We start from the raw sequence: 52,202 nt of genomic DNA on the forward strand, positions 1-52,202 counted from the left end.
GTGCCGCCGCAACGCTGTCGGCGCGCCTGCCGCTTTCAGGTGTCCCCCGGCGGATGCCACACGCCGCCCCTGGCCCGCGCAAGACCGCCATCGCCAGGATCATCACCGCGCGCAGCAGCGCCACCGCCCGGCGGCCGCATCCGGCCGATCCCACGGGCCGCGCCCGCGCCGGTATCCGTCCGTCTGCCCAAGCCCAAGTCCAAACCAAAACCCGCACCATCCTCAAGGGCCCCCGCCATGCCTGAGCTTCTCCTGCGCAACGCCCATACCCTTGTCACCATGGATGATGCGGGAACCGAGTTGCAGGGCGCCGACATCCTGATCCGCGACGGGGTGATCACCGCGCTGGGCCATGGGCTGACCACGCAGGGCACGACGCTCGACTGTGCGGGCTGCATCGTCACGCCGGGTCTCGTGAACACCCACCACCATCTCTACCAGAGCCTCACCCGCGCCGTTCCGGGCGCGCAGGATGCTGCGCTTTTCGGTTGGCTCACCACGCTCTACCCGATCTGGGCGCGCTTCACCCCCGACCACATGCGCGTCTCCGCCCTGACGGGTCTGGCGGAGCTGGCGCTGTCGGGCTGCACCACCTCCTCCGATCACCTCTATCTCTATCCCAACGGCTCCCGGCTCGACGACACGATCGAGGCGGCGGGCATGATCGGCCTGCGCCTGCATGCGACGCGTGGGGCCATGTCCATCGGCCAAAGCGCGGGCGGATTGCCCCCCGACAGCCTCGTCGAAAACGAGGCGGCGATCCTGAACGACTGCCTGCGCGTCATCGATGCCTTTCACGATACGACCCCCGGCGCGCTGATCCGCATTGGCGTGGCTCCTTGTTCACCCTTTTCCGTCAGCCGCGAATTGATGCGCGACGCAGCCCTCCTCGCCCGGGACAAGGGCGTGATGCTGCACACACATCTGGCCGAAAATGATGAAGATTTTGCTTACAGCCTCGAGAAATTCGGCTGCCGCCCCGGCGAATATGCCGAAAGCCTCGGCTGGACGGGTCCGGATGTCTGGCACGCGCATTGCGTGAAACTCGATGCCGCCGAGATCGACCTTTTCGCCCGCACCGGCACGGGCGTCGCGCATTGCCCCTGTTCCAATTGCCGCCTCGCCTCGGGTATCGCGCCCGTGCGCGCCATGCGCGACGCGGGCGTCAAGGTGGGCTTGGGCGTCGATGGCTCCGCCTCGAATGACGCGGGCAATCTGGTGGCCGAGGCGCGCATGGCCATGCTCCTGCAACGCGTCGCCTCCGGCCCCGGCGCCATGTCCCCGCGCGAGGCGCTGCGCATCGCGACCCGCGGCGGGGCCGAGGTTCTGGGCCGGGGCGACCACCTCGGCCAGATCGCGCCGGGTTTCCGCGCCGATCTGGCGGTCTGGGATGTGTCGGGCGTCGAGGCGGCGGGCTCATGGGATCCCGCCGCCCCCCTTCTCGCCGGTCCCACGCGGGTCCGCGACCTCCTCGTCGAAGGCCGCCACGTCGTGGCCGAGGGCCAGCTCGCGACCCTCGATCTGCCCCGCATCCTCGAGGATCAGCGGCGTCTTGCCGAGGCTCTGGCGCGGGGCGAGTAACGCTTTTTCAATGTTTTTCTGAATACTGCATGCGAATCCCACAGAAATTTAACACTTTCGCAATCTATCCCCGATTTCATTCACATATCGGAAAGGACTGGCGGGGCATCGCCACAGCCCTCTCTTGCCTTGTGCGCGCCGCGGCCTCATTCTTTATCAAAACCTCCAAGAACGCAGACCCGAGGCTCCCCATGATCCCCCGTAAACCCCTGCTTTCGCTTGTCTTCATCGCATCTCTTGCCGCCTGCGCGCCGCAATCTGGCACCGAACGCCTCTCCGCCGGGGCCACGGTCGACATCGCCTCCGCCGGTACGCAACTGTCCTTCCAGCGCGCGGGCGGCGGCATCATCCGCCCCCTCAGCCATTCCCCCCAGTTGCAAGCCGCAGCCGAAGAGCAGGCACAAAATCTGAATGTTTCCAATAGTATGGGCCGCATTGGCGCAGGTGGCTCACCTCTCTCCGACCGCCTCCGCCGCGCTGGTTATACCGCTTGCGCCTCTGCCGAAAACACCGCGACGGGCACTGCGGACATCCGCTCGACCATCGCCAACTGGATGGCGAACCCCGATCAGCGCGCCAACATTCTCAATCCACAAGTAACCCAGTTCGGCTTCGCCGGAACCGGCGAAACCTGGGTCCTTGTCCTCGCGCGACCCTGTTGAACCAAAAAGAAAAACGGCCCCGGGATCCTCCCCCCGGGGCCGTCCGGCCATCACCTCGGCGACAGCGTAGGCTTTTGGCTCAGTTCTTCGCCTTGTCGACCATCTTGCCCGCAGTGATCCAGGGCATCATGCCGCGAAGCGTTTCCCCGACCTTCTCGATCTGGTGCGCGTCGTTGTTGCGACGGATCGCCTTGAAGCTCGGCTGACCCACCGCGCATTCCTGCATCCAGTCGCGCACGAAACGCCCCTGCTGGATGTCGTCCAGAACCGCCTTCATCCGCGCCTTGGTTTCCTCGTAGGGCAGGATGCGCGGACCGCTGACATATTCGCCGTACTCGGCCGTGTTCGAGATCGAGTAGTTCATGTTCGCGATGCCGCCTTCGTAGATCAGGTCCACGATCAGCTTCACCTCGTGCAGGCATTCAAAGTAAGCCATTTCAGGGGCATAGCCCGCTTCGACCAGCGTCTCGAAGCCCATCCGGATCAACTCGACCAGACCGCCGCACAGAACCGCCTGCTCGCCGAACAGGTCGGTTTCGCATTCTTCCTTGAAGTTCGTCTCGATGATCCCCGAACGCCCGCCGCCGATGGCCGAGCAGTAGGACAGGCCGATTTCCAGCGCCTTGCCCGAGGCGTCGTTGTGCACGGCCACAAGGCAAGGCACGCCGCCGCCCTTGGTGTATTCGCCGCGCACGGTATGGCCGGGGCCCTTGGGGGCCATCATGATCACATCGACACCGGCCTTCGGTTCGATCAGGCCGAAATGCACGTTCAGACCATGGGCAAAGGCGATGGCCGAGCCTTCGCGCAGGTTGTCATGGACGTATTTGCGGTAGGTTTCCGCCTGCAATTCGTCGGGCATGGTGAACATGATCAGGTCGCACCAGGCGGCCGCTTCCGCGATGCCCATGACCTTCAGGCCTTCGCTCTCTGCCTTCTTCGCGCTGGGCGAACCTTCGCGGAGCGCCACGACGACGTTCTTTGCGCCGCTATCGCGCAGGTTCAGCGCATGGGCGTGGCCTTGCGATCCATAGCCCAGGATCGCAACTTTCTTGTCCTTGATCAGGTTCACATCGCAATCGCGATCGTAATAGACGCGCATCTCGGTATCTCCTCGTCTGGCTGACTCGTCTCTGGGGCGCAACCTGCCCCGGAATACGTCGATCCGCTGCATCGAAATTGCCAAAAAATGCTAATTATATTACAAAATCATGCGCAAATAGATCGATAAGGTGAAAGTACATGCTCGACGACAGCGACCGCCGTCTCCTGCGCCAGTTGCAGGCCGATCCGACGCAGCCCGTGACCGACCTTGCTCAGGCCGCGGGCCTGCCGCTGGCCACGACCTACAAACGCCTCGAACGGCTTGAGGCGCAGGGCATCTTGCGCGGTCAGCGCGCCACGATCCACTGGCCCGCGCTGGGCTATGCGGTCGAGGTCAGCCTGCGCATCACGCTCGACAAGACCAATCCGCGCGCCTTCGACGAATTCCTCGCTGCAGCCCGCGAGGTGCCCGAAGTGGTCGAGATCCAGACCTTCCTTGGCCGGGTCGATGCACGCCTCGCCGTCATCGCCCGATCCATGTCGCATTACCAAGAAATCTACCGAGACCGGATCCTGTCTCTCCCGCATATCGCCGATATCGAGGCGCTGATGCATGTCGCTACCGTCAAGAACCAACAGACGCTGCCCCTATGATCGACCTAGACGCCACCGACCGCGCCCTCCTGCGCGCCCTGCAACAGGATGCGTCGCTTGCCGCCTCCGAGCTTGGGCGGCGGGTCGGCCTGTCGCAACCGGCCGCATGGCGTCGGATCAAGCGCCTGACCGAGGCCGGGGTGATCGGCCCGCGCCGCCTCGATCTGGATCTCGAGGCGCTGGGCTTTGGCGTCACCGTCTTTCTGGGCGTGAAACTCGCGCTCAAGGGTCGCGTCAGTCTGCAGGATTTCGAACGCGCCGTCTCGGCGATCCCCGAGGTCCAGACGGTTGAACATGTTCTGGGTCTCTATGATTTCCGCCTGCGCGTCGTGGCCCGCGACCTGCCTGATTTCGAGCGTGTGCTGCGCCGTCGGATCATGACCCTGCCCGGCGTCGGCCAGGTGGAGGCCAATGTCCTCCTCTCCGAGGAACGCCGCCACGGCCCCTTGGGCTAAGCCCGTTTCATCTTGGCAGGAAAACTCCGGGGGAGACGCGGCCCGGAGGGGCGCGGCGGGGGCGGAGCCCCCCTTACCCGGTTGCCCCAAGCCCCGCGCGCATCATGACGCGCCGCACCGGGGTCACCGAATAGATCGCGTTCAGCGCCCGCATCCGCATGTCGCGCAGGCCCTGCGCCTCGGCCATGGAGGCGCGGTTGAGCGCATCCACGCCTGTCACCCGCGCCAGAACCTCGGCATGGCGCGCGCGATGATAGCGCCGCAGCAGGTCGCGCGCGCCGGGATCGTCTGGTTGGGCTTCGACCAGATCCAGCAGGACGCGCAGGTCCTTGAGGCTCATGTTCAACCCCTGCGCCCCGATAGGTGGCATGACATGCGCGGCCTCGGCCACAAGCGCGATCCGTTCCGCCTCCATCCGCTCGGCGATCTGGCTGATGATCGGCCAAGTCGTGCGCCGCGTGGCCAGTGTCAGCGGACCAAACAGATGGGCGGATCGTTCCGTCATCTCGGCATTGAAGGCGTCTTCCGGCAGGGCGGCCAGACGCTCGGCCTCAGGGCCTCGCTCCATCCAGACCACGGCGGAACAGGGTCTGCCGTCATGGTCGGGCAGGGGTACCAGCGTGAAGGGCCCGCCCGAGCGGTGAATTTCGGTCGAGACATTTTCATGCGGGATCGGATGGGTCACGGCAAAAGCCAGCGCCTTTTGCCCGTAGCGCAGCGTGGTGACACCGATATCTGCCGCCTCGCGCACGGGGCTGGTTCGGCCATCGGCCCCGATCACCAGTTTCGCGCTGATCCGTGCGCCATCGCTCAAGGTCACGCGCGCCTCGGCTTCGCGGGTCAGCACCTGCGCGGTGCCGGTGCCGGGCCGGAAATCGACGTTGGGCAGATCGGCCAGATGCGCTGCCATTTCGCGCCGCAACAGCCAGTTGGGCAGGTTCCAGCCAAAGGGCAGGTCTGAGATGTCGGAGGCGTTGAAATCATGGGCCACGCGCGGTTCCGCGATCTCGCCGCCCGCATCGACGATCCGCATCACCTGTAGCGGCATCGCATGGGGTGCAAGCCTGTCCCACAGCCCTGCTCGGTCGAGAAACTGGCGCGAGGGTTGGAGGAAGGCCGTGGTCCGCAGGTCGGAGCCTTCGGCCGCGGCCTCGGTCACGGGCGGGGCGGGATCGGCGCAGATGACGGAAAACCCCGCCTTGCCAAAAGCCGCCGCAGCCGTCAGGCCGGCGATGCCGCCGCCCGAGATGAAGATGTCGATATGTTCGATCTTGCTCATAATCCAGAGCTAGGGCGATCTTGTGCCCGGGACGACGCGACAGGCTGTCCCAAGGCGGATTTTCATCCGAAAAATCGGCCGGTCAGGCAAACTAAGCGATTTTTTGGATCATCACCGAAGCCGCGACAGGAACCCGGCCAGATCGTCGGTATGATGCTCGATGAAATCTGCGGGTTGCGCTTGGGGGGCCACATGGATCGTGCGTAGCCCCATCGCATGGGGCACGGCCAGGTTGCGGGGGTCGTCCTCGAACATCGCGGCGCGCGTGGTGGTCAGACCGTCCGCACCAAAGACGGTCTCGTAAGCCGCGCGTTCGGGCTTGGGGATCAGGCCGGCATGTTCGACGCCGTAAATCGCGTCGAACAGCCCGTCGAGCCCACGATGCGCGATGACCCGCTCGGCATAGGGTCTTGTGCCGTTCGTATAGACGATCTTGCGCCCGGGCAGCGCCGCGATGGCCGTCGCAAGAGCCGGATCGGGCGAGAGGACAGAGAAATCGATCTCGTGCACCTCTTCGAGATAGGGGCCGGGATCGACAGCGTGATGGCGCATCAAGCCTGCCAGCGTCGTGCCATGATCGCGCCAATAAAGGTGTCGCAGGCGATCGGCCTCGTCCCGCTCCACGCTCAGGACGCGCATCACCCAATCGGTCATGCGGATGTTGATCTGGTCGAACAGCGCCATCTCGGGCGGATACAGCGTGTTGTCGAGATCGAAGACCCATGTATCGACATGGTCGAAGCCGGGCAGGACGGCGGGGGCGTGGTGTGTCTGGCGCATGCGTCATGGCCTAGGGCCGCGCGGCGTCTGCCGCAAGTCTGGACAGGGGCAAGATCAGCCCCTAGCGTCCTGCCGCATGCGAAAGGATACCGCACACATGGCCACGCGACCCGCCCCCGATCCTCAGAAAGACGCCTACGCCCTGATTCTCGACGCGATCGACCAGGGCATCTATCGACCGGGCGACCGGCTGGTGGAATCGGAACTGGCCGATCGGTTCGGGGTTAGCCGCACGCCGATCCGCGAGGCGCTGCAGCGGCTGGAGACCCAAAGCCTGCTGACGCGCGACGGCCGGTCCTTGATCGTGGCCTCGCTTGATCATGCGCAGATGGCCGAGCTTTACGCCGTCCGGCAGGAATTGGAGGGGCTGGCCGCACGTCTTGCCGCCCAGCATGCCGCCGTCGAAGAGGTCGAGGTCCTGCGCGGCATGGTGGAGGCGGACCATGCCCTGTTGGGCGACCCGCAGGCGCTGGCACGTGCGAACCGGCGGTTCCATCACCAGATCCACCTCGCAAGTCACAACCGGTTCCTCGTCCAGCAGCTCGACCTTGTTTATCGCTCCATGGCACTGATGGCGCGCACCTCGTTGGCGGCACAGGGACGGGGAGAAAAGGCGCTGGCCGAACACGCCGAGATCGTCGAGGCCATTGCAGCACGCGATGGCGCGCGCGCGGCACAGGCGCTCAAGGATCACCTGTCCATCGCTTTCGTCGTGCGCCTGAAGGAAGAGGCCCAGAAGGTCGAGGGCTGAGATCGGCATTGGCGCTTGTGCCGCCGAAATTGCCGTGTGCCGTCTTGTCCCACTGAAAGGGCTGCCACAGCATGTCCACCACAGCCTTCCAGGCTGACAGGGTGGCAAGGAGGAAATACACCTCGGCCACAAGGATCCAGGGACGCAGGTGCCGCAGGTGGCGCGCCTGTGTCGCCTGCACCGCCACCGCGATCGACAGAACCGAACTGGCGACAAAGGCCGTTGCGAGCACTCCGTAGCCGGTGGGGCTGACAAGCGCATCCAGCGGATGGGCGTGGCCAAAGGGTTTTACCATCAGTGACCAGACCAGCGGCGCGGCCAGAAAGCCCGCGACCGCCCCCAAAAGCTGCACCTGCAGGGCGAAAAACCGCATCGGTCCCAGATCCCGCCATAAGGATCGGGGCGCGCGCATCGCCATCGCCCAGGTCATCAAGTAGCCTTTCTGCCACCGCGCGCGCTGCCGGATCCACGGCAGGACGGCGGCATTCGCCTCTTCATAGGTCGTGGAGTCGAGGATTTCGGTGCGGTACCCACGGCGCACAAGGCGCAGGCCCAGTTCGGCATCCTCAGTCACGTTATGCGCGTCCCAACCGCCGACCTCTACCAAGACGTCGCGGCGGAGGAATTGCGTGGTGCCACCCAAGGGCACGACAAGGCCAAGATGCTGGACGCCGGGCAGCATGACGCGGAACCAGCCGGCATATTCGAGGGCAAAGAGGCGCGACATAAGATTGTGGCGCGCGTTGAAGTAATCGAGCCGGCCCTGAAGGCAGGCCACCTCCGGCGGAGACTCGGCAAATCGGCGGGCGATCTTGGTGATCTGGTCCGGTTCGGGTCGATCCTCGGCATCGTAGACCCCGACGATTTCGCCGCGAGCGAAGGAGAGAGCGAAATTCAACGCGCGCGGCTTGGTCCGGGGACTGCCCGGGGGCACGGTCAGGACCCGCCACGCCGGGGGTAGATGCGCCGCGTTCAACGCCCGGTGCGTGGTCGCGTCATCCGCCTCCGTGATCAAGAGCACGTCGAGCCGTTCGGGCGGGTAGTCGAGACGCGACAGGTGCGTCACCAGCGTCGCGGCTATGTCCTGCTCGCGATAGAGCGGCACGAGTAGGGAAACAACCGGTTGGCGCAGCAGCGGCGCCGTGGATTCGGGACGCAGCGCCATGGCTATGGCGCCGCGCCGTGCTGCGGCGAAGGCCGCGATTTTGAGTGCAATGTTCCCGCTGAATATCAGCAGGGCGAGGCCGCAGAGGAAGGCCGTCACGAAAACCGGTGCAAACCTGGCCGAAAGTGCGAAGCACGCCGCGATCAGCAGAAGCCAGCGCAAGGCCGTCGCGCTGCGCCAGTTCCGGCAAGAGCAGCTTTGTGGGGCCTGTCTCTCGGCCAGCCGTGCAAGGCCCTCACCGTAGATCGCGATCTGCGCTGCCGTGATCCGGTCGCGCGGGGCCAGCGTGACGATCGCGCGTAATCCGTGCGGCAGGGCGGCCCGGATCGCTGCGATATTGGCCGGCCTTGAGGTGGCGAGGATGACGAGATCGCCCATCTGTTCGGTCGGCACCGCTTCGAGCGCGAGGGAGAGCCGCGCGGGCAGGCAAGCGCCAAGCCCTGTGGCCAGCGGGCGCTGCCCCAGATCCGACAGGCCAAGCCCGTGGCAATCGGCAAGGGCAGCGAGCAGGTCAAGCTCGGGCAGCAGCCCTCGAGCGAGAAGAACATCGGCAAGATCCGAATCGTTGCGACGCTGTGCGATCTGCGCCTGAGCGAGATCCGTGGCGCTGATCGCGCCCCGCGCCAGAAGGATCGCGCCCAGCATCTCGGGCCCCGGTGGCTTTCGCGCCAGCCGATGCGCCAGCCGCGCCCGCGCCGTTGCGTCCATGTCCCGTGCGAAATGCCTGTCGTTCTTAGGGAATACGTGCGGCGGCTGTCCCCTGTGGCGAGGGTTCGACGCAGGATCGTTGACCCAGTCCTGATCCATGATCCCCTCGACCTCGCAGAGCGGTCACAGCCGCATTTTGACCCTCGGCATGGCTTTCGAGTCATACCTTCAGGCTGCGAGGATGGGGGGCGAGCCTTAACGGCCGGTTAATGCCGTCGGGGGCGCGGCGTCAGGTCAAGCTGCGCGCCCGGATCGCTTCGGCAAAGCGCTCGAACAGGTAGAAGCTGTCTTGCGGGCCGGGGCTGGCCTCCGGGTGGTATTGCACGGAATAGACAGGGCGGTCGGCCATGCGGATCCCGCAATTGGAGCCGTCGAAAAGGCTGACATGGGTTTCGATCACGCCCTTGGGCAGGGTCTGGCTGTCGACGGTGAAGCCGTGGTTCATCGAGGTGATCTCGACCTTGCCGGTTTCCAGATCCTTGACCGGGTGGTTCGCGCCGTGGTGACCGTGGTTCATCTTGACCGTCTTGGCCCCCAGCGCCAACGCCAGCATCTGGTGACCGAGGCAGATGCCGAAGATCGGCAGATCCGCCTCGAGCACGCCTTGGATCATCGGCACGGCATAGGTCCCGGTCGCGGCCGGATCGCCCGGCCCGTTGGACAGGAACACGCCATCAGGGTTCTGCGCCAGAACCTCTTCGGCCGTGGTTGTGGCGGGCATGACGGTCACATCACAGCCGACGCTGGCAAGGCAGCGCAGGATGTTGCGCTTGGCGCCGTAATCCAGGGCCACGACCTTGGGCGCGGGGCCTTCACGCTTGGTGTAGCCCTCGGGCCATGCCCAACGTTTTTCATCCCAGCGATAGGATTGGGCGCAGGTGACGCCCTTGGCCAGATCGAGGCCAACCAGCCCGGGGAACCCGCGCGCGGCCTTGACCAGCGCCTCGATATCGAAATTGCCATCCGGATCATGGGCCAGCGCCACATGGGGCGCGCCCTGCTGGCGGATCGCGCGGGTCAGGCGGCGGGTATCGACACCGCCCATGCCGATCCGGCCGGTCTTTTCCAGCCATGACACCAGATCGCCCGTCGCGCGCCAGTTGGACGGTTCGGTCGGATCCCATTTTACGATCATGCCCTCGGCCACGGGATCGCCGGTTTCGTCATCCTCGGGCGTGACCCCGGTGTTGCCGATATGGGGGAAGGTGAAGGTCACGATCTGCCCGGCATAGGACGGGTCGGTCATGATTTCCTGATACCCGGTCATCGCCGTGTTGAAGCAAAGCTCTGCGACGCGCATTCCCTTGGCCCCGAAGCCGCGTCCGAAAAACAGGGTTCCATCGGCAAGCGCGAGACAGGCAGTGGGTTTTGCGGGCATGGCGGCAGCTCCGTTCGGGGTCCGGGCAAATTGGGCGTGGTCTACGGGGGGCGTGGGGTCGGGTCAAGGCGGTGCGAGGAGGTGTTGTTGCCGCGCCGCGTCTGCCCTATCTAGCGCGCTTGGACACATCATGGGGGATGCCATGGGTATGGATCTGAGGGAACGGATCGGGGCGGGCCTCAAGACCGCGATGCGCGACAAGGATGCCGCGCGGCTCAGCACGCTGCGCCTGATCAATGCCGCCATCAAGGATCAGGACATCGCGTTGCGCGGTGAAGGCCGCGCCGATGGCGTGGACGAGGCGGGTGTGCTCGCGATCCTGGGCAAGATGGTCAAGCAGCGTCAGGAAAGCGCGCGCGCCTATGAAGAGGGCGGGCGGCTGGAACTGGCGGAAAAGGAACGCGCCGAAATCGCCGTGATCGAGGAATACCTGCCGCGCCAGTTGTCCGGCGAGGAGGTCGAGGCCGCGGTTGCCCGTGCCATCGCTGATACGGGTGCCGCTGGCCTGCGTGATATGGGGCGCGTGATGGCGGCGCTCAAGGAAAAATACACCGGCCAGATGGATTTCGGCGCCGTCGGTCCGATGGTGAAGGGGCGTCTGAGCTGACGCCCCCGACCGGGCAGCGCGCGTCAGCCGCGCGTGTCACGTGTGACCGGCGGCGCGGGCTGGCAGAGCGTGAAGATCCCGCAGAACGTGCCGGGTTCGGGAAAATCCGACGGTACGCTCGGAACGGACTGCGATAAGGCGGGCAGGGCAAAAAGGCTCAGCACAGCGGCCAGGATAAGACGACGCATGGGCGTTCTCCGGTGGACGGGTTTCGATATCCACCATCGATGGCGTCGTCCCGCCTAGCATGCCCGCCGATTTCCGAAATCAGTGCAGGTTCGCGGAGATCGGTGCCGGATTGCGGATTTCGGCCCGCGCCCCCGTCACCGCCTCCAGTGCGGAGCGGCGATATTCGGTCGGGCTTTTCCCGGTTTCGGCGCGGAAGGCGCGGTTGAACGGGCCGAGGGAGGAGAAACCTGCCTCATAGGCAATTTCCAGAACCGTACGGCCCATCTGGTCGGGATCTGACAGGGTGTTTCTTGCGGCCTCGATCCGCGCGCGATTGATGAAGGTCGAAAAGTTGCGATGCCCCAGCCCGACGTTGATCGCGCGGCGTACGCGATGCTCGGGGACGCCCAGACGGGACGCGAGGGCACCGATGGTCAGACCCTCTTCGCGCCAAATGCCCGCGTCCATCGCCGCGGTGATACGGGCGATCAGCGCTGCATCCTCACCCGTGGGAGCCTGGGTAAGAGCGGTGACCGGCGCGTCCACCGCCGCGCTCGGGCCGGGCCAGCGCGCCGCATCGGGGCTCAGGATCCAGATTGCGAAAATTAGCGCCAGCACCAGCGTGCCGCCGGATTGCACCATCGCGAACCATGGCGTTGCAGCGTCCACGCCGCCCAGCACTTGCAGCGCAGTGGACAGCAATCCGTATCCGGCTATGGCCGCCGCGAATCCGGGTCGCGCCTTGCACCGGCAGTCGACCAGATCCTCCCGGGAGGACCAGAGCGCCAGCACCAAGAGACCCGCAAACAGGATCATCGACAAGAAGCCGCAATAGATTTGAGACGCGCCCGTCAGGGTGGTCACCTGCAGCGATGCCGCGACGATGGCCGCGGCCGTGAGCCAGGGCCAACGCGCCATCGGCGGATCGAGGAAAATCGACAGCAACAGCCATGTCACCGCGAGGGGCATGGCGCTTGCCAGCAGCGACAGTTGCGCCGCGAGCGCCACGGGCAAGACATCGGCTTGCGGGCCATGGGCAAGCAGGAAGGCCGATTCCGTGACCGCGACAGCGACAACCGACAGGCGGCTGTCCCGCGCGATCGGCGCGCGCCACATCAACGCCGCCAGCAAGAACAGGAGGGCCACCGCTCCCCCGCGCAACGCGATGTCGATCAGTTCCATCCCTAGCCTCTCGCTGTTTGTGCCGACCCTCGGCACGCAGACCTAGCCGCCTGCGCCCAATTTTTCTTGCCGATTTCGGAAAAAAGGCGCGCCGATATCTTGAAATCGGATCTGTCGGGTGGGCCAGGATCGCTTTCCGGTGCCGAACGGGCCCGCCGGGCCCGTTCGATGCCGTTCACGCTGCGCGCAAGGCACGCTCGAGCGTTTCCTTGAGGCCGATCCGCTCGGGCGGCGTCAGGAAGGCGCCCAGCTCCACCTCGCGGTCGCCGCCCTGAAGCGTCAGGTATTGCGGCACCGGCCCGCCGCGGGCGTGCAGCACGACGCGGACCCAGTAGGGATTTGCCTCCCAATCGCGGGGCGGGCGGCGCGGTTCGTGCCGTTCCAGCCGGATCAGGTCATCCCAGACCAGAAGCTCCTCGTAGATGTCATGGTCGCGCCAGTTGCGCTTGAGCGCGGCCCAGATGCCCCAGACCGCCGCGCCCAGAAAGGGCAGGAGCGCCCAGAACACGGCGGTGCCGAGAATGGCGAAGAGCGGCACCGAGATCAGCGCCGCCGTCAGCCCGATGAACCAGACGAATCCCTCGGGCGTCAGCGATTTGTGCGGCCTGAGCGTCAGGCGCAGTCGGGGTGTTCCGTGCCCCTCACGGAAAAGGGCCCCGGTTTTGTCCGGGGCCCCGTTCAGGTTTTCGATCTGTACCGGCATGGCCCTGTCAGTGATGCGGCTGACGGTCCCACATCTCGCGCGTCGGAAGCTCTTCGAACGTGTGCTCCGGCGGCGGGTTGGGCAGGGTCCATTCCAGCGTGTCGGCATGTTCGCCCCAATAGGCGTTTTCCTCGATCTTCTTGCCCGCGCGCAGCGTGTAGAAGACGATGCCGATGAACAGCAGGAACGAGGCGAAGGAGATGAACGCGCCGATCGAGCTGACATAGTTCCAGAGCGCGAAGGCATCCGGGTAGTCGATGTAACGGCGCGGCATGCCCTGGCGACCCAGGAAGTGCTGCGGGAAGAACGTGAGGTTGGTGCCGATGAAGAACATCCAGAAGTGCACCTTGCCCATCAGTTCGGGGTACTGCCGGCCCGACATCTTGCCGATCCAGTAGTAGATCCCGGCAAAGATCCCGAAGACGGCACCGAGGCTCATCACGTAGTGGAAGTGGGCCACGACGTAATAGGTGTCGTGATAGGCCCGGTCCACGCCGGCTTGGCTCAGGATGATGCCGGTCACACCACCCAGCGTGAACAGGAAGATGAAGCCCACGGCGAAGAGCATCGGAGTCTTGAAGCTGATCGAACCCTGCCACATGGTGGCGATCCAGCTGAAGATCTTGATGCCCGTGGGCACCGCGATCACCATGGTCGCGACCATGAAATAGGCCTGCTGGGTCAGGGTCATGCCGACCGTGTACATGTGGTGCGCCCACACGACGAAGCCCAAGCCGCCGATGGCGACCAGCGCGTAGACCATCGGCAGGTAGCCGAAGATCGGCTTTTTCGAGAAGGTCGACACGATGTGGCTGATCACGCCGAAGGCCGGCAGGATCACGATGTAGACCTCGGGGTGCCCGAAGAACCAGAAGATGTGCTGGAACAGGACCGGGTCACCGCCGCCCGACACGTCGAAGAAGGCCGTGCCGAAGTTGCGGTCGGTCAGAAGCATGGTGATCGCGCCAGCCAGAACCGGCAGCGACAGAAGCAGCAGCCAAGCGGTGACGAAGATCGACCAGGCAAACAGCGGCACCTTGTGCAGCGTCATGCCCGGTGCGCGCATGTTCAGGAAGGTCGTGATGATGTTGATCGAGCCGAGGATCGAGGAAGCCCCCGACACGTGCACGGCGAAGATCGCGAAATCGACCGCGCGGCTGGTCGGCGCATCCTGCCACGACAGCGGCGGGTAGAAGGTCCAGCCGGGGCCTGCGCCGCCATCGATGAACACCGCGCAGAAAGCCAGCGCCGTGCCCGCGACATACAGCCAGTAGGACAGGTTGTTCAGACGCGGAAACGCCATGTCCGGCGCGCCGATCATCAGCGGCATGAAATAGTTGCCGAAGCCGCCGAACAGCGCGGGAATCACCACGAAGAACATCATCAGAACGCCGTGGCCCGTGATCATCACGTTCCACAGGTGGCCATCGGGGGTGCATTCGCCCTCGGCCGCGGCCGAGAGGACGCGCGCGCCCTCGGCGCACATGTACTGGACGCCCGGTTCCATCAGCTCCATCCGCATGTAGACGGTGAAGATGACCGAGATCAGCCCCACGACACCTGCGGTGAACAGGTAGAGGATGCCGATGTCCTTGTGGTTGGTGGACATGAACCACCGGGTAAAGAAACCCGGTCGGTCGTGGTCATGTCCCGTATGGGTGGCGTCTGCCATGTGTAGCTCCTGTCTGTCGCGCATCAGGGAAGCTCGCGCGCGAACCCCCTTGTCATTGTGTCCTTCTACGGACCTGACACCACCGGTTCAATCCGCTAGCGGCAATCCGCCGCGACCGGGGGGTGAGGAAAATTGTCCCATATCAAGGCGTGGTTGCGAGCCCTCTGGCCGGCGTCAGCCAAGAAGACCTGTCAGGACCCAGACCGCCCCACCCAGTGGCACAAGGGCCAGTGCCGCCCAGAGGCCGTCGCGCGTCAGAAGCGAGAAGCCGAGGCAGGTCACAGCCATGGCCAGAAACGAGGAACTGAAGGGCAGAAGTTCGAGAAAGGGCATCATGAGACCGGCCAGCGCGCAGACGAGCAGAACCGCCTGCGAGACGGGGGGTGTCGTCAGCAACCAAAGCCGTCGCCGGCAATGACGGTCGAGAAACCCGGCCGTGGGGCGCAACCGCTCCAGCGCTGCAAGCAGGCGGGGGCGGGGGATGGACCTTCGGCTGAGCCATCCCGGCAGCCAGAGCCGCCGCCGCCCCAAGGCCAGTTGCAGCGCAATGGCCGCGATCGTCAGCCCGCCGAAGCTCGACAAGAGCGGGATGCCCGAAAGCGGGGACACGATCACAAGCGCGACAAAGATCATCAGGGGCAGGGCGCCCCTTGGGCCGAAGGCGATCACGACGCTGTCGAGCGAGGGGTTTTCCTCGCGTTCGGCAATGGCCGCGACCTGGTCGAGAAGACCGCCGAGCGAATCCTCGGCCGTGCATTGCGACCCGCCCAAGGGAGTCTCCCCGCCTGTCCTGTCCGATCCCCGCATCTGTCACCGGCCGTTTCTGGAATGCTGATCGCTTGCAGATAGGGACAGGTTTATTCGCGTGGAAGATACGCATCCGGACATGCGGCGGTTAACTGCCCGGCTCCTAGCGCGGATCGGCACGATCGTGGAACACCGCGGCAAAGCTGGCCCGCAGCGCAAGGTCAAGATCGTCCATCGTGACCGGCAGGCCCAGATCGACAAGGCTGGTCACGCCATGGCCGGTGATGCCGCAGGGCACGATGCCGTCGAAATGCGTGAGGTCTGGTTCGAGGTTGATCGACAGGCCGTGAAAGCTGATCCATTTGCGCAGCCGCACGCCGATGGCCGCGATCTTGTCCTCGCGCGGGGTGCCGTCGGGCAGGGACGGTTTGTCGGGGCGCGCGACCCAGACACCGACGCGGCCCGCCCGCACCTCGCCCGTGACGTTGAATGTGGCGAGTGTGGCGATCACCCAAGCTTCGAGCTGCGAGACGAAGGCGCGCACGTCTCGCCCGCGCTTGTTCAGGTCCAGCATGGTATAGACCACGCGTTGTCCCGGCCCGTGATAGGTGTATTGCCCGCCGCGCCGGGTCTCGAAAACGGGGAATCGGTCTGGGTCGCGCAGATCCTCGGGCCGGGCCGAGGTTCCGGCGGTGTAAAGCGGGGGGTGTTCCAGCAACCAGATCGCCTCGGACGCTTCGCCACGCGCGATGGCATCGGCGCGCGCCTCCATCCAGGCGACGGCCTCCTCATAGGCGACCGGGCTGTCCGAGATGATCCATTCGATCATGTGGTACCTGTTCTCAGCGGGGCAGAAGGCCTGCGTTCCTCAAAGCCGTCATATGCGAGCGCGAGGCGGGAATGTCACGTCCGGTCGTCATCGTGAGAATGGCGCGATCCCCTTCGCGGCGCACGGTGCAGACCGCATCGATGGCTATCCAATGCGAGCGGTGAACCTGCAGGCCGGGCGTGGGCGCCGTCTCGCGGATCGCATCGGCAAGGCGCATCAGGAGCATCGTTTCGCCACGCGTGGTGCGGATGCGGACGTAATGATCCTCGACCGACAGCGCGACCAAGGGCCCGCGTTTGTCGAGCGGCAGCCGGTCCAGGAGGTCGGGCTGGCTTTCGACAGGCGCGGCAGGTGCTGTCGCTTGTCCCTGCAGTTGCAAGAGAAAGCTGGCGATGGCTGCCACAAGAAAGATGGATGCGATGATCGCGATCGCGCCGTCATCTTGTGGCCAGAAGCCAAGAAGCAGACCGTTCAGTGCGGTCACCAGAGCCGTGACGGCAAAAGCCGTCGCCAGTGCCACGCCCCCAAGGCGGGTCGCCCGACCCCGCCCCGCAAGACGCGGCCGCAGCACGATGTCGATTGCGGTTCCCGTCGCATAGGTGCTGACCACCACGATCCCCCAATAGCCTGTGCGCGCGGCAAGGGTCAGGCTTTCAAGCGTGCCGAAGGGACCGGCCAGCACCAGAAGTGCAACGGCCCCGGCCAGACCCGACAGGGTCATGGCGCGCCCAAGATGGGCCCGCAACTCACGAAGCGCGGATGACGGCGGGCGGTCAATCACGAAGTCCATCCGTTCCTTGCGAAGGCGCGCTGGCAAGACGCCGCGCAGTCAGGACAGGAGGGTGCCAAAGCCATGCCGCGCTCACAAGCCGTTGCGCACCTGACAAAAGGAAAGACCCGATGACCGCCACTGATCTCGCCGCTCTGCCGCTTGCCGTGCATCTGCATCTGTGGCCTGCCCTCTGCGCGCTGGTGCTTGGCCCGTTTGCCCTGTACCGGCGTCGCCGCGACATATGGCACAAGGCGTCGGGATATATCTGGGTCGGGCTGATGGCCCTGACCGCTGCAAGCGCGTTTTGGATCGAGGCGGCCATTCTACCCATCGTCCTTGGATTTGGTCTCATTCACGCGCTGTCGGGGTTGGTGCTTTACGGTCTGTGGCGGGGCGTTTCTGCGGCACGCGCGGGGGATGTCGCTGCCCATTCCGGCTGGATGCGCGCGCTCTACTGGCAGGCGCTGATCGTCGCTGGCAGTTTCACGCTTTTGCCGGGACGGACGCTCAACGCGCTGCTCTTTCCGGACCGCCCCATCCTTGGGGTGATTGCGATTCTGGGCATCGGTTCTGTTCTCGTGTTGCGCTTTTTTCGCCTGCGGTCCGTGCGGCGCGCGGCAGGGTGATTTTCTCGACCTTGGGCAGGGCGGCTGCGTGTCCGGTCAGGTTTTCCTGACCCTGCGGCATTTTCGGCTCAGGTTTCGGACGAGCTGTGCTAGTTTCGGACGCGATAAAGGCCCCCGCTGCCGCAGTCCGGGCCTGTACCGTGACCTGGAGGGATACCCATGTTTGCAAGACTCATGACATCGGCCAGCCTGATTGCCGCGCTAGCCCTCGCGCCTGCCGAGCGCGCCGAAGCGGATGCCGCCGAATTCATCGGCGGCGCCATCATCGGCGGCGTGATCGGCCATGCTCTGTCGCAGGGTAATCGCAACACCACACGGGGCACGACCACGACCCGCGTCGTGCGGCCGGGCATCCCGGCGACGCAACAGGGACGGGAAACGCAGCTTGCGCTGAATTACTTCGGCTTCGAGGCCGGGACGGTGGATGGCCAGATCGGCAACGGCACCCGCGCCGCGATCGAACGCTATCAGCGTGCGATGGGCTATCCGGTGAACGGGCGCGAGTTCGCGGGGTACCAGTTCGATTACCTCATGGATGCCTATTACTGGGGCCAGAACGGCGGGGCGCAGCAGAGCGGATTGGCTGGGCAGCCACTGCTCTTTGCCTACCGCGACAGCCGCGAAGGACGCACCTTGCCTGCGGGCGCGCCGCAGCCCGCCCTGCCGCAGGCGCCCGCCACCACCGTCATCGTCAATCCGCAGCCCACGGCACCGGCGCCTGGCGTTCTGGCCGCGGCCCCTGCGCAGGCGGCGCCGAACCTGTTTGCCAATGCCGCACCCACGGCGTCGCTTGCCAATACGTGCAACGGCATCATGCTTCAGACCTCGACCAATGGCGGCTATGTCACGCTGGCCTCGCTGGATGATCCCGATGTCGCATTGAGCGAACAATTCTGCGTCGCGCGGACCTATGCCATGGCGCAGGGAGAACAGCTGATGCGGGCCATCGCCGGGTTGACGCAGGCGCAGATCGGCCAGCAATGCGGGCAATTCGCTCAGCTTTTCACGGCGCAGATCGACCAAGTCTCGTTGATGGGGCCGGCGCAATTGCTGCCGCAGGTGACCTCCGTGGCGCTGGGAACAGGCATTCCGCCCGCTGACCTTGTGTCGACCGCACGGGTCTGCCTGTCGGTCGGCTATGCGCAGGACGATATGCGCATGGCGGTCGGGTCGGTTCTCGCACTGGCCGCGATGGGCGAAGCGGCGCAGGGCGAATTGCTGGGCCATCACCTGCGTGAGGGTTTCGGGACGACCACGCGCCCCGACCTCGCGCTGCAATGGTATGATGCCAGCCTGAGCGCGGTAGAGCAGGGCGCGCCGGCGGCCTTCATGCCGGGACAGCCCGAGCGGACGCAGCTGGTCAGGGCGGCGGTCACGCGGATGCAGGGCGGCGCGGCGTTGCCCACGCCCGTTCCCGCGTCCCAACCGATGCCCACGCCTATGCCTGCCCCGGTGCCGGTTCCGGTGCCTGCGCAGTCAAACAAGCTTTGACGCGCCGGGAAACCGGCCGGTCCGGGCCTCTTCCTGGGTCCGGACCGGGTCGGTCGCGAGGCGGCTGCGAAAAATCGCGTTACACCCTCTTCACAAGCCCGCAACCCTCGGCTAAACGCCTGCCACTACCTGATCACGTGCGGTCGTGGCGGAATTGGTAGACGCGCAGCGTTGAGGTCGCTGTGGGGTAACTCCCGTGGAAGTTCGAGTCTTCTCGACCGCACCAATCAGGCCTTCGGGCCGGGCCCGATGGGCCGAACCCGTCTCCCATTTCCATCGTCCGACCTGACTGCCCCTGACACTCTTGGGCATGGCACGATGTCCGTGACACGGTCGCCGGGCTGTGCTTAGTCGCCCCGACCAATCAGCGGAGGGAGGCTGTCATGCGGTTTATGCGGATCGGTGAGGTGGGCGCGGAACGGCCCGCGATCGTGGATGAGGCGGGCGTCGCGCGCGACCTTTCCGCCATCGTGCCCGATATCGGACCTGACACCATTGCGGGATTGGGCGACAGGCTGGCGGGCGTTGATCCCAAGGACCTGCCGATCCTGCCGACCGAAGGCCAGCGCATCGGCGCGCCCATCGCGCGACCCCGCAACATCTGGTGCATCGGCCTGAATTATTCAGATCATGCCGCCGAGTCGGGAATGCCCGTCCCCTCGGAGCCGATCGTCTTCAGCAAGCCGGGCAGCGCGCTCTGCGGGCCGAATGACCCGATCCTGACCTCGCCCGGGATGACAAAGATCGACTGGGAGGTCGAGTTGGGCATCGTGATCGGCGCGCCCGCGCTCGACCTCGCGCCGGGCACGGCGATGGATCACGTCTTTGGCTATGTCGCCGCGAATGACGTGTCCGAGCGCGCGTGGCAGATGGAGCGCGGCGGGCAGTGGATGAAGGGCAAGAGCTATCCCAATTTCTGCCCGTGCGGACCATGGCTGGTGACCCGGGACGATATTCCCGATCCGCAGACCCTCGGGATGGAATTGTCGGTGAACGGCGCGGTGATGCAGAAGGGCACGACCGCGACCATGATCTTCGGCGTCGCGCACATCGTGGAATACCTGAGCCAGTTCGCCCTGTTGGAACCGGGCGACCTGATCGTCACCGGCACGCCGCCGGGCGTTGGCATGGGGCAAAAGCCGCCGCGTTATCTGGCGCATGGCGATGTGGTGGAGTTGTCCATCGACGGTCTCGGTGCGCAGCGCAGCGAGGTTCGCCCGCGCGTCTGAGCGTTGCGGTGTCGGCCGGCGGTGGTGATCAGAGCGCTGTCGCCACCCCGGCCGCCTGCAACTCGTGCAACCGCGCATATGCCCCGTTCGCGGCCATCAGGTCGGCATGGCGGCCTTCCTCGATCACCTGTCCCCGGTCGAGGACAAGGATTTTGTCCGCGTCCCGGATCGTCGACAGGCGGTGTGCGATCACCAGCGTCGTGCGACCTTCCGCGAGGCGGGCCAAAGCCTCTTGCACCAGCTGTTCGGAGCGCGCGTCGAGCGCAGAGGTCGGTTCGTCGAGCAGCAGGATCGGCGCGGCCTTGAGCATGGCGCGCGCGATCGCCACGCGCTGACGCTGACCACCCGACAGGGCCGAGCCGCGCGGCCCGACGGACGCATCGAGCCCCTGCGGCAGGGCGTCGGCGAATTCGAGGACCGAAGCGGCCTCGGCCGCTGCGCGCACTTCGGCGTCGGTGGCGTCGAGTCGTCCAAGGCGGATGTTCTGGGCGATGCTGGCGTCGAAAAGCGCCGTTTCCTGACCCACCACGGCAATGGCATCGCGCAATCCGTCGAGGCCGAGGTCGCGCAGATCCGTGCCACCGATCGTGATTGCGCCCCCGTCGGGGTCGATCAGTCGTGTCAGCAGGCCGAAAACCGTCGTCTTGCCGGCCCCCGATGGCCCGACCAGCGCGGTGGTCTGACCTGCGATCGCAGTCAGGCTCAGCCCCTGCAGAACCGGCAATCCGTCATAGCCGAAGCGCACGCCGTCGAACCGGATATCGCCGCGCGGCACGGGTTTGGGATCACGGGGGGGGAGGATGGTCGGGCGCTCTTCGAGCACGGCATAAAGCCGGTCGAGCGAGGCGATGCCAGCCTGAATCTGGCCTGCGATGTTGGACAATCGCCGGAGCGGGTCGAACAAAAGCGCCAGCGCGGTGAAGAAGGACATGAATTCGCCGATGGTCTTTTCGCCCTCCACGATCTGGCCGCCGCCGAAATAGAGGACCGCGACAAAACCCGCGGCCGAGATGACGTCGATCATCGCCGGGTTGGCGGCAAGCCCGCGCTGCGACCGGATCGCTTGGCGCAGGAAGGCTTTGACCTCTTCGCCGAACCGCCCCGTCTCATGCGCCTCCAGGCGGTTGAGCTTGATCGACTGGATGCCGTGGAACATTTCGTCGAGCTGGGTGGAAAGCCGCGCCGCGGCCTCCCTGCTCGCGGTGGCTGTCTTCCGGATATAGCCTTGTACGGCCATGATCGGCAGGATCAGAAGCGGCAGGCCGATGAGCGCCAAAAGCGTCCAGACCCAGTCATTGGTCAGCATCACGGTCAGGAGCGACGCCAGCGTGATCGTGTCCCGCCCCAGCGACATCACGGTGGAGGAGGCCAGTCCCTGCAAGGCCAGCGTGTCGCCCCGCACCCGTTCGATCAGCGATCCGGGGGGATTGTCGCGGAAATACCTGATGTCGAGCGCCAGAAGATGGCTGACAAGCCGCGCCTGCAACGCGGTCGTCACCTTGAGGCCGATGGTCACGATGATAAGGCGCTGCGCGAAGCCCGCGATGGCGCGCGCCACGAAGATCAACGCGATGGCCAGCGCGATCCAGCCCACGCCCTCCATGCTGCCCGCGCCGAACATGTCGTCGAACAGGGGCTGGACCATGTAGGCCAGAACGCCCAGCGTCGCGCCCTCGATGGTCATCAGGACCGCGGCCACCAGCAACCGCGACAGGTGCATGCGCACATGATCGTGCCACAGCCGTCCCAGCAGATGGCGGGCCTTGGCCTCGGGCCTGAGTGAGGGGGCGAGGTCGGTGGGCAGGACAGCGGCTCCGGAGCGTGTGCGAGGTATCGGAGCCGTGGCTTACGCGATGGATGCGGGGCAGACAAGCGGCGGCGGCCGCGCTATGAGCGGCCTGAAGGTGCAATGCGGAGGACAGACACCATGCCCAAGGGCTATATCATCGGCCATATCACCGTGAACGATCCCGAAGCCTACAAGGAATATGTCGAGCGCGACACGCCGATCCTGCTGGGTCTGGGCGGGCGTTTCATCGTTCGCGGGGGGCAGTCGCAGGTGATGGAGGGCGAAACCCTCATGCGGCATGTCGTGATCGAATTCCCGAGCTACGAGGCCGCGCTGACGGCCTACAACGACCCCGCCTACCAAGAGGTTGCCGATATCCGCCGTCGCACCGCCGACAGTGTGATCCTGGTGGTCGAAGGCGTCTGAGAAAACACAAGGCCGCCCCTGTGTCAAAATTGGGGCAGGGCGCGGCGCTTGTCCCCGAATTGCCTCATTCGATCCATATTCCGGCCCGAGACCACGACCAAGCTACAGGCAATGGTGTGGTAACTGGTGTGCGAGGCCTGCGATGTCTGTCCCGATGCGGCACGAGAGTTTTGGATTTCCGGCATCCCTCGCCGGCGATGACACCGGCCTGTCGGGTCGGGCCAAGGCGGAGGGGATCGGGCTGGTGGCGGGAACGCGGGTGGCGACACCCGGCGGCTATGTCGCCGTGGAACGCCTCGCGGTCGGAGACCGGGTGCTGACGCAGGATGGTCACCAAGCGAGCCTTGTCTGGGTCGGACTGAGCTGTATGCCGGGAAAGGGTGCCTTCGCGCCCGTTCGCATCGAAACCGGGGCCATGGACAACATGCGGCCCGTGCGTCTCGGGCAGGGGCATCTGCTCCGCGTGGCGGGATGGCAGGCTGAGCTTCTGTTCGAGGCGGAGGCTGTTTTTGCAACCGCGAGGAGCCTTGTGGATGGCGCGCGTGTCACCATCGACGACAGCGCGGAATCCGTCATCTATATCCATCTGATGCTCGAGCATCACGGCATCATCTTGGCCGAGAATCTGGCCTGCGAAACGCTGCGGCCCGGACCGGACGCGGCCCTGATGCTGGCAGCTCTGGCGGCGGAGGCGGAGTATTTCGAGCATGCCCCGTTGCCGATCTCCGGGCAGATCGAGGGTTGCATGTCCGCCCTTCCGGTTCTGTCCGGCGACGAGGCGCGTGTGTTGAAAGTCGCCTGAGCGGTCTTCGCCCGCCTCAGCCCAGAAGCCAGATCCACGCGGAGGCGGTGAAAACCGTAAGGGCCGTCCCGATCAGGATGGAGGAGGCCACAACGCGCCGCGCCGCGCCGTACATGTCAGCAAAAATATAGGTGTTCACGCCGGGCGCCATGGCTGCCGTCACAACCGCAGCGCGCAGCTGACCTTGCGAGAGATTGCCGAGCGTGCTGCCCAGTGTCCAAGCAATCGCAGGGTGCAGCAGGAGCGAGATGCCGCAGATCATGACGATCACCCCCATGTCGCCCTCGGGCTTGTAGCGATAGAGAACGCCGCCCAGCCCGAACAGCGCGGCGGGCAGGGCCGCGCGGATCATCAACGCCAGCGCGTCATCGACCACGTCGGGAATGGGCAGGCCCGAGAGGTTCACCACAAAGCCGAGCCCGATCCCGATCATCAGCGCGTTGCTGAAGATCGCGCGCACCACCGTTCTGGCCAGTTTCATCCCGCCCGCCTCGGCGCGGACGATTTCCATGGTCACGATCCCGAGCAGGTAGCAAAACGGCGCATGGAGCGCGATGATCGCGTAATTCGGCCCAAGGCTGTCAACGCCATAGGCGCGTTCCCCGATGGCGAGCCCCAGAAGCACGGAATTGGCGAAGAGGCAGCAAAAGCCGATCACGACGCTGTCGACCATGGGCCTGCCAAAGAACAGCCGCGCGCCAAACATGCCGGCAAAGAAGCTGACTGTGGAGCCGGTGTAATAGCTGACAAGCAGCGACAGATCGAAATCCGCGCCCAGATCCAGCGTCGCGATGGCCGAGAAAAGCAGGCAGGGAATGGCGAATTTCTGGGTGAAGACCATCAGCCCGTCGACGGCGCTGTCGGCGAAAAGCTTGCGCCAGACCGCCAAATAGCCAGCGCCCACGACCAGAAAGACGGGCAAGACGATGGCGAGGATGTCGAGCAATCTCTCAGACCTCGTAGGTGATGGTCAGCCCGTCATGGGCGGGCGTGACATTCTCGGGCGTTTCGGCGGCGACAGTCGCGTAATCCAGGTCGATATGCATGTTGGTCAGCACTGCGCGGCGGGGTCGGGCGCGCGCGATCCATTCGAGCGATCGGTCCAGATGCGCATGGCTGGGATGCGGTGTCCGGCGCAGCGCGTCGAGGATCCAGCAATCCAATCCGTCCAGAACGCGCCAAGCCGGGTCGGGGATGTCGGAGACATCGGGTAGATAGGCCAGATCCCCGACCCGGAAGCCGAGCGCGTCGATATTGCCGTGGGTCACCTCAAAGGGGGTGAGCGTGATCGCGCCGCCCGGCCCTTCGATCGTCACATCGCCCTCGATGCTGTTGAGGTCGAGGATCGGGGGATAGGCGGAATTGGGCGGCTGAACGAAAGCATAGCCGAACCGGTTCAGGAGGTCGTTTTGCGTTGGTCCATCGGCCCAAACGGGAAGGCGCTGGCGCATGTTGAAGACGATCATGCGCAGATCGTCGATCCCGTGGACGTGATCGGCATGGGCATGGGTGAAGACCACGCCATCCAGTCGCCCGATCCCCGCATCGAGGAGTTGCGACCGCAAATCTGGGGAGGCGTCGATCAGCACGGCGGTTTCGCCCGCAGCCTCGCGACGCCGGATCAGGAGCGAACAGCGCCGCCGCGCGTTCTTGGGGTTCGTCGGGTCGCAATCGCCCCAATGCCCACCCAGTCGCGGCACGCCGCCCGAGGATCCGCAGCCAAGGATGGTGAAGCTGAGTTCGGCCATGGGTCAGGCGGCCTTTGCCCAAGCGGCGGCTTTCCAGAACAGCCGGTCGAAATTAGCCGACGTGGCCGCCGCGAAATCCGCGTAATCGAGGCCGAAGACCTCGGCGCCGACGCGCGCGGTATGAGCGGTATAGGCCGGTTCGTTGCGCTTGCCGCGATGGGGCGGGGGCGCGAGATAGGGGCTGTCGGTTTCCAGCAGGATCCTGTCCAGCGGGGCGGCTGCAAAGATCGCGCGCAATTCCGCGCTTTTGGGAAAGGCGGCGATGCCTGACATCGACAGGTAGAAGCCGAGGTCGAGGGCTGCCTGCGCCAAGGCCGCGCCGGACGAAAAGCAATGCATCACACAGGAATAGGGACCGGAGCGATATTCTTCGGTGAGGATGCGGGCGATGTCGTCGTCGGCGTCGCGGGCATGGATGATGAGCGGCAGGCGGGTCCGGCGCGCGGCCTCGATATGAAGGCGCAGGCTGTCTTGCTGCATGGCCTTTGTTTCGGCGGTGTAGTGGTAATCGAGCCCGGTTTCGCCGATGCCGACGAATTTTGGATGTCGGGCGAGCGTTTCCAGTTCCTCCAACGTCGCCATGGGTTCGTCGGCCACGCTCATCGGATGGGTGCCTGCGGCCCAGAAGACGCTGGCCTGCGCCTCGGCGATGGCGCGGACACGAGGGGCGTTGCGCAGCCGGGTGCAGATCGTGACCATGCGCGTGACGCCCGCCGCCGTGGCGCGCGCGATCACATCGGGCAGGTCGGCGGCAAGATCGTCGAAATCCAGATGGCAATGGCTGTCGACGATTTCGGGCGGGATGTCGGGCATGGCGGGCTTTCGCGGGGGTCAGGCCGCGCGAAGCTGTGCGGCGGTCCGGTCGAGGTCGAGGAACATATCGAACGTGAGCGCGGCAGGGTCAAGGTTGACCGCCCGCCCGCGCCGCGCCCGCGCGGTGAGCGTCGCGGCAAGATCGGCCCAGAGCCGCGCGGCCATGGGATCGGGGGCAAGGCGGGCCAGGGTTTTCGCCTCGCCCGGCACAATCTCGGGCAGGGAGTGGCCAGTTGCGCCCTGACGGGCGAGACGCGACAGCGCGCGGTCGAGCAGCGAAAGGGTCATGTCGAAGGCAACTTCGCCGCCCTTGCCGGATGTCGCTTCCGACAGGCGCAGGGCGAGCGGGCGGTCAAGGCGCGGCAGGCCGTCGAGCAACAGGATCAGGTCGCGGTAAAGGACAAGACCGCCATGGGACGACAGGCGCAGCGCCTCACCGACGGATCCGCCCGCCAGCTCGGCAAGCGCCGAGGCGTTCTCGGGCGGGCTTTGCCCGGCCTGCGTAAAGGCCTTGTTGAGATCCTCGGGGCCAAGCGGGCCAAAGCGCAGCGTGCGGCACCGCGAGCGGATCGTGGGCAAAAGACCCGAGGGGCGGTGCGAGATGAGGAAAAGCACGGCGTCCTTGGGGGGTTCCTCCAACTCCTTCAACAGCGCATTTGCGGCTGAGGCGTTCATCTCGTCGGCGTTGTCCACGATGACCACGCGGCGGCCGCCGCCACCTGCCGACATGTGGAAGAAGGATTTGACACGGCGCACCTCGTCGACCGTGAGCTGCGTCTTCAATTTCTTCGTTTTTTCGTCCCAAGGGCGGCGGATCAGGCAAAGACCCGGTTCGGACAAGGCGCGCAACCGCGCGGCGACCGGGTGGTCGTCATCTATGTCAAGACTGTCGGGGGGCGGGGGCGCGCCGAAAAGGCTGTCGCCGGTATCGGGGGGTGTGGCGAGCAAAAATCGCGCGGCGCGCCACGCGAAGGTGGCCTTGCCCACGCCCTCCGGCCCGGTGAGCAGCCAGCCATGGGGCAGGCGGCCCGAAGTAACAGCTGCGAGGAATGTCGCCTCCGCCTCGTGTTGGCCGAACAGCCGCGCGGTTTCGCGCGGATGCGGCGCACCGTCGAGGCGGTCGGGTTCTGGCAGCGCGTCCTCGGTCATGGGTTGGTCGTAGCACGGGGGGAGGGGCCGGAAAACTCGAGTTTTCCGCCTCAGGCGAGACGCTGCGCGACAAGGGCGGCGATGTCTGTGGCGATGGCGTCGGGGTTCCGGCCCGCATCGATCAGGACGCAGCGGCGGGGATATTCGGCGGCAAGCGCCCGGAAGCCGTCGCGCAGGCGGTGCTGGAAGGCGAGGCCGAAATCCTCGAACCGGTCCTCGCCCGAGCGTCGGGCAAGGCCGCGCGTCAAAGCCACCTCGGGATCCATGTCGAGGATCAGCGTCAGGTCCGGGTCGATGCCGATGACGCGATCGTGGATATCGTCGACAAGCCCGCGCAGATCGCCTCGCGTCGCCCCTTGATATACACGGGTCGAATCCGCGAAGCGGTCGGTGATCACATCGCGTCCCGCAGACAGCGCGGGACGTATCGTACGTTCCAAGTGGTCGCGGCGGGCGGCCATGAACAGCAAGATCTCTGTCTCGGGAGACCAGCGGTCGGGGTCGCCTTCGACGAGCAGTCGGCGGATATCCTCGGCCCCCGGCGCGCCGCCGGGTTCACGGGTCAGGACCGGATCGCGGCCCGTGGCGCGCAGGGTCTCTGCCAGCCGCCGGGCCTGAGTGGATTTGCCCGATCCGTCGATCCCTTCGAGGCTGATGAACAGCGCGCCCCTCTCGGGCCCTGTGCCGGACATCAACCGCCCACGAGGGTCGGAGGCGGACCGATCAGCCGATGCAACACGTCGCGCGTCGCGGTGCCAAGGCGCGTGCCGATACCGCCCTGTGCCACATCCTCGGTCGCAAGCAGCGGGATGCGGTGTTCGATCGCATTCTCGCCCTCGCCCATGCGCACCACCATTTCGCCCAGTTGGTCGCCTGCGGCTATCGGTGCGGCAAAAGGAGCGGAATAGGTGATTTCCGCAGCCACATCCGCCGTGCCGCTGGCCGGCAACAGCAACGTGAGATCCGTGGCCGGTGCCATGCCGACATCGGACGCAGCCCCCATGAAGACGGGCGCGCGAGCCAGTTCCGTTCCGCCGCTCACCACCTGCCGCTCCACGAACTGGCGCAGGGCCCACGTGGTGATGCGTTCGGCCTCGCGCGCGCGGGCCTCGGCGCTGGGCAGGCCAGTGATGACGAAGGTGACGCGGCGGCTGCCCTGTACCGCCGAACCCACGAGACCATAGCCAGCCTCGGACGTGTGGCCGGTCTTGAGCCCGTCCGCCCCGATGCCCAACGACAAAAGCGGGTTTCGGTTGAACCGGTTGGCGGGCGAGCGGTTTTCGTAGTCGAATTCGGTTTCCGCGAAATAGCGGTAGTACTGTGGATGTTCGGTGATGATCTCTTCGGCCAGAATGCCGAGGTCGCGCATGCTCATCACATGGCCTACGGCTGGCCAGCCCGAGGCATTCATCAACGTGGTCTGGTCCATCCCCAGTTCCCGCGCGCGGTCGGTGGCAACCCGCGCCCAACCGCCCTCGGTTCCATCGGGGCTGAGCGCCTCGGCAAGAACGACCGAGGCGTCATTGCCCGAAACGATGATCACGCCGCGGATCAGATCCTCGACCGTTGGACGGTCTGCGGTGTTGAGAAACATGGTCGATCCGCCGAAGCTCATGGCATGGGCGCTGACCGGAAGGCGGGTGTCGAGCGCAAGGCGCCCTTCGTCCAGCGCCTCGAAGGTGGTCAAAAGCACCATGAGTTTGGACATCGAGGCGGGCGGCAGCGGCACCTCGGCATTGTGCGAGAACAGCACCTGCCCGGTTCCATGGTCGATCACATAGGCCGCGGTCGCCTCTGTCTGGTAGGCTTGCGACAGGGCCGGCCCGGTCGCCAGCACAAAGGACAGCGCCGCCACGAATGCGGCGGCGCGGTGGGTCAGTCGGGTCAGGGCAGCGTACATTCCATGTCCTGTGTCTTTGGTTTCACCTCGTCACGGGGTAGGCGTCGGCGAACCCCAGATCCCGGACGGTGCGCAGGATCGACGCGCGATCCTCTGCCGACTGGGCCGGGCCCACCACAACCCGCCAGAACCGGCGACCGTTGGTGCTTTGGTCGTAGATTGTCGGCACCAAGCCCGCGTTGCGCAAGGCCTGCCCGGTGTTGTTGGCGTTTTCTTGCACAGAGAAGATGCCGATCTGGACAAAAGCCCGCTCGACCGCCGTGTCGGAGGGCGCCGCGCTTGCGACCGCAAGGGGCGCGGCCTGCGGAGCAGGAGCGGGGCTTTGCGCCTGTTCTGCCTGCGAAATGGCGGCCGCGGCGGCTGCGATCGGATCACCGATCGGGGTCGCGGTGATCGCGGGCGTGGCAATGGCGGTGCCTTCGGCGGCGGCCGGCGTCGGTTCGGCCCCCGGGGCTGGCGTGACGACCGGATCCGCGACTTCCTCGCGCCGCAGGGCGGTGACCTGGATTCGGGTGGGGTCGCCCGCGAGAATGTTGAGAGCGGCCGCCGCATCCGAGGAAATCATCAGATCCGGGCCGGGGCCGTCGATTTCGCGGCGGAACAGGGCCCCGATGACGAACCGACCATTTTCCTCGTTGCGAATGATGACGCGTTCCGGGTCATCGGCCGAGGGATGCGCAACCCAGACGCCACCAAGAGACGGGCGACCGTCCCACAGGCCTTCTTCGGTGACTTGGAACACGTCGGGGGCTTCGACGTCGCGTTCGACCAACCGCGTCGCACCGATCGGTGCCGGCCCGTCGCCCGTGGCGTTGCGGGTGCCGATGTTGGAAAACGGCTGAAAGTCTTCGCCGCAGCCAGTGAGGGCTGCAAGGGCGCATGCGGCAAGTCCAAGCCGGGCACGCGACGGAATCCTAGGCAATCGGGTCATTTGCTACTCTGTCCGCACTCAATGGGCGCAACGCGCGCCTCAGGTTATTTGGTCCGATGCCGTCTGCCGGGCACGGTTCCGTTTTGATTGATTGGCACGATACCTTGTTTGAGGCGGTCTGAAAACCCGTTTGCCTCGAGCCGCGCGCCTGTTTGCTGACCTGTTGCAGCCGGGCGCATCTTTCAGAATCACGCGCGCCCCCTTACGAGACACGAAGGCCGGAGGAGTGGCCGAGCGGTCGAAGGCACCGGTCTTGAAAACCGGCGTGCGTGTGAGCGTACCGTGGGTTCGAATCCCACCTCCTCCGCCACTACCCTTCCGGCAATGCTTTGATATCTATTTAGTTTCTGTGTCCGCACAGGGTACGGGGTATCACGCGGGGTATCATTTGGCTCTGCGGGTAGTCAGGAAGCCGCTCTGATGCATGATCCCGCACGGAAAATAGTGCATGACTTTACCGGGGGCGAGTCACGGCGAAATCGCACTGTTGGGATCGCTTGGGCAGACAGATACTGTTGCTCTCCGGACGCACGTCGTTCCCTCCGATGAGAGCAGATCCCGAAGCCTGTCACCATCCAGCATCCCGTCTCCGGCAAGTTCCCTTGCCAGCCTCTCGAGCCCCTCTTTCCTGCTGTCCAGCAGGGTCATTGCCCGCTGTTCCGCGTCCTTTAGCCGACTCTCGACCCGGGTGCGAAGGTCAGCATCAGCGCGCAGCACCCTGTCCACGTCCTTGGGCGCAGCGCGCCAGATCAGCTGTTCGGTAAGTCCGAAGGTGATTTCCATGGCCGTGGCCAAGTCGGTTGCCTTGGCGAGATCGCTGTCCTCTGCCCCTCCGGCCCCGGCGGAGACCTCGCCAAGGAATAGCCGTTCTGCGGCGCGGCCGGACATGAGCGTGATGAGCGCTGCGTCCATTTCGGCCTTCGTAGGCGATGTCGAAATGTTCGGGGTTTCCACATAACCGCCTGCGGCGTGGATGGCGATCCGCTGCGGCGTTCCAAGGCCGGTGGCGTGGGACGCGATGGCATGTCCGGCTTCATGCACGGCGACCCGCCAGTGGAGCGCGTCGTCGAGAGGCGGCCTGGTCTCGGCGAGGCTGGCCTCGAGATGGCGCAGCGCGAGGGGTTCGCGCTGCCGCCGGGCCAGTGCGCGGGCACCGCGGACGAGGCGGGCGATGTCGGCGCCGGACATGCCGATGCAGAGGCGCGCGAGCGGCGTGAGGTCGGCGTCCGGAAGATCGCGCCCGAGGTGCCACCTGATCGCGGCAGGCAGCTGGTCGGGGTCGGGATGGCCGAGCGTCAGGAGCTGGTCGAAGCGTCCGGGCCTGCGCAGCGCCGCGTCGATCTTGTGCGGGTAATTCGTGGCCGCGATGGTCAACACACCTTCCATGCTGTCGAAGCCGTCGAGACACTCCAAAAGGCCTCCGACGACCATGTCGGTCCAGCTGCTATTGTGGTCGTGAGCGCGGGCGCGGTCGCCCCAGGCGTCAAGTTCATCGAGGAAGATGATGGACGGCGCGGTCTTTGCCGCCTCGGCGAACAGGGCGCGGAGCTCGCGGATGACCTCTGACCCACGGGAGCCGCTGGCCTGCAGCTTTGCCAGCGAACTTGCATGGAAGCTGACGCCGGCGTCCTGCTCGATGAGGCGCGCCAGCTCGGTCTTGCCGCTGCCCGGGGGCCCGTAGAGCAGGAAGCCCCGCGTCACATCTTCCCACGGCAGGCGACCCTGCTGCCAATCCTCGAGATCCGCGCGCAGTTGATCGACGGCGTCCCGGACCGGTTGAGGCAGGGGGAAGTCGTGCAGACCCGGGCCGGGCTTGGGGCCGGCGGGCGAGGTCTTCAGCGCCTGCGCGAGGCGGCGCGCGAGGCTCGGCCCGTCAGGCGACCGGAAGGCGAGAGCGAGCGATGCGAGGGGCAATTCGGCCAAGGCGGCATCCTCCGGCAGGTCATCGGGTCCGAGCTCCGGGATGTCCGGGCGGATCAGACGGAGGGCGTGGAGCAGGATCTGCCTGTCAAGCGGCGCGAGCGGAATGATCTCGGGCGCCAGCCCTGCAACGGGCTTGGGCAAGTCGAGCGCCTCGGCGGCGACGAGCGCCACGCTGCGCCCGCGCAAGAGCGCCGTTTGGAGCGGCTCGCGCAGGCCCGGAAAGCTGCCCTTCTGTGAGGACCCATGTTCCAGCACATCCGCCATCATGTCGATGAAGAGCGCGGGTGCGGACCGCGGCCGATCCGACAGGATGGCCGAGACCACGCCTTCGATGGTCCTGTCGAGTGCGGCCTCGCCGGTGGCGATCACGGTGATCGCGCCGCGCGCGAGGAGCCGGTCACGGAGGCTTTCCAGCGATCCGAAGGTCTTGGCAAGGCGGAGCACGGAGAGCGCCGGAAGCATGCGCGGGATCAAGCCCTCCCGCGGGTTGCAGCGCGGGGGGATCGGCAACGTGGACAGGCCCGGGATCTGTTCGGGGTCGAGCCAGTCGAGGGGGTCCTCGGGCGCGCTCGTGTTCTCGGGGTGATCCCAATCTGGCTCGTCGTCAGAGGACTCCGCAGGCGTGTTCGTGGCGCCATCCTCCGGTCTGGCCTGTTCAAGACCGGTTGTCGCCCTCTCGGGCGCACCGGCGGGACGGTCCAGCGGGCGGCCAGCGGCCCCGCCGTCGCCGTCCTGGCTGTCATGAGTGTCGCCCGCATCTCCCTCCTTCTCTCGATCCGGCAGGTCGTCTGCTGCAGGATCATCCTGCTCATCGTCCATATCGTCGTTGTCCTCTTCATCTTCCGGCGCGTTTTGGGCCTCATCGAAGGCCCAGAACGCGTGTGTTGGCTCTGCCAACCTGTCGAAGATCTGCTCCGCGTACGCCTGCCAGCCCGCTGTCGCGGTGGCAGGATCGGGAGCAGAGGAAAGAGACCGCGCAGGCGCGGCATCGGACATGGGCCGCGCAAGCGCGGTGGGGTTTTGGGCCTGCGGCCCATGGCTTGGATCAGAAGCAAGGGGTTCGGGGGGCGTGCCCTGCGCCGCAGCGCTCGGACCCGGGGCAGAGGCAGGGACAGGGCTAGTGGCAGGGACAGTGGCGAGAAGCGGGCGGTGGGTCATGGGCGGAACCTCCGGGGAAAGGGCCAAGGGGCAGGAAGAAAGCAAGGACGGGCGCGAGAGCCCGGCGCGACGGGAGGGCTCTGGCAGGAGCCCAAGGGAGTCTGGTGAAGGTCTCGGATCAGGCCGCAACATTCGGGATCGGCCGCCTGAACCGAGGGCTTCAGCCGCGACGATCCAGGATCAGATCGAAAGGCGGATGCCTGATCCGGGATCATGGCGGGAGCGTGCCGTTACCCGACAGGCTAGCTGGGCCTCCACCGAAGCCCTCATCGGGGTCATCTTCATCGTCCTCTCCCCCATCCGGCGCGTCCGATCCCGGATCGGCGGAGGGCTTGCGCCCCGACCGGTTCATGCGCGCTTCGATGCCGTCGAGCACCTTGTGCAGAACCGGGAGGAGCGTCGGGCAGTAGATCTCGGAGACGACATTGATCTCTCCGACATATGCATCGACCGGGATCACGGCATCCGGGTATCGCTTCGCGAGCCGCGCGTTGGCTCGACGTTCCTCGGCGCAGGCGGCATGGCCCGTGGGCATGGGCAGAAGGCGCAACAACTCGACCTTAGTTGCGCGCGGCAGCCCGAGCTGATAGCGGAACCGATGCTCCGGATTGGAACTGTAGCCGAGCTTCAAGACCCTGAGCCCGCTGTCCGGCAGATCAATCTGCGCGAGATAGATGCAGCTCGGCTTCGACGCCCAGCTCTCGCCACAGCCGCCGCAATCGAGACGCCCGGTCTGCATGTTGGCCCGCGCGATGCGCTGTTCCTGCCCGCAGCCGTGGCGGTAGATCCGGTAGTTCCGATCGCCGGACGGATCGGGACCGATGAGCCTCCAGCCCTGTGCCTCGGCCTCTTCCGCCTCCCGCGCTGCATGACAGGTCTCGCAGCGCAACCCGCAGGCACCCGCGGCTGCCCGCTCGATCAGCTCGAACTGCCGGCGCAGGTCATGGCCACAGGGGGCGCGGAACCAGCCATAGACGTGATCTTCGGGATCACGGGCCAAGAACGCCACCCCCGCAGCCTTGGCCAGATCCCGGATCCGGCGCTCGGCGCAGGCCCCGCAGCGGGGCTCTGCCGTCATCAGGGTGTAGACCTTGCTGGCGGTCTGCCCGCCGCAGCTATGGCAGGTCAGCGCCACGTGATACCGATCCCGGATGCGGCGATCGATCCGGAAGCCCTTCGACGCAGCCACCTGGGCCCAGCGATCCGGGATCGGCGCCGGAAATCCGCGCCAGTCGGCAGCGGCGACATCGCGCGACCGGTGCGGGATATGCAGCGGCACGGGGTGATCGGGCGGCTGCACGGAGGAGCCATGCATCAAGGCCGCAGGCGCGGTCAGGGATCCGTGGGATCCGGGATCGGGACTGTTGGGGGGCTTGAACTCGGTCATGGGAAGACCTCCTTGGGGTGTGATCAGGCAAAGGAAGACACGGCCCCGCATCGGCATGCGGCGGGGCAAAACGGGTGAGCAGGCTTGGGGAAGAGAAACGGGGGCGCTGAGCCGAGCGCTCAGAAGGTGGGACCGGTCAGATCAGACGGCGCGGGCGCGTCATGCCCGGGATCTGGGACCTGTGACATGTCTTCGACCGCGAGATAGGCTTCGAACCGGGAGAGGCCCTGCAGGATCAGCCGGTTCACCACGGGATCGAGACCGGGCAGATCGAGCGCGAGATAGCACATCGGGGTCTCGATCACGCGCCGCCGCAACCGCGCGACCAGATCGGGATCGGAGGACCGGATCACCTTCCGGATCAGCCGCGCCACCCGGATCAGGGCGATGTCGCCGGGTGCGCGGGGCGACTTGGCCAACAGCGCCTCGAGAGCGGACAAGGTGTGCGCCAACGCCCGCTCTGCATCCCGGAACCAGGCATCAAGCGCGGGGTCCGCGCCCGAGAAGCCGATCATGTCCCGATCAGCCGCGATCAGGACATCCATGGCGGTCAGAAGATGGGCGAACCGAAGCGCGATCCGCGAGGGACGGGTGCGCAGGTTGGCAAGGAGCGGGGCATCGAGGGCCCCCAGGATCGGGAAGCGAATTGCGGGCGGGGTCAGGGTGTGGGTCTGCATGGGTGTCTCCAAGAAAGCGTGACGACTAGGTAGATTACAGATAGGGGCGATGAACCTAGGCGTCAAGACAAACCGAAGAAAATAATCGGGGTGCTCTGGGAAGGGGCCTTTAAGGGGGACTCTGTAAAAAGGACGTCGACTTCGGATCAGGTGGGGCAGGGGGATCTTCGGCCGGAAGCGACTGGTTGAGGCCGCCCAGCCGGCGCTTAGGTCTCAGGTATCCTGCAGGAAGGGCTCGGAGCGCGCTCTGGAACCCCTCTATGTCAGGCTCGGCGGCTACAAAAACCCCTTGGAGCATAAGGATTAGCCAGCTAGCAAACGTTTTTGGGCTATCTCGGAGGCCTCCTCCCGCGTTCGGGACCCTGTAAAATGGCGCCTCCGACAAGAGACCGGCTCCTTTAAGGCATCAAGACCTCCGCCCCAACAAAAGGCTAGCTGACTAGCAAGCGGTTCTCCGCCGGTAAATGGGTGCTCATGATGGTTTGGGAAGCCGCAAGCAGGGCCCTGTTACCAACAAACGTCTGATCAAAGGCGAGTAGAACCCAGTCAGAACATAACCTAGTCAGCTAGCAAACGCTTTGGGGCTGTCTCGGAAATCCCCCTTGTGTGCGCGGGGCGTCGCAAAATTTGGCCTTCGATAAGAGGGCAGGTCGACGAAGGCGGCCGGAACCCCTCTTCGGAAAAATACGTAGTTGACTAGATAACGTGATTGGACCCAGAAAGGAGCTCTCCAGCGTGCTCTCCATGTCTCAGAGACCATCCAAGGCCCGAAAACCTGTTGCAATGTGTCGAGCGGGCTAGCATCTGCTGAAGGGATCAAGCCGGGCTCTTCAACCTGGCAGGCACCATGAAACGGGGGCAGGGCGATGAGTGACGATATCAAGCAGCAGGAAACCCTCGATCTTCTGACCCTGGTCTCTCGCGCCAGCGCGCGCGAGGCCGCGGAGGCGCTCCGCGCGAGCGGCCTAACACTGGCCCAGTTCTCGCTCCTGGATCTGATCGAAAAGGAGGGGATCCGCTTCCCCACAGCGCTGGCTCGGAAACTCGACATCGAGAGCAGCACGATGGCGGCCATCCTCAAGCGGGCGGAGCGTGACGGCCTCGTTCTGCGAAGCCCGGATCCCAAGGACGCGCGCGGCATCGTGGTGGAGGTGACTGAACAGGGCAGGGGGCTTCTACCGGAGGCCCGCCGTGCGCTAGCCGCGGTTGAACAGAAGTTGACGAAAGACATCGACGCTCAAGATCTCGAGTCGGCCAGAACGGCCATGCAGGCGATGTTGCTCAACCTCAGAAAGTGAGAGGCGACGCGAACGGCCCGAAGAAGACTTTCACCTCCTTGCCAGACGCCGCAGTGCGGCGTCAGCGAAGCGGCCATGCGTACATCGCGCGACATTTTTTGTGGGTGAATGTCGCCAGTGCAGACTCCTCGGACATGCGCCCAAATCAACACGACCGTCGCCAGCGATGGCACTATCAATGCGATGATCGTTTTAGGAATGAACGTCGGCGATCGTGGGTGTCTCAGCCGGAATACCGGTCTTGGTGGGTCTGTTATCCACCTAGTAGCAAGCTTCCGAAGCCCCGATCTCCTTTGCGGGTCAAGCCCCACTATCCTTCTCTCCACGCTCATCCGCACCGCGCACCACTGGTTAATCCGTTCACAGAGGCCACCAGCGCATCGCGGTCGATACGGAAATGCCGATAAAGATCGCCAATGGTGCCGGTCTGCCCGAAATGCTCCACGCCGTGCGGGATCGTCCGGTGCCCGGCCACCGAGCCGAGCCATCCGAGCGTCGCCGGGTGGCCATCGAGAACGGTGACGAGGCTGCAATGACGTGGCAGAGGTGCGAGCAGGCGCTCGACATGGCTGAGCGCCGCGGGATTTCCGCGCGCCCGCTCACGCTGCGCCGCGGTCCAGCCGGCGTTCAGGCGATCGGCCGAGGTCACGGCTAGCACGCCGACATCGCGTCGCATCCCGCCGATCATGCCCGCCGCGGCGATAGCCTCATCGGCGACGGCGCCCTGGTAGGCGATCACCACCTCGCAGTTCGGCCCCGGCGGGCGCAGCCAGTAGGCGCCGTCGATGGCGCCCTGGCGGAAGGCGTCGTCGTGCCGCTTGCCCGGCTGCTCCGAAGGCTTCGTGGTGAGCCGCAGGTAGACCGAGCCGCCGGTTTCGTCCCGCAGCCAGGTGCGCTCGTCAGGGTCGCCCTCGCCGTCGCGCTGCAGGTAGTCGAACGCCCATTCAAGGATCACGGCCAGTTCATCCGCAAAGGCCGGCTCGAAGCTTGCCAACCCATCTTGCGCCATTCCGGTGAGCGGGGTGCCGATGGATTGATGCGCGCCGCCTTCGGGGGCCAGAGTGACGCCAGAGGGCGTGCCCACGATGATGAACCGCGCATCTTGGTAGCAGGCATAGTTCAGCGCATCGAGGCCGCGATGCACGAATGGGTCATAGACCGTTCCGATGGGGATGAGACGCTTGCCGAACAGGCTGTGCGCCAAGCCTGCGGCACCCAGAAGCAGGAACAGGTTCATCTCGGCAATGCCCAGCTCGATATGCTGGCCCTGCGGCGTGAATTCCCATTTCGCGGTCGAGGGGATGCGGTGCTCGATGAAGGCATCCTCGCGGGCGGTGCGGGCGAAGAGCTTGCGCCGGTTCACCCAGGGCCCGAGCGAAGTAGTGCCGGTCACGTCGGGCGAGGTCGTCACGATCCGCTCGGCAAGCGCGCTGTCGCCCTTGGAGAGGTCGTCGAGGATCTTGCCGAAGGCGGCCTGGGTGGAAACCTCCCGGTCGGTCGAGATCGCGAAGGCGGGCGCGGGCAGCTTGGCGTCGGTGAAGCGCCGCGGCCCCTTGGCGAAGAACGGCACCCGGCCGAGGAAGTCCTGCAGAGCTGCCACGTCGGCCACGCCTGCGAAGGGCTCCCACTCCTGCCCCTCGGGGACACCCATGTGGCTCTGCCAGTCGGCCATCTGCGCCTTGGTCATCAGCCCGCCGTGGTTGTCCTTGTGCCCCGCAATGGGCGTGCCCCAGCCCTTGATGGTGTAGGCGAGGAAACAGGTCGGGCGGTCGTGGTCGACGGCGGCGAAGGTCTCGGCCATGGTCTGCACGCAGTTGCCGCCGAGGTTTTCCATCAGCGCGGCCAGCTCCTCGTCCGACCGCCGGTCGATGAGCGCAGTCACGTCGCCCTGGTCGCCGAGGTCGTCCATCAGCCGTTTCCGCCAGACCGCCCCGCCCATGTAGGTCAGTGCGGAATACTCCGCGTTGGAGCAGCGGTCGATCCAGTCTCGCAGCGCGGAGCCGCCCGGTTCCTCGAAAGCGGCTCGCTGCAGCACACCGTATTTGACCCGCACCACGTCCCAGCCGAAGGCGTCGAAGATCTTTTCGACCCGTTCGAATAGCCCCTCGCGCACGATGCCATCCAGCGAGTGGCGGTTGTAGTCGATGATCCACCAGCAGTTCCGGAGATCATTCTTCCAGCCCTCCTGAAGCGCCTCGTAGACATTGCCCTCGTCGAGTTCCGCATCGCCCACCAGCGCAACCATGCGCCCAAGCGGCAGGCCCGCGCCCCAGTCCTTGGCGGCGACGTAATCCTGCACTATCGAGGCGAAGGCAGTGATCGCCACCCCGAGCCCGACCGACCCGGTCGAGAAATCCACATCGTCCACGTCCTTGGTGCGGCTGGGATAGCTCTGCACACCGCCGAGGCCGCGAAACGCCTCCATCCGGGCGCGATCCTGGTTGCCCATCAGGTACTGGATCGCGTGAAACACCGGCGAGGCGTGCGGCTTGACCGCCACCCGGTCTTCGGGCCGCAGCGCAGAGAAATACAGCGCTGTCATGATCGACACCATCGAGGCCGACGACGCCTGATGCCCTCCCACCTTTATCCCGTCCACCTTGGGACGGATGTGGTTGGCGTTGTGGATCATCCAGTGCGACAGCCACAGCAGCCGCTGCTCGATCGCCTTCAGATGGTGTGTATCGGGGGTCATGGGCCGCTCCAGATTCAGGCGCTGCGCAGGGCGCGGATGGGCGCCAGCGCACCATCCAGATCGTCGAGGATATCGGCCACGTCCTCGAGCCCCACCGACAGCCGGATCAGCCCGTCGGTGATGCCATGCGCGGCCCGTTCCTCGGGCGTGTATGTGGAATGGGTCATGGATGCGGGGTGCTGGATCAGTGTTTCCGCGTCACCCAGAGAGACCGCCCGCGCGATCATCCTCAGCCCGTTCATCATACGCCGCCCGGCCTCTAGCCCCCCTTTCAGCTCAAAGGCGATCATGGCCCCTGGCTGCGCCATCTGGCGGCTGGCGAGCGCGTGCTGGCTGAAGCTTTTCAGCCCGGGATAATGCACTACGGCGACCTCGGGATGATGCTCCAGCCATTTCGCCACCGTCTGCGCGCTGGCGCAGTGCCGGTCCATCCTGAGCGCGAGTGTCTTGAGGCCACGCAGGATCAGCATGGCATTGAAGGGCGCCATCACAGCCCCGGTCATGTCCTTCATGCCGACAAGACGGATTTCGGTGACCGCCTCGGCGCGGCCGACCACAACGCCCGCGACCAAGTCGCCGTGGCCACCAAGATACTTGGTGGCCGAATGCACCACCAGGTCGGCGCCAAGTGCGATGGGCCGGGTCAGGTAGGGGGTAGCATAGGTGTTGTCGACGATCACCTGCGCACCGCCGGCATGGGCGATTTCCGCGACGGCTTCGATGTCGACCAGCCGCATGTTCGGGTTGGCCGGCGTCTCGAAATACACCACGCGGGTGCGGTCGCTCATGGCCGCGGTCAGGTTCAACGGGTCGGTCAGGTCGACATGGGTGATGGTGATCCCGAACTTCCTCAGCCCGTGATGCATGAACGCGAAGGTGCAACCATAGAGCGTCTTGTCGACGATCACCTCGTCGCCCGGCGAGAGCAGCGTCCAGAGGACTGCGGTGATCGCCCCCATGCCGGATGCCAGCGCAATCCCCGCCTCGGCCCCCTCGAGATCGGCCACGCGGGCCTCGAGCAGGTCGAGCGTCGGGTTGGAGATGCGCGAATAGATGTGACCCGGGCGCTCGCCGGCGAAGATCTCGCCCCCCGCCTCGGCGGTCTCGAAGGCGAAGGTCGAGGTCAGGTGCAGCGGCGGTGTGAGTGCGCCCTGATGGTCCATCGGATCGTAGCCGAGGTGAATGGCGCGGGTGGCGAAGCCTTTGGATTGGGTCATGAGCGGTCTCCTGTTTGAGACAGGATATCGCGTTCTTGGATCAAATGGATTGCGTTTTCAACCCTAAAATGGCACTATATTAGCAGAATCTGCCAATCGGAGGCCCAAAAGATGGATGGGAAGGATCGTCAGATCATCCGCGTCCTGCAGCGTGACGGGCGCATGTCGAACCAGGATCTGGCCGAAGCGGTCAATCTCTCGCCCTCACCCTGCCTGCGCCGCCTGCGTAACCTCGAGAAGGACGGCGTCATCCTCGGCTACGCAGCACGCGTGGACGCCCGCGCCTACGGCTTGCCGATCACCGCCTTCGTCCGCATCCGGCTGGAGCGCCACGACGAAGCCACCGTGCAGACATTCGAACGCGAGGTCGGGCGGATGGACGAGGTGCTGGAATGCCACGTGATGACCGGCCAGACCGACTATCAGCTGCGCGTCGTGGTCGAGTCGCTCGATGACTACGAACGCTTCATCCGCGCGCGCCTGCATCGCGTCGGCGGTATCGGGTCGATCGACACGAGCTTTGCCTATGGTACCGTGAAGGACAGCATGGTGTTCCCGATGCGGTAAAGGTCGAGGCAGACCAGATTTCCCGCTTGACCTGTCTACAGCTTCACACCTTAGAAGGATCCCGACAGTCGAGAATCGGTGTGAGTGGACAAGGCGGCGGATGTATCAGATCTCGGAATTGGCGGAGAGCGTAGGGCTCTCTCGCGCGACGCTGCTCTACTACGAGAAGCTCGGGCTGCTGAAGGGCAAGCGCCAGGCGAACGGCTATCGCGTCTATTCCGACGGCGACCGGCAGCGGCTACGGCTTATGCAGCAGCTTCAGGCGGGCGGCCTCAGCCTGCAGGAATGCCAAGCCTGCCTCGATGGCAAGCTCGACCGCGAGATGCTGGGCCAGCGGCTGGAGACATTGGAGCGCGAGATCGCCGAGAAGACGCGGTCGCGCGACCTTCTGGCGGCCCTCCTCGGACGCTCGAGTCTAAAGGACTGGCACGAAGAGGTCGAGCGCGTCGCGCCTGATCTGCACCGCGCCTGGCTGATGTCACAGGGGTTTTCCAGCGCGGAGGCGGGGCTGGTCGCGCTGGTGTCCAAAGACATGAATGCCCACGCCGCCTACATGGCCAGGTTCATGGAGGTTTTCGCCGACCTCGACTGGTAGGGCCCGGGAACGCCCGAAGCGACAAGGAGGGCGCTGATAATGGTGCCGTTCGAGCCCGAGACGATCCTTGAGATCGGCTGCGGCCCCGGCATGGCGACAATGACGCTGGCCGATGCGACGCCGGCGCGGATCACAGCCACCGACACGGCCGAGGCCGCACTGGAAAAGCTGCGCACGCGGATCGCGGCGGGCGGCCTCAATGACCGGATCGAGGTGCAGAGCGTCGACATGGCTGCAATTCCGATGCCCAAGCGCCCCTGGGACGTGATCTGGTCCGAGGGCAGCGCCTACATCCTCGGCGTGGAAAAGGCGCTTGCGGACTGGCGGGTGCTCCTGCGCCCCGGCGGCGTTCTCGTGTTCTCCGACATGGTCTGGCGGACGGACACACCCGACGACGATGTCCGCGCCTTCTGGGCCGCGGAATACCCCGCGATGGTGACGCCCGCGACCCGCGCAGCACAAGCGAGGCGCGCGGGCTACCGCGTGCTCGGCCATTTCGACATCGGGCCGGAGGGGATGGAGACCTACTACCGCCCGCTCGCCGCGCGGCTCGACGCGCTCGAGCAGCGTCTTGCGGGAAGCCGGGTGTTGCAAGACCTGCGCCGCGAGATCGCCGTGCTGGAGGCCGGACGCGGGCAGTTCGGCTACGAGATGTTCGTGCTGGAGCGGGTCTGAGCCCGACTGGCGCCAGAGAGGATCGAATCATGGACTATTCAACGGATTACACAACCCATGCCGAGGCGATTGCGGAGCTTTTCGCCGCCACCTTCACAGCCTCGGAGGGCGCGGAGGAAGGCGCGCTGATCGGCGCCCTTGCGCGCCGTCTGATCGCGGAGACGACCGCCGAGGATCTGCGCGTGTTCACCGCCTGGGAGGGCGGCACGCTTGTCGGCGGCATCTTTTTCACCCGCTTCACCTACGAGAACGATCCGCGCATGGTCTTCATGATGGCCCCCGTGGCGGTGGCCACCAAGCATCAAGGCAAGGGGATTGGGCAGCGGCTGATCGCCCACGGTCTCGACGCGCTTCGGCGGGAGGGCGTGGATATCGCCGTGACCTATGGCGACCCGGCCTTCTATGGCCGTGTGGGGTTCGAGCCCGTCTCGGAGGCCGACCTTCCCGCGCCGCAACCGCTGAACCAGCCGCAGGGCTGGATCGCGCAATCCCTGACCGAGGCGCCGCTGACGCCGCTACGCGGCCCCGCCCGCTGTGTCGCCGCCTTCGACGACCCCGCGCTCTGGTAGGCTCATGGTCCGCGACTACTCCGCCTTCCTGCCAGGTGGCACTCCGGCGCGCCGCGAGCCCAGGGCGCTTGAACGCCTCGGTTGGGGCCCGGCCTTCGCGCAACAGATCGACGCCGATGCGCTGACCGCGACGCCCCCAGTACGCGTTGTCGCCGTGCATCGCAGCGGGTTGCAGGTTGCGGGAGACGGGATTGACGAGACCATCCCGCCTGGGCCGGAGGCAACCGTGGGCGACTGGCTGCTTTACAACTGCGCGCGCCCGCGCTCGAGCCGCGTACTGGACCGAAAAAGCCTGATCAAACGCCGCGCGCCGGGCACGAGCCGAGAAGTGCAGCTGATCGCGGCGAATATCGACACCGTATTCGTCGTCACCTCCTGCAACCAGGATTTAAACGTGGCGCGGCTGGAGCGCTACGTCGCGCTGGCGTTTGATGCCGGGATCGAGCCGGTGATCGTGCTGAGCAAGGCGGACCTTGCCGAAGATCCCGCGCCCTATGTCGAAGAGGCGCGGAAGGTATCGGACCGCGTGCCCGTGGTGGCGCTGGACGCCCGCGGTGACGAGCCGGCGGCGGCGCTGGCCGACTGGTGCAGGCCTGGCCGGACGGTCGCCTTCCTCGGCTCCTCCGGCGTCGGCAAGTCCACCCTGACGAACGCCCTGCTCGGCGCGCAGGCCATCGCGACCCAGGGCATCCGCGAGGACGACGCCAAGGGCCGGCACACCACGACCCGGCGCGAGCTGCACGCGACCCCCGGCGGCTGTCTCGTGCTCGACACGCCCGGCATTCGCGAGTTGCAGCTGACCGACGCCGCCGCGGGCATCGCCGATGTCTTCGAGGATATCGAGGCGCTTGCCGCAACCTGCCGCTTCACCGACTGCCAACACGAGACCGAGCCGGGCTGCGCCATCCTGGCCGCGATCGACGACGGCAGCCTCGACTCCGCGCTGCTCGCCCGCTGGCGCAAGCTGCAGGCCGAGGACGCCTTCAACTCCGCCAGCCTCGCGGAACGCCGCGAGAAGGACCGCGCCTTCGGCAAGCTCGTCCGCAGCGCAGTGACGGCGAAATCCCGGTCGAAAGAGTGATCTCACGCGGCAAACGCACGATCCGCTATGCACTGGTCTGTTCGACTGGGCCTCAGTGAAAGCTCGCCTGAAAGGTCGTCGCAGTCAGCGAGACATGCGCTTCCAGAGGCGGGCGCAGCTCGAAAGCCTTCGGCTCGCGCGCGAAGTGCCATAGGCGGAACAGGGACCATTCCGAGTGCCGCTCCTGGGAAACAGCCAGCTCGTTTCGGCTGATGTCGAAGGGAGTGCGCTCCCAGCCGTTTGTCGTCTTGACCTCGATAAGGCGCGGACGGCCGTCCGGCGCGAAGCTGGCGATATCGTAGCCGGCACCATCACCATCTTCCTCTGACACCCAGCGCACCTTACGCGCCAGATCGTCCCGTCCTGCCGAGCGAAGAGAAGCCCGTTCATGCGTCAGCACACGTTCCTCGCCCGCGCGGCCGAGGGCCCGGTTGCGCTCGTCCCGGCCCGCCACGTCGAACTTGCGCGCGATGTGTAGCATCTGTTCCAACTCCTGCGGCTGCGGCTGGTTCGACAGCGTCGGCGGCGACCCGATCCAGATCTGCGCCGCCTCGTGCAGGCCAGCGGCGGATTGCAGCCCCGATTGGCGCCCAAGCCAGGCCGGGTTCAGCGCCAGCCACCGCGCCACGGCATCCACCAAGGTCATCTGGAAATTGAACGCGGGCTTGTAGCCGGGGATCCAGTCTTCACCCAGCCCCTTCAGCACGGCGCTGATGTTCTGGTGTTTGAACTCGATTGATCCTTCGGAGCGATCGTTCAACAACGGCAGAAGCCCGCGCCGGTGCTCGGCCTTGTTGCACGAGCGACCAGAGACGTCATCGGCCAGCATCGCGAAGTAATCCGCGACGATCAGGTCGTTCTCTTGATCTGACCAGGCCCCTTTTGACATTGTGCCAGGTTAGGGGCGGAAACTGCGTTTGTCACCAAAGGCTCCGCGCAACCCTACGAATTAAAGCGCAACAGAACGCCGCCTTCGGATGTCTCTGTTCGCGCCGAGAGCAGATGAACCCGCTTCAAATGCGGCGCAGTTCGATTTCCGTTCTGGTTTGGACGCTATCGGCCGGGCACAGGGTTGGCGGCGGCGCATGGAGGCCGGTGGGTTCGCCACCATTTAGGAACTGACCCAGGCCGTTGGACTGGCGGAACGGCATGTCAGCCGACAGCTGCGGCTGGCCTATCTGGCGCCGGAGGTGCTGAAGCGGTTGACCTGCGGGCGGGAGGCGTCGGCGTTCAGCCTGTACGAGCTGTGCTTTCTGGCTGGTGAGGCTTGGGGGGAGCAAGTGGAGCACTCCGTCGGCAACGCATCGGCTAAAACGACGTGATCGGCCCAAAGCGGACATTCGGACCTTGTCTAACTCTTTTGCGACATGACGCTAGAGCGTACGTGGCCTCGTCGTTCATATCGCCAAAAGAAATCCAGCAGCGTTGTTTCTTGACTGCGAGGAGAGCACCTCCCAACAAGATGATCCTTTCTACAAAGTCATCAGAGTGTAACCCTGTACCCCCCAGCATTGCACCGCGACAAACTCTAGCGCCATCTGAACCACTGAACCGCCGAGAATGCAGGGGCAACCAGACGAGCGCGCCAGATTAGTTGACATCGCCAAAAGCCGTCGTATTCTGAACTGATCGATGAATCTAGATAGGCGTCGCCTAGGTACTAGTTACGCACGTCAGTTATCTTATTATAGCGATTGCTGCTTGTATGCGGGCGGAACAAACACCGGTAGATGTTTAGCGCGCAGGCGACAAGTTTTAATAATATGCTGCCCATTCGCGAATTTATGTCAAGAGGGCGTCTGATATCGTACTGAATGTTGCAAAAGCATTGAATGCTAGAAGTTTCTTGCTCCGTCACTTTGCAAGATCCTCTCTAGCGTGCGGTATTTTTCTAGTTGTTTTAATTTTTTATTCCTCAACCGGGCATAATCACGCAGCATTCAGTATTCAGTCAAAAATTCTGCTCTGCCTGCTATTTGTATTTGTGTGTTTTGCGCCAATATATCGAAGTGGCCGTTCGTGGCGCGCTGCCGGAGCGGCGCTATTAGTATATTTGTTAATATCATTCATGTCGCTTCCCAGTTCCAACATGAGCGTTGCGCTATTTGTCGACGTTCATATTTTTCACGAGGCGACAGCGCGATCTGGCACCGGTACTCGTCTACTTATCCTTGCTCTTTTTCTCCCCCTGTTCCTCCATTTGAATGCTGGCGCGCAGATTCTGAGACATAAGCCGATAACGCTCCTTCAGAGAAATGTTACGTCTCCTCTCGTGATAGCGATATCTACTGCAAACCTTCTTTCTTACTCAACGTTTGGAGGGATAATTGACGTCAATTTAAGCCCGCCCACTGCCATGTCACTTCTTTTCATCTCCGCAGCGGCCGCTGTGCGAAGTTCATTTTATCGGCCCTATCGTTATATATACTTCTATAGAGAATTCGCGCTTTTCGATATTATTTCTTTAATAATGATCTTTGCGCTTCCATCGGTTCTGTACTACGCATCGCTCTTGTTTTTTCGTGCAAGTTTTCTTTTCAGCTTTTTCCCCACAATCATACTAAGCGCCTACATTTTCTATCTTTTGGGGTCAAATTATACTACCTTTTTAGCTGGATTGCGCAGGCGCAGTTCAAAACAAAATCGATTGGCTGAATGGGCGTCGAAACACGACTTGAGAACAGGATTGTTTAACAGAAGCGCTTTTGACGAAATATCGGCCTCTCACAAAAGCAATTCAATATCAGCCATCCTAATGGTCGACATTGATCGTTTCAAGGCTGTGAATGATAACTACGGTCACTTCGTTGGCGATGCCGTGATCGAAAATGTTTCGCGTATAATTCAGCGCAGCGTGCGTTCGAGTGATATTTGTGTGCGTTGGGGTGGAGAAGAGTATTTGGTGCTTCTTGATAATTGCACACGCGAAAATGCTCAGGTTGTCGCGGAGAAAATTAGGTCCTCTGTTGAAGCCTCGAATACAAGAGAGCTGCCAGCGGTTACGGTGAGTATTGGGGGAGCAATGCGACACAACATGGACCTCAATTTTGATGAAGTGGCGCGGGAGGCGGATAGAAACCTTTACATCGCGAAGCGCGCTGGAAGAAACAGGGTTTCTTTCGGCGGGGCTGAACTAGCTCCTACACGGTCTGACGTGTTAGATCATGGGAACAACGCTCGGTACCACTAGGTATCGTGCAATATCCTAAGCTGTGGGCGGCATCTCTTGCACTTCAAGACGGGCCTTTCCGCTTCGTTTTGCCTTATACAGGGCTGAGTCTGCAGAACGAAACGCAACAGCAAGATCGCCTCCTTTTGGAATTTCACAGGCGCCGATGGAAACAGTCACTGATAGGTTTTGTGGTCCTATTTCAGATTTAAATGGGAATGGGCGCAGTAGGGCAGTTTTAATATAGCCTATATTAGATATTCTGGTGTTTCTGAGCAGAATGCCAAACTCTTCGCCGCCAAGTCGCCCCACAAGATCGTCCACGCGCAGGGTCCGAGCAAGAATATAGCCAACGCTACGGAGGCATTCATCGCCAACTTCATGACCCCATGTATCGTTGATGGCCTTGAAATTATCTATATCGAGAACGAGCAAGACCGCGTATGCATCCTTTTCCACGATTTCGGCGCAACTTTTCATAAAAAATCGTCTATTGGGAAGATTGGTTAAATGGTCAAATCGCGAAAGTCTGACGAGCGACTTCTGAAGACCAGCCTGTTTGATAAGGATTAGAAAGAACGAAGCAACAAACGGCCCACCAACGATCAATCCATTCAGAATAAGATACTGAAGTGATAATTTGGGCCCCATATTAGAGATGCGGTTAAAGGCAACATTGAAAATTATAATGAGGCCCAAAAATATCATAACCTTAAATACAAGATCTACTCGGCTTCTTGGAGATATCCACTTGTAAAATTTATGCCACATGTCTTCCTGAGTTACGCGATTGAGTCAGGATCGTGTCGGGTATCTTATCCTGAGCGCCGAATTCGATTAATGCTAATGGTTGAGTTTGCTCGTCAATCGGTTTGGGTCAAGCATATTTGCTCTTACTTGCTTCAGTTTTTTCGGATGCCGCCGTCGGCGCGTCGTTTCGCACCTGGAAAAATGTTCGTCATTGACGCTGGGTTGCTTGAGCCATTCCCTTGATCTCTAATAATTATCAATATGTTGGCATCCAATCTCGGCTCTCAACTACAACTTGCCGCATGTTCATATTGCAGATAGCCTCTCGCGAACGAGGGTCAGACCATGATGAATAGCTTAAGAGCTGCCGCTTTTCTCAGCTTGGTGGTGGGCAGCATTTCGGGCCTCGCCGTCGGGATTTACCAATTCCAGCGGATATTCGCAGCCAACGTCGCGGAAGTGCGGCGCGACGCCCTGCTTGCTGTCGATACCGTCGAGCTGTTGGTCCAGAATATGCGCCTTGCGGCTACGACCGTTGCAGCAAATATTGATCCTGATGATCTCGCCGGCAGCGCAGAAGTGTTCTGGCAGTCTGTGAAGCAGGAGTGGCCTAGTCTTAGGACGATGCTCGTCATCGACCCATCCGGTGTGATCGTTGCAGATCTTGGCCGGGACGGCGCGGCGGTAGGAACGGATGTTTCGTTTCGGGACTATTTCTTGGAAGTGATCTCGGGGCGCGAAGCCGTTTACTATGTGGATGCGCCGATCATCTCGACTTTCGACGACCGATGGGTTCTGCCGGTCAGCGCCCCCGTATTGGATGAAAACCTCGGTGTACAAGGCGTCGTAACCGCGAGCGTTGCGGAAAGTTATTTCGATCCTACCGGGTGGCAAAGCCTCGGACAGGGTAGCCAAGTTTATCTGGTGTCAATGGAGACGGGTGGTGTAGCCGCCCTCCAGCCTGATATGCCCTTGCTCCCGTCTGGCGAGAGCGCTGACGCCGCAGTTTTGGAGGCAATGAGGGGATCGGGGGGGCGATTGGCTATCCCGGGTCAGACAGCCTTCGGAAGCGTCACTAGCTTCGGCAGTCTTGGCGTCATTGTTTCGCGGCCATCCATGGCCATTAGGCACTTAGCGATCAGATCCGGAGCGATCAGCGGACTTCTTGTTGCAGCCGCCGCCGCCTTTTTGGCGATAGCTATTCTCCGCGGAAAGATGGTTCTGGATCGAGTGCGGCGCGATGCTGCGAGACTGACCGAGTTGCAGCAGCACCAGCGCCTTGCAACAGCTGCTGGTGGTGTTGGGATTTGGGTTGTCGATGTCCGAAAGGGAACCGTGGTCTGGGATGACCTGATGTTCCAGCAATTCGGCGTCGATCGCGCGAACTTCGGCGGCACACTTCAGGATGTGAGTGCATGGCTGCACCCTGACGATGTCGAAGCGGTGATGTCCAAGTTCGAGGCTGCGTTGAAGACAGGCACGGACTTCGAAAACCAATATCGTATCGTAACACCAGCTGGTGAAGAACGCATGATGCGGTCACGGGCGACCATAACGATTGGCCAGGACGGTAAGCCGGAAAGAGCCATCGGCGTCAATGTCGACGTAACGCAAGAGGTTTCCAACGAGCGGTCCCTTAGAACAGCGTTGGAGCGGATTGAGTGGGATGCTTCCCATGATCAGCTCACTGGTGTCGGAAACAGACGTGGATTTGCTAAACATGTGGAGGAGCTGGCTCGAAGCCAGGTCGCCGAAGCTGAGATGGCGGTCGTGTTGCTCGACATCGATCAATTCAAACTGATCAACGACGTATACGGCCATGTGGGAGGAGATCATCTTCTTTCGGCGGTTGCCGCAAATATCAGGTCGATCTTGCTGCCAGAAGACTTTTTGGGACGCCTTGGAGGAGACGAATTTGTTGTTATCCTTTACGGGCCACAGATCCGAGAGCGTGCTATAGAGCTCAGCGACCGTATTTTGGAAGTATCCAGGCAATCTGTATTTTTTGGCGACAAAGTCATTCGATACACTTCTAGCGTTGGGATTTCTGTTGGACCCTTGTCAGCAGCCAATAGGATTCTCGAGGATGCCGATATCGCCCTGTACGAGGCGAAGACTGCCGGGCGAAATCAGGCGCAAATCTTTAACAAGGAAATGCGCCTCAGAACGGAAAACAAGAAGCGTCTTGCCGACGATCTCTCCGTTGCCGTTGAGAATGGGCAGATCGGTATCCGGCTGCAACCACAGATTTGCGCTCACACTGGCGCTCTGGCAGGTGTAGAGGCCCTTGTGCGTTGGTGGCATCCAGTTCGGGGCGAACTTTCCCCGATCGAATTCCTACCTCTCGCGAGCGAAATCGGCGTGATGGCAGATATCGATGCGGTTGTCATGGCTGAGGCCTTAAAGGCGGCAACAAGTCTTGCAGATCGCGGTATCGTCTTCCCAAGGCTTTCGCTGAACGTGAGTTTGGAGCGCCTTATAGCCCCCAGCCTTGTCTCTGATGTTGAAGCGATCTCAAGCTTTGATGGACGTATCATATTCGAGCTTCTGGAGGTCACGGACTTTAGCGTAGCAAATAGCGACGTATTCGACCGGATTAATCGCTTGCGTGACTTGGGCGTTCAGTTTGCTGTTGATGACTTTGGATCTGGACACGCATCACTTACGACGCTCTTAGCGCTGGAGCCGGACTACGTGAAAATCGACAAACGGCTTGTGATTGAAGGTATCCGCGACGGCCAAAAGCCCTCGCCATACCTGACAACCATCATCGAGCTATGCCAACGCATGAAGATATCGATAGTCGCCGAAGGCGTGGAGACCCAGGAAAGTGCCAACGCTCTGACGATGTTGGGCGTGGAGTTTTTGCAGGGCTACCATTTCGGTCATCCGCTCACCTTGGATGAGTTTTACGCATGGAAGCAGTAGGCTGAAGTTAGGGTCAGGCCCCATAAACTGGCTTGAGGCTCCACGGGCTGTATGACTCAAGCTCCCAAAGAGAGGGGGCATGATCATCGGGTATTTCTGGTTGACCGACGCGCAGATGGACCGGCTGCGGCCGTTCTTTCCGAAGTCCAGAGGCATGCCGCGGGTGGATGACCGGCGGGAACTAAGCGGGATACTCTACATTCAGGAGAACGGGTTGCAGTAGAAGGACGCGCCGGCCGGTTATGGGCCGCCGAAGACGCTCTGCAACCGGTTCGTGCGCTGGTCGCGCATAGGCGTGTTCGCCAGGATCTTTGCCGTGACGATGTGCCCCCAACTTCTCTTTCTTCGGCACCGTCATCGACCGTTTAACTCATCCAGAAATCGACGCCACAGACGCAGAGTAGGCCTATACAGCATTAGCTGGTCCTCCCTTGAGTGATATGTAGCGCATCTTTTCGCCCCGAGTTTCCGAAGTGAAGACACCGGCGAAGAGTGGCAAAAAGGATGAAAATATAGGTCTAACGCTCCTGAAGTATACTTTGCAGCAACGCTTAAGAAGCCATTTTTTTGTGTTGACGCCTGTTGCGTCATCAATGCAAGAGACTATTGGATTTTTCTTAAAATAAGCTTAAAGATCCATTCATAAATTAGCATCAGAGGAGAGAGTAATTGTCTCAGCCCAATCTTGATACTATGTCGCTTGCCGAACTCCAAGATCTTCAGAAGAAGATCGCTGTCGCAATTCATACCTTTGAACAGCGTAGAATTGCTGAGGCTCGTGCCAAGCTTGAAGCAACGGCTCGCGAGCTTGGTGTAAGCTTAGAAGACATCATGGGCGGCAGTGCTAAAGGCAAGACCAAGGGTAGGTCTGGCCCAACAGGAGCCCCGAAATTCCGTCATCCGGAAAATCCGGCATTGACTTGGACGGGCCGTGGCCGTCGTCCTACGTGGTTCATAGAGGTCGTAGAGGCGGGCATCAGTGAAGAGTCGATGAAAGTTTGATTGCTGCTGGAATTTGTGCGCCACTCCCCAACCCGTGGACAGACTTCCGTGTAATTTAAGCTACTGACTGCACCTGCTAATCGGTTCCAATGCGTTTACCGTTGGCCACGGCGGGCGGATGTCCGCCATGGCCAACGCAGGGACAACGCCCCCTGAGTCGTGATAACCTGCCCCCGTCGGCAAGACCGAAGAAGGGTGGGCACGGTGGACAGGAGGTAGTCCCATGTCCGCCGAACTTCTTCCCGTCCTCCGTCCGACCCGAGTTCCCTGGAACAAGGTAACCGCCCGGTTGGCACCGCCTGCCGGATTTCAGCGTGAGGCTCTAAGACACGTGCATAACGATGTCGTTTGCGACGTCTCTTATGTGCGGAGGGGCTATGCGGGGCGAGGTTCTGGGTGTTGAGCGCCGCCGGCGTTGGGACGACGAGGCAAAGCTGGCGATCGTGAGCGCGGTTGGGATCGGCGGCGCG

General features: G+C 63.8%; 48 protein-coding genes, 2 tRNA genes and 1 pseudogene. 24 read left to right on the top strand and 27 right to left on the bottom strand.

All coding sequences use genetic code 11. The features are described 5' to 3' along the window. From QQK63_RS16365 to QQK63_RS16375, 3 genes are all read left to right on the top strand, one after another. Positions 1–245 (top strand): hypothetical protein (locus tag QQK63_RS16365; protein ID WP_284283249.1); only part of this gene is annotated, 245 nt, incomplete at its 5' end. After that, the gene (locus QQK63_RS16370; RefSeq protein WP_277823814.1) at positions 238–1,581 is read left to right on the top strand and encodes an 8-oxoguanine deaminase; all 1,344 of its coding nucleotides are present in this window, start codon (positions 238–240) and stop codon (positions 1,579–1,581) included. The genes QQK63_RS16365 and QQK63_RS16370, both read left to right, overlap by 8 nt. A 29-nt stretch (positions 1,582–1,610) precedes the next feature. Beyond that, entirely contained in the window at positions 1,611–2,243 is a 633-nt protein-coding gene (locus QQK63_RS16375) for a CAP domain-containing protein (RefSeq protein WP_277823812.1), read from the top strand. 79 nt (positions 2,244–2,322) lie between these two features. On the opposite strand, the gene ilvC is transcribed toward QQK63_RS16375, so the two are convergent. Beyond that, the gene (ilvC, locus tag QQK63_RS16380) at positions 2,323–3,345 is read right to left on the bottom strand and encodes a ketol-acid reductoisomerase (RefSeq protein WP_277823810.1); all 1,023 of its coding nucleotides are present in this window, start codon (positions 3,343–3,345) and stop codon (positions 2,323–2,325) included. Positions 3,346–3,485: 140 nt separating this feature from the next. Here ilvC and QQK63_RS16385 point away from each other — a divergent pair, with 140 nt between their 5' ends. Then, positions 3,486–3,941 carry an Lrp/AsnC family transcriptional regulator gene (locus QQK63_RS16385; RefSeq protein ID WP_277823808.1) on the top strand — a complete coding sequence of 152 codons (456 nt, stop codon included), beginning with the start codon at positions 3,486–3,488 and terminating at the stop codon, positions 3,939–3,941. Beyond that, positions 3,938–4,396 (top strand): Lrp/AsnC family transcriptional regulator, encoded by a 459-nt coding sequence (locus QQK63_RS16390; protein WP_277823806.1) that lies wholly within the window; start codon positions 3,938–3,940, stop codon positions 4,394–4,396. Before QQK63_RS16385 ends, QQK63_RS16390 begins: the two co-directional genes overlap by 4 nt. A gap of 73 nt (positions 4,397–4,469) precedes the next feature. On the opposite strand, the gene QQK63_RS16395 is transcribed toward QQK63_RS16390, so the two are convergent. Together QQK63_RS16395 and QQK63_RS16400 are read right to left on the bottom strand one after the other, a co-directional pair. After that, the gene (locus tag QQK63_RS16395) at positions 4,470–5,675 is read right to left on the bottom strand and encodes a UbiH/UbiF family hydroxylase (RefSeq protein WP_277823804.1); all 1,206 of its coding nucleotides are present in this window, start codon (positions 5,673–5,675) and stop codon (positions 4,470–4,472) included. A gap of 111 nt (positions 5,676–5,786) precedes the next feature. Continuing rightward, a complete protein-coding gene (locus tag QQK63_RS16400) occupies positions 5,787–6,455 on the bottom strand; it encodes a pyrimidine 5'-nucleotidase (RefSeq protein ID WP_277823802.1) in 669 nt (222 codons plus the stop codon). A 97-nt stretch (positions 6,456–6,552) separates the two neighbouring features. On the opposite strand from QQK63_RS16400, the gene QQK63_RS16405 reads away from it, so the two are divergent. Further along, positions 6,553–7,206, top strand: coding sequence for a GntR family transcriptional regulator (locus tag QQK63_RS16405; RefSeq protein WP_277823800.1), 654 nt, complete (start codon positions 6,553–6,555; stop codon positions 7,204–7,206). Here the strand turns inward: QQK63_RS16405 and QQK63_RS16410 are convergent. Continuing rightward, the gene (locus QQK63_RS16410) at positions 7,139–9,079 is read right to left on the bottom strand and encodes a glycosyltransferase (RefSeq protein WP_277823798.1); all 1,941 of its coding nucleotides are present in this window, start codon (positions 9,077–9,079) and stop codon (positions 7,139–7,141) included. The genes QQK63_RS16405 and QQK63_RS16410 overlap by 68 nt on opposite strands. Positions 9,080–9,308: 229 nt before the next feature. Beyond that, on the bottom strand, positions 9,309–10,457 hold the full coding sequence (gene carA, locus QQK63_RS16415) for a glutamine-hydrolyzing carbamoyl-phosphate synthase small subunit (RefSeq protein WP_277823796.1): 1,149 nt from the start codon (positions 10,455–10,457) through the stop codon (positions 9,309–9,311). Positions 10,458–10,605: 148 nt separating this feature from the next. On the opposite strand from carA, the gene QQK63_RS16420 reads away from it, so the two are divergent. After that, a complete protein-coding gene (locus tag QQK63_RS16420; protein WP_277823794.1) occupies positions 10,606–11,064 on the top strand; it encodes a GatB/YqeY domain-containing protein in 459 nt (152 codons plus the stop codon). 23 nt (positions 11,065–11,087) lie between these two features. Here the strand turns inward: QQK63_RS16420 and QQK63_RS16425 are convergent, their stop codons facing one another. From QQK63_RS16425 to QQK63_RS16455, 7 genes are all read right to left on the bottom strand, one after another. Next, positions 11,088–11,252 carry a hypothetical protein gene (locus QQK63_RS16425; RefSeq protein ID WP_277823792.1) on the bottom strand — a complete coding sequence of 55 codons (165 nt, stop codon included), beginning with the start codon at positions 11,250–11,252 and terminating at the stop codon, positions 11,088–11,090. Positions 11,253–11,331: 79 nt separating this feature from the next. Beyond that, positions 11,332–12,414: a helix-turn-helix domain-containing protein gene (locus QQK63_RS16430; protein ID WP_277823790.1), complete on the bottom strand. Its 1,083-nt coding sequence runs from the start codon at positions 12,412–12,414 to the stop codon at positions 11,332–11,334. A 175-nt stretch (positions 12,415–12,589) separates the two neighbouring features. Continuing rightward, entirely contained in the window at positions 12,590–13,117 is a 528-nt protein-coding gene (locus tag QQK63_RS16435) for a DUF2244 domain-containing protein (protein ID WP_277823788.1), read from the bottom strand. A gap of 7 nt (positions 13,118–13,124) precedes the next feature. Next, positions 13,125–14,789, bottom strand: a complete 1,665-nt coding sequence (gene ctaD, locus QQK63_RS16440; RefSeq protein WP_277823786.1) for a cytochrome c oxidase subunit I — start codon at positions 14,787–14,789, stop codon at positions 13,125–13,127. A gap of 174 nt (positions 14,790–14,963) precedes the next feature. Then, entirely contained in the window at positions 14,964–15,560 is a 597-nt protein-coding gene (locus QQK63_RS16445) for an exopolysaccharide biosynthesis protein (RefSeq protein ID WP_277823784.1), read from the bottom strand. A gap of 139 nt (positions 15,561–15,699) precedes the next feature. Further along, on the bottom strand, positions 15,700–16,365 hold the full coding sequence (lipB, locus tag QQK63_RS16450; protein ID WP_277823782.1) for a lipoyl(octanoyl) transferase LipB: 666 nt from the start codon (positions 16,363–16,365) through the stop codon (positions 15,700–15,702). A gap of 13 nt (positions 16,366–16,378) precedes the next feature. Then, entirely contained in the window at positions 16,379–17,155 is a 777-nt protein-coding gene (locus tag QQK63_RS16455; protein ID WP_277823780.1) for a LytTR family DNA-binding domain-containing protein, read from the bottom strand. 110 nt (positions 17,156–17,265) lie between these two features. Here QQK63_RS16455 and QQK63_RS16460 point away from each other — a divergent pair, with 110 nt between their 5' ends. The 4 genes from QQK63_RS16460 (at position 17,266) to QQK63_RS16475 (ending at position 20,483) form a co-directional block, all read left to right on the top strand. Further along, positions 17,266–17,763 (top strand): DUF2306 domain-containing protein, encoded by a 498-nt coding sequence (locus tag QQK63_RS16460; RefSeq protein WP_277823778.1) that lies wholly within the window; start codon positions 17,266–17,268, stop codon positions 17,761–17,763. A 159-nt stretch (positions 17,764–17,922) separates the two neighbouring features. Beyond that, positions 17,923–19,254, top strand: coding sequence for a peptidoglycan-binding domain-containing protein (locus tag QQK63_RS16465; protein WP_277823776.1), 1,332 nt, complete (start codon positions 17,923–17,925; stop codon positions 19,252–19,254). A 139-nt stretch (positions 19,255–19,393) separates the two neighbouring features. Next, a tRNA-Leu gene (locus QQK63_RS16470) sits at positions 19,394–19,480 on the top strand. 157 nt (positions 19,481–19,637) lie between these two features. Next, positions 19,638–20,483, top strand: coding sequence for a fumarylacetoacetate hydrolase family protein (locus tag QQK63_RS16475; protein ID WP_277823774.1), 846 nt, complete (start codon positions 19,638–19,640; stop codon positions 20,481–20,483). Positions 20,484–20,511: 28 nt separating this feature from the next. Here QQK63_RS16475 and QQK63_RS16480 read toward each other — a convergent pair whose 3' ends face one another. Further along, positions 20,512–22,203: an ABC transporter ATP-binding protein gene (locus QQK63_RS16480; protein ID WP_277823772.1), complete on the bottom strand. Its 1,692-nt coding sequence runs from the start codon at positions 22,201–22,203 to the stop codon at positions 20,512–20,514. A gap of 207 nt (positions 22,204–22,410) precedes the next feature. Here QQK63_RS16480 and QQK63_RS16485 point away from each other — a divergent pair, with 207 nt between their 5' ends. Together QQK63_RS16485 and QQK63_RS16490 are read left to right on the top strand one after the other, a co-directional pair. Next, positions 22,411–22,698, top strand: coding sequence for a DUF1330 domain-containing protein (locus tag QQK63_RS16485; RefSeq protein ID WP_277823770.1), 288 nt, complete (start codon positions 22,411–22,413; stop codon positions 22,696–22,698). A 142-nt stretch (positions 22,699–22,840) separates the two neighbouring features. Continuing rightward, entirely contained in the window at positions 22,841–23,500 is a 660-nt protein-coding gene (locus QQK63_RS16490) for a Hint domain-containing protein (RefSeq protein WP_277823768.1), read from the top strand. 16 nt (positions 23,501–23,516) lie between these two features. Here the strand turns inward: QQK63_RS16490 and QQK63_RS16495 are convergent, their stop codons facing one another. From QQK63_RS16495 to QQK63_RS16525, 7 genes are read right to left on the bottom strand one after another with little or no spacing between them, the layout of a single operon-like run. Then, a complete protein-coding gene (locus QQK63_RS16495; RefSeq protein ID WP_277823765.1) occupies positions 23,517–24,446 on the bottom strand; it encodes an AEC family transporter in 930 nt (309 codons plus the stop codon). Between the two features lie 4 nt (positions 24,447–24,450). Further along, positions 24,451–25,248, bottom strand: coding sequence for an MBL fold metallo-hydrolase (locus QQK63_RS16500; protein ID WP_277823763.1), 798 nt, complete (start codon positions 25,246–25,248; stop codon positions 24,451–24,453). 3 nt (positions 25,249–25,251) lie between these two features. Next, a complete protein-coding gene (locus QQK63_RS16505) occupies positions 25,252–26,061 on the bottom strand; it encodes a TatD family hydrolase (RefSeq protein ID WP_277823761.1) in 810 nt (269 codons plus the stop codon). Between the two features lie 18 nt (positions 26,062–26,079). After that, a complete protein-coding gene (locus QQK63_RS16510) occupies positions 26,080–27,210 on the bottom strand; it encodes a DNA polymerase III subunit delta' (RefSeq protein WP_277823759.1) in 1,131 nt (376 codons plus the stop codon). Between the two features lie 50 nt (positions 27,211–27,260). After that, on the bottom strand, positions 27,261–27,902 hold the full coding sequence (gene tmk / locus QQK63_RS16515; RefSeq protein ID WP_277823757.1) for a dTMP kinase: 642 nt from the start codon (positions 27,900–27,902) through the stop codon (positions 27,261–27,263). Continuing rightward, the gene (locus tag QQK63_RS16520) at positions 27,902–29,110 is read right to left on the bottom strand and encodes a D-alanyl-D-alanine carboxypeptidase family protein (RefSeq protein ID WP_277823755.1); all 1,209 of its coding nucleotides are present in this window, start codon (positions 29,108–29,110) and stop codon (positions 27,902–27,904) included. Before QQK63_RS16520 ends, tmk begins: the two co-directional genes overlap by 1 nt. A gap of 22 nt (positions 29,111–29,132) precedes the next feature. After that, positions 29,133–30,041, bottom strand: coding sequence for an SPOR domain-containing protein (locus QQK63_RS16525; RefSeq protein WP_277823753.1), 909 nt, complete (start codon positions 30,039–30,041; stop codon positions 29,133–29,135). 220 nt (positions 30,042–30,261) lie between these two features. On the opposite strand from QQK63_RS16525, the gene QQK63_RS16530 reads away from it, so the two are divergent. Continuing rightward, a tRNA-Ser gene (locus QQK63_RS16530) sits at positions 30,262–30,351 on the top strand. A gap of 158 nt (positions 30,352–30,509) precedes the next feature. Here the strand turns inward: QQK63_RS16530 and QQK63_RS16535 are convergent. The 3 genes from QQK63_RS16535 to QQK63_RS16545 all read right to left on the bottom strand — a co-directional run bounded on the left by QQK63_RS16535 (position 30,510) and on the right by QQK63_RS16545 (position 35,186). Continuing rightward, the gene (locus QQK63_RS16535) at positions 30,510–32,960 is read right to left on the bottom strand and encodes an AAA family ATPase (RefSeq protein ID WP_277823751.1); all 2,451 of its coding nucleotides are present in this window, start codon (positions 32,958–32,960) and stop codon (positions 30,510–30,512) included. Positions 32,961–33,333: 373 nt separating this feature from the next. Further along, a complete protein-coding gene (locus tag QQK63_RS16540) occupies positions 33,334–34,509 on the bottom strand; it encodes a hypothetical protein (RefSeq protein ID WP_277823749.1) in 1,176 nt (391 codons plus the stop codon). Positions 34,510–34,628: 119 nt separating this feature from the next. Further along, the gene (locus QQK63_RS16545; RefSeq protein WP_277823747.1) at positions 34,629–35,186 is read right to left on the bottom strand and encodes a hypothetical protein; all 558 of its coding nucleotides are present in this window, start codon (positions 35,184–35,186) and stop codon (positions 34,629–34,631) included. A gap of 866 nt (positions 35,187–36,052) precedes the next feature. On the opposite strand from QQK63_RS16545, the gene QQK63_RS16550 reads away from it, so the two are divergent. Continuing rightward, positions 36,053–36,484: a MarR family winged helix-turn-helix transcriptional regulator gene (locus QQK63_RS16550; protein WP_277823745.1), complete on the top strand. Its 432-nt coding sequence runs from the start codon at positions 36,053–36,055 to the stop codon at positions 36,482–36,484. Between the two features lie 328 nt (positions 36,485–36,812). Here QQK63_RS16550 and QQK63_RS16555 read toward each other — a convergent pair whose 3' ends face one another. After that, positions 36,813–39,179, bottom strand: a complete 2,367-nt coding sequence (locus tag QQK63_RS16555) for a 1-deoxy-D-xylulose-5-phosphate synthase N-terminal domain-containing protein (RefSeq protein WP_277823743.1) — start codon at positions 39,177–39,179, stop codon at positions 36,813–36,815. A 14-nt stretch (positions 39,180–39,193) separates the two neighbouring features. Beyond that, positions 39,194–40,396 carry a methionine gamma-lyase gene (locus QQK63_RS16560; protein WP_277823741.1) on the bottom strand — a complete coding sequence of 401 codons (1,203 nt, stop codon included), beginning with the start codon at positions 40,394–40,396 and terminating at the stop codon, positions 39,194–39,196. A gap of 111 nt (positions 40,397–40,507) precedes the next feature. Between QQK63_RS16560 and QQK63_RS16565 the strand changes: the two genes are divergently transcribed. The 5 genes from QQK63_RS16565 (at position 40,508) to rsgA (ending at position 43,883) form a co-directional block, all read left to right on the top strand. Then, positions 40,508–40,963, top strand: coding sequence for an Lrp/AsnC family transcriptional regulator (locus QQK63_RS16565; RefSeq protein WP_277823739.1), 456 nt, complete (start codon positions 40,508–40,510; stop codon positions 40,961–40,963). A 100-nt stretch (positions 40,964–41,063) separates the two neighbouring features. Continuing rightward, entirely contained in the window at positions 41,064–41,558 is a 495-nt protein-coding gene (locus QQK63_RS16570) for a MerR family transcriptional regulator (RefSeq protein WP_277823738.1), read from the top strand. Between the two features lie 39 nt (positions 41,559–41,597). Next, the gene (locus QQK63_RS16575; RefSeq protein WP_277823736.1) at positions 41,598–42,233 is read left to right on the top strand and encodes an SAM-dependent methyltransferase; all 636 of its coding nucleotides are present in this window, start codon (positions 41,598–41,600) and stop codon (positions 42,231–42,233) included. 29 nt (positions 42,234–42,262) lie between these two features. Next, complete coding sequence (locus tag QQK63_RS16580; RefSeq protein WP_277823734.1) at positions 42,263–42,802, top strand: GNAT family N-acetyltransferase; 540 nt, start codon at positions 42,263–42,265, stop codon at positions 42,800–42,802. A gap of 4 nt (positions 42,803–42,806) precedes the next feature. Further along, on the top strand, positions 42,807–43,883 hold the full coding sequence (gene rsgA / locus QQK63_RS16585; protein ID WP_277823732.1) for a ribosome small subunit-dependent GTPase A: 1,077 nt from the start codon (positions 42,807–42,809) through the stop codon (positions 43,881–43,883). 52 nt (positions 43,884–43,935) lie between these two features. Here the strand turns inward: rsgA and QQK63_RS16590 are convergent, their stop codons facing one another. Further along, entirely contained in the window at positions 43,936–44,772 is an 837-nt protein-coding gene (locus QQK63_RS16590; RefSeq protein ID WP_277823730.1) for a protein NO VEIN domain-containing protein, read from the bottom strand. Positions 44,773–46,239: 1,467 nt separating this feature from the next. Between QQK63_RS16590 and QQK63_RS16595 the strand changes: the two genes are divergently transcribed. Then, complete coding sequence (locus QQK63_RS16595; protein WP_277823728.1) at positions 46,240–47,073, top strand: GGDEF domain-containing protein; 834 nt, start codon at positions 46,240–46,242, stop codon at positions 47,071–47,073. 15 nt (positions 47,074–47,088) lie between these two features. Here the strand turns inward: QQK63_RS16595 and QQK63_RS16600 are convergent, their stop codons facing one another. Beyond that, positions 47,089–47,823: a GGDEF domain-containing protein gene (locus QQK63_RS16600; protein ID WP_277823727.1), complete on the bottom strand. Its 735-nt coding sequence runs from the start codon at positions 47,821–47,823 to the stop codon at positions 47,089–47,091. Positions 47,824–48,147: 324 nt separating this feature from the next. Between QQK63_RS16600 and QQK63_RS16605 the strand changes: the two genes are divergently transcribed. The 3 genes and pseudogenes from QQK63_RS16605 to QQK63_RS16615 all read left to right on the top strand — a co-directional run bounded on the left by QQK63_RS16605 (position 48,148) and on the right by QQK63_RS16615 (position 51,732). Beyond that, complete coding sequence (locus QQK63_RS16605) at positions 48,148–50,730, top strand: bifunctional diguanylate cyclase/phosphodiesterase (RefSeq protein WP_277823725.1); 2,583 nt, start codon at positions 48,148–48,150, stop codon at positions 50,728–50,730. Positions 50,731–50,809: 79 nt separating this feature from the next. After that, a pseudogene (locus QQK63_RS16610) lies at positions 50,810–51,043 on the top strand (transposase); the annotation flags it as partial. A gap of 356 nt (positions 51,044–51,399) precedes the next feature. After that, entirely contained in the window at positions 51,400–51,732 is a 333-nt protein-coding gene (locus QQK63_RS16615; RefSeq protein ID WP_277823723.1) for an H-NS histone family protein, read from the top strand. Positions 51,733–52,202: the final 470 nt, after the last annotated feature.

This window comes from Roseicyclus marinus (genome assembly GCF_030163795.1).
GTDB lineage: Bacteria > Pseudomonadota > Alphaproteobacteria > Rhodobacterales > Rhodobacteraceae > Roseicyclus > Roseicyclus marinus.

Excerpts from the sequence above, each read along its gene's own strand:
- QQK63_RS16370 (WP_277823814.1), top strand. The coding sequence starts at position 238 with ATGCCTGAGCTTCTCCTGCGCAACGCCCATACCCTTGTCACCATGGAT.
- QQK63_RS16375 (WP_277823812.1), top strand. The coding sequence starts at position 1,611 with ATGCGAATCCCACAGAAATTTAACACTTTCGCAATCTATCCCCGATTT.
- ilvC (WP_277823810.1), bottom strand. The coding sequence starts at position 3,345 with ATGCGCGTCTATTACGATCGCGATTGCGATGTGAACCTGATCAAGGAC.
- QQK63_RS16385 (WP_277823808.1), top strand. The coding sequence starts at position 3,486 with ATGCTCGACGACAGCGACCGCCGTCTCCTGCGCCAGTTGCAGGCCGAT.
- QQK63_RS16390 (WP_277823806.1), top strand. The coding sequence starts at position 3,938 with ATGATCGACCTAGACGCCACCGACCGCGCCCTCCTGCGCGCCCTGCAA.
- QQK63_RS16395 (WP_277823804.1), bottom strand. The coding sequence starts at position 5,675 with ATGAGCAAGATCGAACATATCGACATCTTCATCTCGGGCGGCGGCATC.
- QQK63_RS16400 (WP_277823802.1), bottom strand. The coding sequence starts at position 6,455 with ATGCGCCAGACACACCACGCCCCCGCCGTCCTGCCCGGCTTCGACCAT.
- QQK63_RS16405 (WP_277823800.1), top strand. The coding sequence starts at position 6,553 with ATGGCCACGCGACCCGCCCCCGATCCTCAGAAAGACGCCTACGCCCTG.
- QQK63_RS16410 (WP_277823798.1), bottom strand. The coding sequence starts at position 9,079 with ATGGACGCAACGGCGCGGGCGCGGCTGGCGCATCGGCTGGCGCGAAAG.
- carA (WP_277823796.1), bottom strand. The coding sequence starts at position 10,457 with ATGCCCGCAAAACCCACTGCCTGTCTCGCGCTTGCCGATGGAACCCTG.
- QQK63_RS16420 (WP_277823794.1), top strand. The coding sequence starts at position 10,606 with ATGGATCTGAGGGAACGGATCGGGGCGGGCCTCAAGACCGCGATGCGC.
- QQK63_RS16425 (WP_277823792.1), bottom strand. The coding sequence starts at position 11,252 with ATGCGTCGTCTTATCCTGGCCGCTGTGCTGAGCCTTTTTGCCCTGCCC.
- QQK63_RS16430 (WP_277823790.1), bottom strand. The coding sequence starts at position 12,414 with ATGGAACTGATCGACATCGCGTTGCGCGGGGGAGCGGTGGCCCTCCTG.
- QQK63_RS16435 (WP_277823788.1), bottom strand. The coding sequence starts at position 13,117 with ATGCCGGTACAGATCGAAAACCTGAACGGGGCCCCGGACAAAACCGGG.
- ctaD (WP_277823786.1), bottom strand. The coding sequence starts at position 14,789 with ATGGCAGACGCCACCCATACGGGACATGACCACGACCGACCGGGTTTC.
- lipB (WP_277823782.1), bottom strand. The coding sequence starts at position 16,365 with ATGATCGAATGGATCATCTCGGACAGCCCGGTCGCCTATGAGGAGGCC.
- QQK63_RS16455 (WP_277823780.1), bottom strand. The coding sequence starts at position 17,155 with ATGGACTTCGTGATTGACCGCCCGCCGTCATCCGCGCTTCGTGAGTTG.
- QQK63_RS16460 (WP_277823778.1), top strand. The coding sequence starts at position 17,266 with ATGACCGCCACTGATCTCGCCGCTCTGCCGCTTGCCGTGCATCTGCAT.
- QQK63_RS16465 (WP_277823776.1), top strand. The coding sequence starts at position 17,923 with ATGTTTGCAAGACTCATGACATCGGCCAGCCTGATTGCCGCGCTAGCC.
- QQK63_RS16475 (WP_277823774.1), top strand. The coding sequence starts at position 19,638 with ATGCGGTTTATGCGGATCGGTGAGGTGGGCGCGGAACGGCCCGCGATC.
- QQK63_RS16480 (WP_277823772.1), bottom strand. The coding sequence starts at position 22,203 with ATGCACCTGTCGCGGTTGCTGGTGGCCGCGGTCCTGATGACCATCGAG.
- QQK63_RS16485 (WP_277823770.1), top strand. The coding sequence starts at position 22,411 with ATGCCCAAGGGCTATATCATCGGCCATATCACCGTGAACGATCCCGAA.
- QQK63_RS16490 (WP_277823768.1), top strand. The coding sequence starts at position 22,841 with ATGTCTGTCCCGATGCGGCACGAGAGTTTTGGATTTCCGGCATCCCTC.
- QQK63_RS16500 (WP_277823763.1), bottom strand. The coding sequence starts at position 25,248 with ATGGCCGAACTCAGCTTCACCATCCTTGGCTGCGGATCCTCGGGCGGC.
- QQK63_RS16505 (WP_277823761.1), bottom strand. The coding sequence starts at position 26,061 with ATGCCCGACATCCCGCCCGAAATCGTCGACAGCCATTGCCATCTGGAT.
- QQK63_RS16510 (WP_277823759.1), bottom strand. The coding sequence starts at position 27,210 with ATGACCGAGGACGCGCTGCCAGAACCCGACCGCCTCGACGGTGCGCCG.
- tmk (WP_277823757.1), bottom strand. The coding sequence starts at position 27,902 with ATGTCCGGCACAGGGCCCGAGAGGGGCGCGCTGTTCATCAGCCTCGAA.
- QQK63_RS16520 (WP_277823755.1), bottom strand. The coding sequence starts at position 29,110 with ATGTACGCTGCCCTGACCCGACTGACCCACCGCGCCGCCGCATTCGTG.
- QQK63_RS16525 (WP_277823753.1), bottom strand. The coding sequence starts at position 30,041 with ATGACCCGATTGCCTAGGATTCCGTCGCGTGCCCGGCTTGGACTTGCC.
- QQK63_RS16535 (WP_277823751.1), bottom strand. The coding sequence starts at position 32,960 with ATGTCCGATGCCGCGCCTGCGCGGTCTCTTTCCTCTGCTCCCGATCCT.
- QQK63_RS16540 (WP_277823749.1), bottom strand. The coding sequence starts at position 34,509 with ATGACCGAGTTCAAGCCCCCCAACAGTCCCGATCCCGGATCCCACGGA.
- QQK63_RS16545 (WP_277823747.1), bottom strand. The coding sequence starts at position 35,186 with ATGCAGACCCACACCCTGACCCCGCCCGCAATTCGCTTCCCGATCCTG.
- QQK63_RS16550 (WP_277823745.1), top strand. The coding sequence starts at position 36,053 with ATGAGTGACGATATCAAGCAGCAGGAAACCCTCGATCTTCTGACCCTG.
- QQK63_RS16555 (WP_277823743.1), bottom strand. The coding sequence starts at position 39,179 with ATGACCCCCGATACACACCATCTGAAGGCGATCGAGCAGCGGCTGCTG.
- QQK63_RS16560 (WP_277823741.1), bottom strand. The coding sequence starts at position 40,396 with ATGACCCAATCCAAAGGCTTCGCCACCCGCGCCATTCACCTCGGCTAC.
- QQK63_RS16565 (WP_277823739.1), top strand. The coding sequence starts at position 40,508 with ATGGATGGGAAGGATCGTCAGATCATCCGCGTCCTGCAGCGTGACGGG.
- QQK63_RS16570 (WP_277823738.1), top strand. The coding sequence starts at position 41,064 with ATGTATCAGATCTCGGAATTGGCGGAGAGCGTAGGGCTCTCTCGCGCG.
- QQK63_RS16575 (WP_277823736.1), top strand. The coding sequence starts at position 41,598 with ATGGTGCCGTTCGAGCCCGAGACGATCCTTGAGATCGGCTGCGGCCCC.
- QQK63_RS16580 (WP_277823734.1), top strand. The coding sequence starts at position 42,263 with ATGGACTATTCAACGGATTACACAACCCATGCCGAGGCGATTGCGGAG.
- rsgA (WP_277823732.1), top strand. The coding sequence starts at position 42,807 with ATGGTCCGCGACTACTCCGCCTTCCTGCCAGGTGGCACTCCGGCGCGC.
- QQK63_RS16590 (WP_277823730.1), bottom strand. The coding sequence starts at position 44,772 with ATGTCAAAAGGGGCCTGGTCAGATCAAGAGAACGACCTGATCGTCGCG.
- QQK63_RS16595 (WP_277823728.1), top strand. The coding sequence starts at position 46,240 with ATGTCACTTCTTTTCATCTCCGCAGCGGCCGCTGTGCGAAGTTCATTT.
- QQK63_RS16600 (WP_277823727.1), bottom strand. The coding sequence starts at position 47,823 with ATGTGGCATAAATTTTACAAGTGGATATCTCCAAGAAGCCGAGTAGAT.
- QQK63_RS16605 (WP_277823725.1), top strand. The coding sequence starts at position 48,148 with ATGATGAATAGCTTAAGAGCTGCCGCTTTTCTCAGCTTGGTGGTGGGC.